The sequence below is a fragment of the Bacillus salacetis genome (genome assembly GCF_049177075.1).
Taxonomy (GTDB): domain Bacteria; phylum Bacillota; class Bacilli; order Bacillales; family Bacillaceae_B; genus Rossellomorea; species Rossellomorea salacetis_A.
Genome location: NZ_CP185377.1, coordinates 4,274,237 through 4,331,907, shown reverse-complemented (window position 1 = coordinate 4,331,907; position 57,671 = coordinate 4,274,237). Strand labels below are relative to the sequence as shown.

Below are 57,671 nucleotides of genomic sequence, written 5' to 3'. Positions count from 1 at the left end.
CGATTCCGGCGGAAAGCGAGGAGTTTACATCCCGGATGCAGGTCGATTATATGGACGGAATTCTGGCACTCGCTTCAGGTGCTGCCGGAGCACTGGCCATCTTGAGGGGGTCGCCGAGCTCACTGGTAGGTGTCATGGTAGCCGTTGCGCTGCTGCCACCGACGATTGTGCTTGGTGTGACGATAGGGGCTGCGTTATGGGAGCATGTTCTGCCATCCCTTCTGCTGCTGTCAGTGAATATCAACAGCATTTTGCTTTCAGCAGTGGTTGTCTTCAATCTATCTGGAATCCGTCCAATCAAATATGAGGAAATTCAGAGAGCCAATAACTCCAGAAAATTCGCGCTGATTTTCGTGAGCATTATATTCTTGATCCTGATTATCACGATTTTCTTTAATAATCATGCCTACTCTACGAATGGCTATCCTGCGTGATCGAAAACATCAGCTGCAGCACAATAACTTTGTCCGCCACACACAAACATGTTAAAATGAAAAGGAATGCAACTTGGCAGTTTGGTTTTAAATAATGACTATACACTGTGCGTATGAGGCGTACAATTGTTTATGAAGCGCTTACAAAATCTCACTATTACATAATGGAGGGTTAAATAATATGACTAGTAAAAAATTAGATCAATTTTTAAACGAAAACCTGAACGACTTAAGAGACCGTGGACTGTATAACGAAATTGACCCTGTTGAGGGCGCGAACGGACCGATCATCAAAATTGGCGGAAGAGACCTGATCAACCTTTCCTCCAACAACTATCTTGGATTGGCAACAGATGAAAGGCTGAAGAAGGAAGCAATCGCAGCAGTTGAGAAATATGGTGTCGGTGCAGGAGCGGTGCGTACAATCAACGGAACGCTTGATATCCACTTGGAGCTTGAAAGAAAAATTGCCGAGTTTAAAGGCACGGAAGCGGCCATCGCTTACCAATCTGGTTTCAACTGTAACATGGCGGCTATCTCTGCTGTTATGAACAAGAACGATGCCATCCTTTCCGATGAGTTGAACCATGCTTCCATCATCGACGGATGCCGCCTTTCCCGCGCAAAAGTCATCCGCTTTAACCACTCTGATATGGAAGACCTGCGTGCCAAGGCGAAGGAAGCGGTTGAATCAGGACAATACGGAAAAGTAATGGTCATCACAGACGGTGTTTTCTCCATGGACGGTGACGTGGCAAAGCTTCCTGAAATCGTGGAAATCGCTGAAGAATTCGACATCATGACTTATGTCGATGATGCCCATGGATCTGGTGTTCTTGGAAAAGGTTCCGGTACAGTAAAGCACTTCGGATTGTCTGATCGCGTAGACTTCCAAATCGGTACGCTTTCAAAAGCAATCGGTGTTATCGGGGGATATGTAGCTGGTAAACAAAATCTGATTGACTGGCTGAAAGTGGCATCAAGACCATTCTTGTTCTCTACTGCGTTGACGCCTGCCGATGTTGCAGCAACAACAAAGGCAATCGAGCTGATCTTGAACAGCACGGAACTTCAGGACAAAATGTGGGAAAACAGCAACTACCTGAAAGAAGGGTTGGAAAAACTCGGCTTTGATATCGGTAAAAGTGAAACACCAATCACTCCATGTATCATTGGGGATGAAAAAACGACACAGCAGTTCAGTAAGCGCTTGAACGAAGAGGGCGTTTATGCAAAATCCATCGTCTTCCCGACAGTGCCGCGTGGAACTGGCCGTGTAAGAAACATGCCGACAGCTGCACATACAAAAGAGATGCTGGATGACGCCCTTGCAATTTATGAAAAAGTCGGAAAAGAAATGAATCTGATTTAAGAGAGCACATTGGGGGACTATTTTCTAAAAAGATAAATTTTATAAAGGGTTGGTTAGAAAGGGAAGGTGAGCAGTTCCTGCAGGTATAGCGGGATAGGTGAGATTCCGGGACCAATCCAGCTCCAGCGGCCAGCGCCTAGCAGATTTCGGTCTCTCTCCTTGCGATAAGTCAACATCGACTCACTTTCGTTTGTCGTGTTTCCTTTATCTCATGCGAGAGCCCTCCAATCTGTACGGCGCTGAACGGCCGCTTGCGCTTTTTATTTGGGAGGTTGTAAAAGATGAAGAAAATCTTAGTAACTGGAGCTCTTGGACAGATCGGTTCGGAGCTTGTCATTAAAATGCGCGGCATCTATGGCAAGGACAATGTCATTGCAACGGATATCCGTACCATTGACAGTGAGGTAGTAACAGGGGGACCTTTTGAAATCCTGGATGTAACAGACGCAGAAAAGATGATGGAAATCGCGAAAAATCACGAAGTGGATACCATCATCCATTTGGCGGCACTTTTGTCAGCAACTGCTGAAGCTAAGCCATTGCTTGCATGGAATTTGAATATGGGCGGGCTTGTCAACGCACTTGAAGTGGCAAGAGAGCTGAACTGCAAATTCTTTACACCAAGTTCAATCGGAGCTTTTGGTCCTTCAACACCAAAAGATAATACTCCGCAGGATACCATCCAGCGCCCTACCACGATGTATGGCGTGAACAAAGTATCCGGTGAACTGCTTTGCGACTACTACTACAATAAATTCGGCGTTGATACACGCGGCCTGCGTTTCCCGGGATTGATTTCATATGCAACACCACCGGGCGGCGGTACAACGGATTACGCGGTTGATATCTATTACAAAGCGATTGAAAACGGCTCTTATACATCTTATATCGATAAAGGCACGTACATGGACATGATGTATATGCCTGATGCTTTGAATGCCATTATCAATTTGATGGAAGCAGATCCGTCCAAATTAAAACATAGAAACTCATTCAATGTGACGGCCATGAGTATCGAACCGGAGATGGTAGCGGCTGAAATCCGTAAGCATATTCCTGACTTCAAGCTGGATTATGATGTAGATCCAGTCCGTCAGGGAATTGCCGAAAGCTGGCCGAATTCCATTGATGCTTCCGCAGCAGCAGAAGAGTGGGGCTTCAAGGCAGAGTATGATCTCGCCCGTATGACCGAAGATATGCTGGAAAAATTGAAAAAGTAATTATGAAAAAGCGGATGCCCTTGGCATCCGCTTTTTTGCATGGAATATTAAAAAACAATATGACCGATGATGGCAATTATCGGCAATGTAATGATCGTTCTTTCCAAGAAAATGAAGACCAAGTCTTTAAAATCAACTGGTATCTTTGATCCAAGCAGCAGCCCGCCGACTTCTGATAAGTAAATCAGCTGAGTGACGGAAAGACTGGCAATGACAAAGCGTGTCAATTCACTTTCAATTCCGGAACCGAAGATTGCCGGCAGGAACATATCCGCAAATCCGACAAGGATACTTTCGGAAGCTGCAGCTGCTTCAGGAAGCTGCAATAGTTCAAGAATCGGGATGAAAGGCATTCCGATCCAGCTGAATACCGGAGTGTTTTCAGCGATGATCAGTGCAGTAGTACCGATGGCCATGACAATCGGTGCTACTCCGAGCCACATATCCAGCACATTTTTGAAACCATCTGCAAAGAATTTCCCAACATTATTATTTTTGCGTGCTTGTATTAAAGCCTGCTCGAAACCGTATCCCAGACGGGAGTAGCCTTTAGGAATCACTTCCATTGTATCTTGGCCTTCCTGCTCGTTAAAGTACGTGTCCGGCTTACGGGAAAGAGGCGGGATGCGCGGCATAATGAGAGCTGCGATAATACCAGAAAGCACAACCGCTCCGTAGAATGGAAGGAAGTAGTCTCCCAGCCCAACCTCAGAGATGACCACAAGGCTGAACGTAATCGACACAACAGAGAATGTCGTTCCAATGATGGCTGCTTCTTTCTTCGTATAGTATCCATCCTCATACTGCTTGCTTGTAAGCAGAACCCCAATGGTACCGTCACCAAGCCAGGATGCAAGAGCATCAATGGACGAGCGTCCCGGAAGCCCGAATAGCGGCCTCATCACTTTGGTCATCAGGGCGCCCAGCAACTCCAGCAAGCCAAAGTTCAACAAGAGCGGCAGGAAAAGGCCTGCGAAAAGGAATACAGAAAAAAGGATGGTCAGAAGTCCGTCAACGCTTAACAGCAAACCGCCGGTCGCATCAGACCAGACCCATTGAGGTCCAATCTGGAATAATGTCATAACGGCAAAGATTCCGCCGAAAAGTCGGATGATAAGCCATACCATATTTACTGAGAATAAATTATTTAAGAAGGCATTATTCATAATGAAATCGGGTTTTACAAATTTTGCGGCAAGGGAACCCAACACTGTCACGATGATCAATCCGGTCATGATTGCCGGTACATACTCACCGATATTATCTTGAACGAACCCGGAAAGAATTGCGATTGGAATCGTTACAGCATCCCCTTCAGGGATGGGGATCATAAATAAAAATATACCTAAAAGAGACGGGAGCAGAAACAGAAGTATATTTCCCGTACTCACATTTCCTTTAACTTTAGATTGTCCATTGTCCATTTTGACTTCACCTCAAAGACGTAATAAAATTCATGATAATTTATATTTATTCAACTGTCCAGACAAACCTTAAACTACCAATTTGCCAAGTTAGCCTTCCTCCCTTCTCTTCCCCTTTCTTCTATTATAGAAACAGAAGCAGATATATTCAAAATTTTACAACAAATCACACAAATCCGACAGAGTCTTCCGTTTTACTTATCTTCCTGAAATTTACTTGGAGATTAAATGAGGAATAAAAAAAGTGAAAAAAGTAGGAAATTAGGTTTAACCCTGGGTGAAAAGGGGTAAATAGGCTAGCATGTCATTTTAAAATAGTGGGTGAGTGAAAGTGAATTCTCTTTTCGAACTTACTGATCAGGAAATACTTGAAATCTATCATAGGTCAGTAGAGGAAAATGTCGTGGCAGATTTTATAGAGATGGTGAAACAGGAAATAAACAGGCGCGGCCTGTTAACGGCATAGGAAGCTGCCTGATGGGGGCTTCTTTTTTTTATTTTCGCTAAATTTTAGATAAGCCCAACCTGATAGGGTTAAAATAACTCAGAGTCTATCTTTACAAAAAATTAGTATTGAGGTGTTAAAATGCCTTTAGGCGGAAACATACCCGCCATACATCAAAGGATAAAAACCCCTTTTAGAAAGAAGGTAAAATGAAATGATTACAATGATAGCCAGTGATATGGACGGAACTTTATTAAATGGTAAACAAGAAATAAGCGAAGGAAACCGCAAAGCCATCCTGGAAGCCCAGAAGCAAGGGGTCGAGGTCGTTGTTGCGACAGGAAGATCATATGAAGAGGCAAGATATGTTCTGGAAGAAGCGGGGATTTCCTGCCCGATCATTTGCGTAAACGGAGCCGAAGTACGTAATGAACAAGGCGAAGTCGTGAAAGTGAATGCCATCGAAGAAGAGAAAGCGCTGGAAGCGATGAAAATTTTGAAAGACCTCGGCATTTATTATGAATTGTACACAAACAAAGGTGTCTATACAGAGGATTACGAGAGAGGCCTTCAGTCCATCATTGATATTTTCAAGACGGCTAACCCTGAAACATCAGAGCAGGCCATACGGGACGCAGCACAGGAACGTTTTGAAAAAGGGCATATCAAGGTAGTCGATGATTACCGCCAGGCTTTCGCAGACGGCAATGTTGTCTATAAGTTTCTGGTCTTCTCGTTTAATGACAGCCTGCTGGAAAAGGCAAAAGGCATGCTTGAGGACGCAGGGGGCCTTGCCATCAGTTCTTCAGGACATGAAAACCTGGAAGTGACCAGTGTGGATGCACAAAAAGGAATCGCTTTAAAAAAACTGATTGAGGAAAAAGGACTTAACCCTGAAGATGCACTGGCAGTCGGCGACAACCTTAACGACCTGTCAATGATGAAAGTTGTCGGAAGACCGGTGGCCATGGGGAATGCTGCAGAGGAAATCCTCGCATTCTGCCGTTTTAAAACTTCCAGCAATGAAGAAGACGGAGTGGCAAATGCCATATACGAAGCACTGGAGAATAAGTCTGCAGCAGTTGATTAAACTCGTGATAACGGGTACATAATGGGTATAACCGACACCTCCTGATACTGAATGGGAGGTGTTTTTTTACAAATTTGAAAGGGGAAACGGTATGAAAAAACAGTTGAAATCCGCAACAGTTCTTTTTCTTTTGCTGCTGGCTGCGTGTTCCAATACACCGTCTGAATCCTCCGAACCACCGGAAAGCCAGGAAACAGCGGGGAGGGAAAACCCTCAAGCCAAAGTAATGGCCGACAAGCTGGAGGTTCCATGGTCGATCAACAAGACAGGAGATACTTTTTATGTAAACGAGCGGACGGGAGGGATCGTGAAGGTGGCGGATGGAAAAGCCACCAGGATGAAGGTGCGTTTGAAAGAGCCTCTGTCACAGGTTCCAGAAGCCGGCTTCCTCGGGTTCGTTCTGCACCCGGATTTTCCTGAAACTCCTTCTGCATATGCTTACTACACGTACCAAAACAGCAGCACCCCGCACAACCGTGTAGTGACACTGAACCTGAAAGGTGATGTATGGGAAGAGGAAAAAACCCTGCTGGATGATATCCCAAGCGGGCAATATCACCATGGCGGCCGCCTTGAAATCGGACCGGACAAAAAGCTCTATATTACGACAGGCGATGCCACTGTGAAGGAAATAGCTCAAGATCTGAATTCACTCGGTGGTAAAATCCTGCGAATGAACCTCGATGGCTCGATCCCTCGGGATAATCCGTTTGAAAACTCATACGTTTATAGTTATGGCCACAGAAATCCTCAAGGTCTTGCCTGGAATGAGACTGGAGACTTTTATAGTACAGAACACGGTCCTTCCGGCTTCGATGAAATTAACCTTATAAAGGCAGGCAGCAACTACGGCTGGCCGCTTATTACAGGCGATGAAACACGTGAAGGAATGCAGAAGCCGGCTGCACATTCCGGGGAAACAGCCTGGGCGCCATCCGGAGCAGCCTTTCATGATAATCACCTGTATTTTGCCGCACTAAGAGGCCAGGGAGTAAAACGATTTTCCATAGACACCGGGAAAGTAGAAGAAGTCCTGTCAGGATATGGCAGAGTAAGGGATGTCTTTATCGAAGACGGAACGCTGTACTTCATAAGCAATAACACAGATGGCCGGGGAAACCCCTCAGAAAATGATGATAAACTTTACAAAATCTCACTCTCTGAATTGAACACTGGCAGAAGTGAGGAATGATACAAGATTTTGCATATATCTGCAGAATGGCAATCCTACTGTGGCTGTCATATTTCATTAACAGCTTCATAATATAGAGAGGTATAAGCCGGGCAGTGCTTAAAACCAAGAAACGATTTACTCTAACGGCTATTCATTAAAATGATTGTTCTATTAAACTCAATGTAATTTTTTTACGTGGGTTGATTGGAGCGTAAGGTGTGTGACCTCCTGCGGGACTAGCGGGACAGGTGAGACCCCGCAGGCGAAGCCGAGGAGGCTCACCGCCCGCCCCGCGGAGTCACACACCTGGAGTGGAAATCAACTATCTCATCCAAATAGAACTGTCTATATGAAAAGAAAATTATCAAAAAAGTTGTAAAAAATGTATTGACACTTTTGAATGACCGTTGTAAAGTGTAAATCAAGTTCAAAAAAACAGAATAATTTTCCATACTTCTTATCAAGAGAGGCAGAGGGACTGGCCCTATGAAGCCTCGGCAGCGGACTGCTTATTAGTACCGTGCCAAATCCAGCAAGCAAAGCTTGAGAGATGAGAAGAGGACGGATTACATAATCATGCCCTCTTCGCTTTCAAGAAGAGGGTTTTTTATTTTGTTTCAAAAAAAATAGGCAAAAAGGAGGAAATACAAGACGTTTTTATCATTAAACCTGAGTATTTTTATAGAAATAATAAGTGATTCTTATCAAGAGAGGCAGAGGGACTGGACCTGTGAAGCCTCGGCAGCGGACTATTTTTAGTACTGTGCCACATCCAGCAAGCATTCAGCTTGGGAGATAAGAAGAGTCCTTTTTGCCTGCGGGCCAAAACCTCTTCCATCTCCTGGGAGAGGTTTTTTTATCCAGGAATACACCAAAAGAAAGGAGCCGCAAAGATGATTGAATTCAAAGGACTGACCAAAATTTATGAGAGCGGAGACCAGCCGGTACGGGCACTTGACGGCATTGATCTAAAGGTAAACGAAGGGGAGATATTCGGGGTCATCGGCTTCAGCGGAGCTGGAAAAAGTTCATTGATCCGCTGCGTTAACTGGCTTGAAAAGCCTACATCCGGAAGTGTGATTGTTGATGGAAAGGATCTTACAAAGCTGTCTCCAAAAGAAATCAGGGAGGTCAAAAGGGACATTGGAATGATTTTTCAGCATTTCAACCTGCTGAACTCCAAGACGGTGTTTGCCAATGTCGCCATGCCGTTGAAGCTGGCGAAGGTTTCGAAAGATGCGATCAAGGAACGTGTCACCGAACTTCTCGATTTCGTCGGCCTGGGTGATAAGGCTGACTACTATCCGGATCAGCTATCGGGAGGGCAGAAACAGAGAGTCGGAATTGCCAGGGCACTCGCCACAAGGCCGTCCATTCTGCTTTGCGATGAAGCAACATCAGCACTGGATCCACAGACCACCAACTCGATTCTGCAGCTGCTGAAAAAAGTAAACAAAGAATACAACATAACGGTATTGATCATCACTCATGAGATGACAGTCATCAGGGAAATCTGCGACAGGGTGGCGGTCATTGAAGCAGGAAAAATCATTGAAGAAGGTTCCGTCTTCAACGTCTTCTCTGCACCAAAAACCAATACGGCCCGAAACTTTGTCAGCACAGTGATGAATGATGCCCTTCCCGAATCGCTCAAAGAAATCGTGCGGAACAATGCCGGCCTGCAGAAAATCTTCAGAATCAATTTCGTCGGAGAGTCTGCGGGACAGCCGCTGCTTTCAAAGATTGCCAAGAAGTTTGATATCGACACGAACGTGCTGTTCGGCAATATAACAGAGCTGCAAGGGATACCGTTTGGAAACTTGATTGTCGAATTCATCGGCAGTGAAAGTGAAATCAACCGCGCCCTGATGTATATCAACCAGGAAAGAGTGGCAATCAAGGAGGTTGAAGCCAATGCTAGTTGATCAGGAACAAATCATTGAAGCACTCATCGAAACGATTCAAATGGTCGCCTTTTCACTATTATTCTCAGCACTTCTCGGCCTGCCACTGGGAATCCTGCTGGTGGTGACCCGCAAAGGACATCTGCTGGAGAATCTGCCGGTGTTCAACGTTTTAAATGGCATCATCAACGTATTCAGATCCGTTCCGTTCATCATTTTGATGGTTGCCATCATTCCGGTAACGAGACTGATTGTCGGAACGTCCATCGGGACGGCAGCAGCAGTTGTTCCGTTGGTCTTTTACGCTGGGCCATACATTGCAAGATTGATAGAAAACTCATTGCTGGAGGTCGAACCGGGAGTCATTGAAGCGGCAGAATCCATGGGTGCGACTCCATGGCAGATCATCATCAAATTTTTGATACCGGAAGCTCTAAGCTCACTTGTTCTGGCATTCACCATTGCAACAGTCGGCCTTGTCGGTGCGTCGGCAATGGCCGGGGCAGTCGGAGGCGGAGGTCTCGGAGACCTTGCCATTACATACGGCTACCAGCGTTTTGATACCACCGTCATGCTGATTACAGTCGGTATATTGGTCATCATGGTCCAGGGACTTCAAACCCTGGGGAATATCACATCGAAAAAAATCAGAAGAAGATAACAGGAGGAATCATCATGAAAAAATTATTATTAGCGGTCTTAATTTTAGCATTGGCGGTCACGGGGGCTGCCTGTTCAAACTCAACAAGCGGTGAAGAGACAGTGAAGGTGAAGATCGGTGTCAGCGGTTCGGATAATCGAATTTGGGATTTCGTTTCAGAAAAAGCTGAAAAAGAAGGAATAGAAGTGGAAATCGTCCGTTTCTCTGACTACGTCCAGCCGAATATCGCCCTGGCAGAAGGCGAACTTGATGCCAACGCGTTCCAAACCATCTCTTACTTCAATGCATTCAAAAAAGAACATGAACTGGATTTAGCACCAATCGCGACAACAGTCATTGCGCCAATGGGAATTTACTCGGAAAAATATAAAACAGTGGAAGAAATCCCGGAAGGCGGAAAAATTGCCGTTCCGAACGAAGCAACAAATATGGGAAGGGCACTGCTATTGCTTCAAGAAGCCGGATTGATCACTCTTCCGGAGGACTTTGACGGAAACGGAGCTGTAGAGAAAATCGTCGACAATCCTAAAAACCTTGAAATTGTTCCGGTCGTAGCCGGCCAGACTCCGAGGGTTCTTCCTGACGTAGCTGCATCCATCATCAATAACGGAATTGCTGTCGATGCAGGATTCAACCCGACAGAGGATTCCATCTTCCATGAAAGTGACACAGCAACACCATATATCAATATCATCGCCGTACGTACAGAAGACAAGGATAACGAAACGCTACAGAAACTTGGAGAGCTATACCAGGAAGATGATGTAAAAGAATTCATTGAAAAAGAATATAAAGGCAGCATGATTCCAACGTTTGTACCACTAAGTGAAATTGGAGAGTAATAGATTAGCCTGGAATAAAGGTGAATCTGGATAATCGCCGATAAAAACTCAGGAATCGCTGATAAATTTCGAAAATCGCCGAAAAATTCATAGAATCGCTGATAAAAGCATCCTAATTGCCGATAAATCCTCAAAATCGCCGATACCACTGGCTTTAGCGGCGTGGTTCTGTCGGATATCGACCGGCTTGTGTCGAATATCAACAAATCTTTGTCGAATACCGACCCAAACGTGTCGAATAACAGCCAACAGCCAAACGGACAGTAGGATGCCAATCAAAAAACCATTAACCAGGAGGAATTGCCATGACTTCAGTTGCAGAGATCAATACGAAATTAAAAAGTGTGATTATCGAGAATGTTGAAAGCCAACGGGAAAAATATATTTCCACTAGCCACAGCATCCACGAAAAACCCGAGATTGGAAACGAAGAATATTTCGCATCGGAGCTTCTCACCGGGATTTTAAAAGAGGAAGGCTTTGAGGTGGAAAGAGCAGTTGCAGGTCATGAAACGTCCTTCCTGGCAAGAAAGAAATCTGAAACACCGGGGCCGGTCATCGCCTTTCTGGCAGAATACGATGCCCTGCCCGGCGTCGGCCATGCCTGCGGCCACAACATCATCGGCACGACAAGCGTTGGAGCGGCAATCGCACTCAGCAAGGTTATCGATACGACAGGAGGCGAAGTCGTTGTACTCGGAACGCCGGCAGAAGAAGGCGGCCCGAACGGCAGTGCCAAGGGAAGTTTCGTCAAACATAGCTTGCTGAAAGGCATTGATGCCGCCATGATGGTTCATCCGGCAAACTCAACAAGGGTCACATCGACTTCCCTTGCAGTCGACCCGCTTGACTTTGAATACCGCGGTGTACCTGCCCACGCAGCGGCTTCTCCTCACGAAGGAATCAACGCATTGGATGCGGTCATCCAGCTTTTCAATGGAATCAATGCACTGAGACAGCAATTGACAGATGACGTCCGCATCCATGGAATCATCACTCATGGAGGAGATGCGCCGAACATCATTCCTGAATATGCGAAAGCACGTTTCTTCATCCGGGCGGCTACAAGAGCCAATCTAGATGAAGTGACGAAGAAGGTCAAAGCGGTGGCAGAGGGCGCTGCACTGGCAACAGGAGCTGAACTCAATGTCATAGCCTTCCAAAATGAAGTCGATAATCTTCTATTGAATAAGACATTTGACGGCGCCTTTAAAAGAGCCATCGAGGAATTCGGTGAAACGGTTGACCTAAACGACCGAGAGGGACTTGGATCAACGGACGCAGGCAACATCAGCCAGGTGGTACCGACAATCCATCCATTCATAAAAATCGGTCCGGATAACCTGGTTGGCCACACGGTGCCATTCAGGGAAGCGGCTGCCTCCACTCAAGGAGATGAAGCCCTGATCAAGGGCGCCAAAGCTCTTGCTTTGACTGGTCTTGAATTGCTGACAGACCACCAGCTGCTATCCGCCATCAAGGAAGAGTTTTTAGAAAGAAAGCTGCAGCAGGACGGCGAGTAGAATAGCAGTGTTAGAGAAGGCAGAATCCTTTTTTGGGTTCTGTTTTTTCTTGTAACAAGAGTGCTGTCACTTGGACAGACAGCTGGATAATAGGCAAGCTGAGAGTGTACCGCTGAAGAGATATTGCCCCGTAAGCAGAGTTTACTTCGTAATAGCTGTATAAATATCCAAAATAAGAATAGAACCATTTTCTAAAAATATTTTACAGAAAATTTCAACCAAAAGTATTGAAATCGTTTTCAAGATGGTATAAGATTCTCCCAAGAGGAATTTTCCGAAACGTTTTGGGAGGAGCGCAAGTGACGACTATCAAAGATATTGCAAAAGCAGCTGGTGTTTCTGTTACGACTGTATCCAGGGCTTTAAACGGATACTCGGATGTTAAAGAACTGACCCGGCAGAAAATTGCTGCAGTTGCCAAAGAATTGAATTACAGTCCCAATACGCTCGCCCGCAGTTTGGTAATGAATAAGTCCCAGACAATCGGGCTCCTGGTTTCAGGCTTCACGAAAGAGAGCGTTAAGGATAATTTTACAGTCGAGGTGCTGGCTGGTGTCAATGAATGCGCCTCAGAAATGAATTACGATCTTGTTTTATTCAACACCAACTCATCCATGCAAAGGGAAAAGACGTATACACAGCTTTGCAAAGAGAGAAGGGTGGACGGAGTCATCATCCAGGGAATCCGGACCGATGATCCGTACCTTAAAGAAGTTGTAGATAGTGATATACCGTGTGTACTGATTGATATTCCGGTAACATCCGAGAATGTCGGATATGTGACCACCGATAATGAACTTGGGGCAGATAAAGCTGTTCAGCATTTGGTTGAGCTTGGGCACCGGAATATTGGAATGGTCAATGGCCATGAATATGCTTTTGTTAGTCAAAAGCGTCTGAATGGCTATAAGAGGGCATTGGAGAATGCCGGTCTTCCTTTTAATCCGAAATATGTAGTCGATGGGAATTTTAAAGAGGGAGAAGCTGCCAAAGTGACAAAGGAACTGTTAACTGAACATCCGGAAATCACCGCGGTCTTCTGTGCCAGCGATTTAATGGCGATTGGTTCACTGAAAGCTGCCCAGGAGATGGGCAAACAGATTCCATCCGATCTATCCATCGTCGGTTACGATGATATCTTACTGGCTTCATATGTAAGTCCTTCCCTGACAACAGTGGCCCAGAACAAATTCCAGCTTGGTTTTGAAGCCGCCCAGATGCTGCTGAACCTTTTAACAAAAGGAGACCAGCTGAAGCAGGTTATTCTGCAAACAGAATTAAAGAAACGGGAAAGTACAGCTTCCGTTCAGAAATAATAGAAAAACCCGCTTGGACAGTAATTTTGTCCTTGCGGATAAACTTTAAATAGTAACTTTCACCGAAAAACCGAAACGTTTCGGAATAAAAAGTAAGCGCTTCCTATGAAGCTTTTATTTTTCCAAAAAAACCGAAACGTTTTGGACAGTCATTCAGGAGGTCTCTAACATGAACTATCGTGTCATTAAAGAAAATAATCTATTCTTTTTAACAGATGAAAAGGGAGATATTGTAGAAAATCATTCCTATGGTTTGGGGTTGTATATGAATGATACTCGTTATCTCAGCAAATTCAATCTGAAAATCAACGGCGAAGAGCCAATCCTGCTTCATTCCGATGGATCAGAAAACTATATGGCAAAAATCCTTATGACCAATCCGCATCAGGAAAAAGACGGGGAGCTGGTGCTTTGGCGGGAATCTATAGAAATAGAAAGAACAAGATTTATCAATGATGACATCCTCTATGAAACTGTCACAGCCAAAAACTACTATCCAAAACCTGTTTCTTTTGAACTGAGTGCCCATTTTGATGTGGACTTCAAGGATATGTTCATCGTCAGGGGTTTTCAGACGGGAGAAGTCGGAAGAAGAACCGGCCAGGAAGTGAAAGAGAATCAACTGGACTTCCTTTATGAGGGCGCGGATGAAATCAAAAGGCGGACATCAGTGAAATGGGATGTACCTCATACCCGGGTAACCGAAGAAGGCGATGTATTCTTCTCCATGACACTGGACCATGCAGAGTCTCAATCGATCACTTTCATGGTAGCGCCTAAAGAAGGAGAAGAGAAAAATCCGGTATATCTATCTCCGGATGAGGCATTGGAAAAACTGAAAGCTTCCTATATCGAGTGGGAAAACAGCATGTCTTCTGTTGAAACGGACTACTTGCCGCTGAAAAGACTTGTTGACAGAGGCACCGATGATTTAAGGGTGCTCCTGACTGACATCGGCCACGGGCGGTTCCCGGTTGCAGGGCTTCCTTGGTTCGGCGTCCCATTTGGCCGTGACAGTTTGATTGCCGCTCTGCAGATGCTCGCTTTCCAGCCTGAGGTGGCAAAAGGGACACTGTTGACAATGGCGAGTCTTCAAGGGACGAAGGTCGATCCTTGGAGGGATGAACAGCCGGGTAAGATCATGCATGAAATCCGCTATGGAGAACTGGCGAATACAGATCAGATTCCTTTTACACCATATTACGGAACAATAGACGCGACTCCGCTGTTCCTGGTGCTTCTGACAGAGTATGTAAAGTGGACGAATGATTTGGATACTTTCCATAGATTAGAAGACAACGTGAGAAGGGCTCTGCAATGGATCGATGAATACGGCGACAGAGACGGTGACTTGTTTGTCGAGTATCATCAGGAATCGGTAAAAGGGATTGCCAACCAGGGATGGAAGGATTCCGGAGATTCCATCGTCCACCGAAATGGGGATTACGCAGAGACTCCGATCGCCCTTTCGGAAGTACAGGGATATGTGTACCAGGCCAAGCGTGGAATTGCCTCCATTTATGAAAAACTCGGCAGCGGTGAACAAGCGGAAGCATTGAACAAACAGGCTGAAGAGTTGAAAGCAAAGTTTGAGAAAGAATTCTGGATGGAAGATCAGCAGTTCTATGCTATCGCTCTAGATCAGGATAAGAAGCAGGTGGGAACCATCACTTCCAACCCTGGCCATGTCCTGTTCTCCGAGATGCTTGGAGAAGAAAGAAGCTTGAAAGTCAGTGAGATGCTGACATCGGAAAAAATGTTCTCCGGTTTTGGAATCCGGACAATGGGCGAGGGTGAAGCCGGGTTTAACCCGATGAGTTACCATGACGGAAGCATCTGGCCTCATGATAACAGTATGATCCTGTTGGGGATGAGCAGACTGGGATATCAAAATCATGCTAAAAAGGTCATCGAAGGTCTTATCAAAGCAGCCGCTCATTTTGAGTATGACCGCCTGCCGGAACTGTTCTGTGGATATGAAGACAGGATCGGGAAAGCAGTGAAATATCCGGTAGCCTGTTCTCCTCAAGCATGGGCAGCAGGGACTCCGCTGGTGTTCGTCCAAGGCCTGCTCGGCATTATCCCGGACAGCACCGAGAAGAAGATTACCATCAATCCTTTCCTGCTGGATGGAATGAATGAACTCACTGTCCGTTCCATGAGGATCGGTGAAGGAGTACTGTCGCTTAAAGTCACAAAAAGCGGCTCTGGATTCAGTACAGAAGTTTTGGAAAATACAACTGGCTGTGAGGTTCAAGGAATTTAATTTTGGTTTATAGGAAAATTTTCCTTTAAATAAATTTTTATTAACAAGACGGAAGGGGTCTTTCAAAATGAAAAAGAAATGGTTAGCTGGTTTGGGAATTACAACAATGTTGGTTGGTTCAGTCCTTGGCGGATGCAGCAACTCAGATAATACAGATAACAGCAGCAGCGGTGGAGAAGGAGACGGGGAAAAAGTTCAAGTCACACTGGCAGGCTGGGGCGGTAACCCTTCTGAACAAAAACTGCTGGAACAGACTTTAGAGGATTTCGAATCATCACATCCAAACATCGATGTTAAGTTAGAAGTTATTTCTGAGCAGTACATGGATGTTATTAAAACCCGCTTAATCGGCGGTGAAGGCCCGGATGTATTCTATCTTGATGCCTTCGAAGCACCGGCACTTATCGAAACAGGCGTTGTCGAGCCTCTTGATGAGTATGTAACAGAAGAATTCGATGTAGAAGATTTTGAAAAACCAATGCTTGAAGCATTCCAGGTAGAAGGAAAGACATACGGATTCCCTAAGGATTACTCAACATTGGCTCTATTCTATAACAAGAAAATGCTTGAAGAAGCAGGTGTAGAAGTTCCGCAAACATGGGAAGAGCTTCAGGCAGCTTCTGAGAAACTGACAAAAGGAGAAGAGGTATATGGGTTTGGTGTAGCACCTGAACTGGCTCGCCTTTACTACATCGCTGAATCTCTTGGCGGAGAAGTTGTGAAAGACGGAAAAGCTAACTTTGCATCTCCTGAAGTAGTGGAAGCTCTTCAACCGATCATCGCTCAGCATAATGATGCGAAAACATCTGCACAGCCATCTGAAGTCGGCGCAACTTGGGGAGCGGAAATGTTCGGCCAGGAAAAAGCTGCAATGGTCATTGAAGGAAACTGGGCAATTCCATTCATGGAAGATACTTTCCCAGGTGTAGACTACGGCACTGCGGAAGTACCAACTATCAATGGAGAAAAAGGTACGATGGCTTACACAGTAGCCTACGTTATGAATGCAGCTTCTGAGAAAAAAGAAGCTTCTTGGGAACTGCTTTCTTACCTGACTGGCAAAGAAGGAATGGAAACTTGGACATCTAAAGGATTTGCGCTTCCAACTCGTAAGTCTGTCGCTGAAAAACTTGGTTATGACCAGGATGAACTGCGCGGAGCACTTGTAGCGGGTGCGCCTTATGCAACGGTTTGGTCTGAAGGAACGAACCTTCCGATCATCGTGAACAACTTCAATAACCAGTTCGTAAGTGCCTTCCTTGGAGACCGTCCACTGGATGAAGCCCTTGAAGAAGCACAGAAACAAGCAAACAGTGAGATTGACAGCAACTAATTTTAAACACGGAGAGAAGGACTTCCACAAGTTCTTCTTTCCCTTCCTTTTTACTGTATTCTTTCTGTCGAAGTCCATAGGCAGCCGACTTCGCTGGAAAGAGTTCATGTAAAAAAGAACCAATCATTATAAGATATCGGGGGTTATAAGATGACCAGAAAAACTTCCAGGAAAGCACTGAGAGAAGCAGGACAAGGATATTTCTTTATGTCCCCAGCCATTTTCGTTCTTTCATTATTCATTATCGGCCCAATCCTTTATGCCGTCTTCCTGGCATTCCATAAGGTTGAACTGCTCGGAGGAACTTCAATGAACTTCGTGGCTTTTGAAAACTTTGCAAGAATCATGGATGACCAAAGGGCGATCATCGCCTTAAAAAACACAGCTAAATATGTACTCATCGTTGTTCCTGTACAAACATTTTTAGCGCTTGTACTGGCAGCAACCCTGAACGCAGGGTTAAAAGGCGAGAAGTTCTTCCGGATCGTTTATTTCCTCCCGACCTTGACATCATCAGCTGTGCTGACCCTGATTTTCATGTGGATGTACAACAAAAACGGACTGATCAACCATGCCTTGGATTTCCTCGGCTTGCCGACGTACAACTTCCTTGGCGACCCGGACATTGCTTTGAACGCCATCATGATCATGAATATCTGGGCCACTGCACCGTTTTTCATGGTCATTTATCTGGCTGCTCTTCAAGATATCCCGGATTCATTATATGAAGCGGCGGAGCTGGATGGAGCCAATGCGATCCAGAAATTCTTCTATGTAACGGTTCCGTTCCTGCGGCCTGTAACTTCTTTCGTTATTATCATGGGACTTATCGGGACGTTCCAATTATTCGATCAATCGTATATCTTCTCCGGGGGATCGGGTGGACCTGATAACTCGACGCTGACCGTTGTCCTCTTAATCTATCAATATGCATTTAAAACATTGGGAACAATGGGATATGCAGCTGCGCTGGCATTCGCACTGGCCATCATCATCTTAGTGGCGACCCTGCTTCAGCGTAAATTCTCAAAAGAAGAATCGCTATATTAAGGAGGATCATATGAAACCGAAAAAAATGTCATTCAGCAAGCGCTTATTATATATCATCCTTGTTGCGTATGCGATCACGACCCTGATTCCATTCTTCTGGGCCCTGTCTTCTTCATTCAAAACGCTTGAAGAGATTGTGAGCGGGACCCTGAATTTCCTGCCGAAAAATTTTACACTCGATAACTATAAGCAGATTTTTGTGGAGCAGGACTTATTCCCGCGCTGGATGCTGAATAGCCTGATCATCGCGGGTGTGGGGACTTTCTTGAATATCATCTTTAACTCAATGGCAGGTTATGCTCTTGCACGATTAACCTTTCCAGGGAAAAAGGCATTGTTCATCATCATCCTGGCAGTCCTTATGATTCCTGCCCAGGTTACAATGATCCCGAACTATCTGATTCTGAAAGAACTTGGCTGGCTGAACTCTTACCAGGGGATGATTGTCCCGGCCATGATCAATGCCACATTCATCTTCATGATGCGCCAGTTCTTTGTCAACTTCCCGCAGGAACTTGAAGAGGCAGCACAGATCGATGGTTTGAGCAGGCTCGGAATCTTCTTTAAAATTGTCCTGCCATTGGCAAAACCGGCATTGGCAGCACAGGCGATCTTCGTTTTCATGGGATTCTGGAATGACTTCATGAGGCCGCTGATCATCATGACCGATGCAGAGATGTATACGCTGCCGCTTGGACTGAATACCTTCAAGGGCCAATATGTCAGCTATTGGAACTACATCATGGCCGCCTCAATGGCATTCACGCTGCCAGTCCTGTTGATTTATGCATTCTTTAATAAATACTTCATTAAAGGTGTATCGTTCACAGGCGGCAAATAAGATTTGCATCTGCCTCCTATTCATCTCCTTGCCGGGACTGATAGGAGGCATTCTTGTTTATTGAGATAGGCTTATTTATTATAGAGATATTATAAGGTTTTAGAAGATTTACCGGTTTAAAGGACTTTAAGTTGTAGTTTCGAAAATTAAAGGGCGTTAGAAGGGTTTTAAAGGACTTAAGATTTGAGTTTTTAAAATTAAAGGGCGTTAGAAAGGTTTTAAAGGACTTTAAGTTAGAGTTTCAAAAATTAAAGGGCGCTAAAAGCATTTTAAAGGACTCTAGTTTGTTGATTTTAAATATAAAGGGCTTAAGAGAGGGTTTAAAGGACTTGAAAATATTAATTGAAATAGTAAAGTCCGCTAGACTGCCAAAGTGAAATTTAAGTTTTCTACATAAAAAACCAAAGGAGGATCTATAGCATGAACCACCAACAACAAAAGATCGAAGAGGCAGCGGCCTCAGTCAACGAAAAGCGTGATCAGGTAAGCAGGAGCCCATGGAAGCCGGCATACCACCTGTCACCTCCAGCATACTGGATGAACGATCCAAACGGATTCAGTTACTACAAGGGAGAGTATCATCTCTTTTACCAGCATCATCCTTTTTCGCCTGAGTGGGGTCCGATGTATTGGGGACATTTCAAGAGTAAGGACCTGGCCCATTGGGAAGAAGCCCCGATTGCTCTGGCTCCAAGTGAGGAATATGACAAGGATGGCTGTTTTTCCGGCAGTGCGATTGAAAAGGATGGAAAGCTCTATTTGATGTATACGGGTAATCAGTGGACCGGCCCTGATCATGACAAGGATCTTTATCAGGTCCAGGCCCTGGCTGTCAGTGAAGATGGAATCACGTTTGAAAAGGCTGCTGAAAATCCGGTCATCGATTCGGCACCTGAAGGGGATATACATCCTTATCATTTCAGGGATCCGAAAGTTTGGAAAAAAGGAGACTACTATTATTGTGTTCTCGGTTCCCGTACAAAGGACCATGTCGGACAGGTTCTTTTATACCGTTCCAAAGACCTAATTGAATGGGAATTCGTCAATGTGGCAGCAAAAGGTGAGGGGAACTTCGGCTTCATGTGGGAGTGTCCCGATATTTTTGAGATGGACGGGCATACCATCCTTGTGATGTCTCCGCAGGGAATGGAGCCGGAGGGGAATCTGTATTATAACCTGCACCAGGCAGGATATGTCGTCGGAAATCTTGATTATGAAACAGGCATACTGAAACATGGCGAGTTTGATCTGCTTGATCACGGGTTTGACTTTTATGCACCTCAGACAATGGTCGACCCTGCCGGCAGAAGGATCATGATTGCCTGGATGAATATGTGGGAAAGCCATATGCCTGAACAGGAAGAAGGATTTGCAGGAGCCATGACCATCCCCCGGGAGCTCATTCTGGAAGACGGAAAGCTGAAATCCAAACCTGTTCCGGAGTTGGAGAAAAGGCGGAAGAATCATAAAAAATATGAGAATGTGAGGGTCGAAGGAGAAACTGCACTGACTGGTATAGAAGGAAATGCAGTGGAATTGATGGTGACCATTGACGCAGAAGAGGCTTCACAATTCGGCTTGAAGCTGAGAGCCGGCCATAAGCAAGAAACGGAACTTCTTTATATTAAAGAGGAGAGAAGCATCGTGCTGGACCGGAGCATGGCAGGCGAGGGTCCGGGAGGTGTGCGAAAAGCCGAGGTTGAGTTAGCAGACAACCTTCTGAACCTTCATATATTCATCGATAATTCTTCTGTAGAAGTGTTTATAAACGGCGGGGAAAAAGTGATGACAGCCAGAATCTATCCTGATCAAGAATCATCCCAGGTCAGATTCTTCAGTGACAAACCGGTCGAGCTCCTGCAAGTGGATAAATGGGATTTGTAAAGTTGCTGATAAAGTGGCAAGCAGCTGGCTAAAGCAAAAAGGGATGCCTTCCGAACAGGCATCCCTTTTCTTATTAATCCTCCGTACTGATTCCGTCCATGATCATCCGGACCGTCAATTCAATTTCTTTTTCATCATCCCATTGAGCTTCAGGCAGGAACAAATGCCGGATAAGCAGGAATCCAAATACACTTGAAGCGGTGAAACGGATTACAGCTTCTGTAGGCAAATCAATGATCTGGCCCTTTTCTTTATAAAATTCAACCACCTTTTGAAAGCGCTGGAATACCTTGCTGGCTACATGCTCCTTGAATTGATCCTTCAGCTCAGGATGAAACGGGATTTCTTGTATGAGAATCCTGAAGGCAGTCATATTTTCTTTTAAAAACGCCTGCCGGTTCAGAATCATCGCTTTCAGGAAATCTTCGTATCTTTCGTATTTCGTATTCAGGACCTTATTGATATCGCGGATGATAAAAGGAGCGATAAGCTTAGCCATCGTAGGTGCAACGATGGAAAGCAAAAGATCTTTCTTCGTTTTATAGTGACGGAAGATGGTTCCTTCAGCGACACCAGCCTTTTTGGCAATTTCGTTGGTCGAGGTTGCTGAAAATCCCTTCTCAGCAAAGATCTCCAATGCTGCTTCAAGGATTTTTTGCTGTTTCTCCGTCAATTTTTCTTCACTGTTCAATAAGATATCGAGCATGTCGTTTTGTTCAGTCATGATAAACCCCTTATTAGATGAGTTACCTTATATTTTACGATATTTTCTCAATGCTGCAACATTCAGGAGGATGAACAGCAGGGAGAATCCGAACAAGTATAACAAGTCTCCAGTTAAATCACCGAAGGAAGCACCTCTGATCATGACGTCTCTTAATCCATCCGCTGCATAATAAAGCGGTGTGAAAGGGCCAATCCAGCTCAGCCAGTCCGTGAGGGTTTCCAGGTTGAAAAGACCTGAGAAAAATATTTGCGGGATCACGACGACTGGGATGAATTGCATCATCTGCAGTTCGTTCTGGGCAAATGCAGATAATAGGATTCCCAGGGTTAACGCTGACAGAGATAATAAAGCAATAATGATCAGGACATTGATAAAGCTGCCCATCATAAGCATATCAAGCACATAGATGGCATACCAGGAAATGAAGGCAGCCTGCAGAACGGCAAATATACCGAATCCTAGTACATAGCTCAAAACCATTTCCCAGGTTTTTAAAGGACTGGCAAGCAAGCGCTCCAGTGTGCCGCTCGTCCTCTCGCGCAGAAAGGATACACCGCTGATGAGAAACACAAAGAAAAAGATAAAGAACCCAAGCAGTACAGGCCCAAAGGAATCGAACATGCCCATATCCTGCTCTCCGTGTATAAATTGAACATCCAGCTTGGGTTGAGCCGTCTGCTGGGAAAAAGCGGATTGAACTTCTTTCATCACGCTTTGATTAATAGATGGATTACTGCCTTCCAACACTAGCACGGGTGCAGTACCCTGCTTAATAGAGAGATAACCGTCCAGGCTGCCATCTTGAACAGCATCTTCTGCTCTTTCGCTGGAATCAAACAGCTTAAAGTCCCCCGTATCAATTGCTTGCAGCATCATTTCATTATCTGAAACAAGACCAACCTGAGGTTCATAAGGGTCTGAATCGAAGATAAGCCACATCATCGTTAAAATTAATACCGGGGCAAGAAACATCAATGCTAAAGTCCGCTTATCCCGGAAAAGCTGCTTAATGATCCTGATGACAAAACCAGTGATGCGAGACATGTTAATGCACCTCCGCTGAAAGGAATACTTCTTCTATCGAAGAGACCCCGTATTTTTCTTTAATAGCAGCGGGTTCTTCGCTGCCGATCAGTGTTCCGTTGCGAAGCAGCCCCAGCCGGTCACAGCGTTCGGCTTCATCCATGACGTGCGTGGTGATCAGCAGAGTCCGGCCTTTTGCTTTCAGTTCATGAAATTGTTCCCAGATTTGCTTTCGCAAGACAGGATCGATGCCGACAGTCGGTTCATCCAATATCAGCACTTCCGGGTCGTGAAGAAGAGCGATTGCAAGGGAAAGCCTTCTTTTCATTCCGCCTGAATATAAGGCGACAGGTTTATCCAGATGTTCAAGAAGATCGACCGTTTTCATGACACTTTTGATTCGTTCTTCTCTCGTTTTCTTTTTTAGACTATAAAGAGAAGCAAAAAAGTTCAGATTCTCTTTTGCGGTCAGTTCGGTATAAAGAGCATCTGACTGCGCCATATAGCCTACAGAAGTATAGACTGAATTGGCTTTGAGCGGATTCCCTTTAAAATGGATAGTGCCGGAATCGGGTGATTCGAGGCCAATCAGCATTTTGACAAGTGTGGTTTTTCCCGAACCCGATGGCCCGATCAATCCATAAATTTCTCCGGGGGGCACTTCCAAAGAGATACCCTTCAGTACTTCCTGTTTACCGAATGATTTTTGAATATTTTTCATATCAATGATAGGCTGCAAAAATCAACACCTCCGTTAATGAGTGATTACTCACTTTTATAATAAGATGGATTAAGGAGTTTGTGAAGTGAGTAATCACTCATTTTGTTAAAAAATAAAAAGGAAGGCTTCTGCCTTCCTAAAATGCATCTCGTAAAGAGCGAATGATTTGAACATTGTATTGATCTAAAGAGATTCCTGAAGTCACCATGCCTTGAGCAGCAGCTGGCTTCATTCCGGTAATGCTTACGTTAACGCCAAGCAGCCTCAGGGCGCTCAGAAGTCCGCTGATGGAATGGAAAAAATGCTGATTGGCTTCAATGATAGAGGATAAGTCAACAATAAGGGATGAGAGCTTTTGTTCAGAAACGCTGAGCAGTACTCTTTGAATGATCATGTCAATTTCCAAGTCATCGATGATTGTCTGGTTAAGCGGCAGGATTCCTTTTCCTTCAGGGAGAAGAATGATGTTGGATGCCATTTGTTCTAAATTGAACTTGAATTTTTCTTCTTTTTTAACGTACTCTGTCACATCAGTGAATTCAGCCATCGCTCCTATAATAATGCCGTTTTCCTCCAATAGATGGGTCTCCAGGTCGAAGTAGCTGTTGAAATCACCAAACTGATAGGGCATTCTTTCTACCTTGACTGGTTCTTCGTATTTTATTGTGTTTTCAATATGTCGGACATCTTCGGGAGCATCAGGGAAAAGGTCGTAAGCATTTTTTTGGAGGACGTCTTCTTTTTTAACTTTTAACAGTTTTTCGCACGCTGGATTAAGGTACACGATCGAGTAGTCTGTATCAATGATTAAAATAGCATTCTTTAAAAAATCCATGGCGTTAGCGTTGTGTTCATTCATTTGGAACTTACTATTGTTCACAACTTGTCCCCCTGAGTTGAGTCTTTCCTAAATTATAGCACTATTATGGTTAACGTATCCAATCAGCTGGGAGGAATACACAGGTTAGTGCAGTAATAAATATATAGTTGGATTGAATAATGGATAGAGGAGGGATGAAGTATGGAACAATTGACAGGATTCCTGCTGGGGACATTGGACTTGTTTTATCCTTTACTGATTGCGTCGATTCTTACACTAGTTTATGCAATCAGGAAGCGTTCTTGGTTTTGGATGATTGTAAGTGCCGTCTTACTTTATCCGGATGCCTGGTTTTTCAGCGGTTATCCGTCTTTTGCATGGGTGAAGTTTCTCCCGGTCATTGAAGTCATTTTTGCCATCGTTTTTTGGGTGAAAAAACAGCAGAATAAATAAAAAACGCTTGGACCAAGTTGAATCCAAGCGTTTTTGTTATGTTATTCGACCTTATCATTAGCCCAATCGTATGTCCAAAAATGTTCAATCGTGACCCATTTCAGGGCTTCAGGGTCTTGTGCAGCGATGCCTTCTTCAATCTGTGGAAGCATCCAGGCCGTCTGGGAGCTATGTGCCTTCATTGTTGCGATCTTTTGATCCTTCACGTCCGAAATATCATTTTTGACATCCGGCTGCCCCAAATGTTCTTTGCAATCATTTGAAAATGCAAGGCAATGAAGCTTAGGACGGGAAGACTTAGGAAGACGGCGTACGGCTCTTACTACTGCACGGGCAGTTGCTTCATGGTCGGGATGGACTGAATATCCCGGATAGAACGTGATGATCAGGGATGGGTCCAGCTCTTCAATGAGCCCTGTCACCATATTGGCGAGTTTTTCATCATTTTCGAATTCGAGCGTCTTATCACGGTAACCCATCATCCGTAAATCAGTGATCCCCATCACTTCAGCCGCTTTCTGAAGCTCTTTTTTGCGGATGAGCGGAAGGGATTCCCTTGTTGCAAACGGGGGATTGCCCAGATTGCGGCCCATTTCACCCAAAGTGAGGCAGGCATAGGTAACAGGTGTGCCTTCTTTTATATATTGTGAGATTGTCCCCGAAACACCGAACGCTTCATCATCGGGATGAGGGAATATAACGAGAACTTGTTTTTCTTTTTGCATACTGTAACCTCCTAAAAGTCAAAGGGAGCTTTATTAAAAAGGTGTCGGACTGATTTGCAAAGCAACAGCCAGCTTGCCTTCATTGTCATGCCCCGCAAGCAGCAGCTGATTCTTTTCTGTTTTCTCAAAGTGGGTGAGGCCTTCAGCATAGATCCAGCCGATATCAAGCTTCAGCCCAGCCCTGAAAGGACCATCACCGACAATCTTGCCGTGTTCATAATTGACACGGGCGTTGCGTATGTAGGCTCCTGCAGAGAAAAAATCTTCTTTAAAGTGGGAGGCATAAGCTCCGTTTGTGGTTTCTAAATGTATATAAACATCTTTCCGGGCAAATTCATTGATCAAACCCTGCACCTTTGCCAGCGTAATAGGTTCCATACCTCTGCCTCCTTATACGGTAAATAAATCTGATTACTTCCCATTTTACTAAAATCACCTTTAGAATGCGAAAACAATGTTTCTGCTATTCCTGTCAGGCACAAAAAAACCGGCAGCTATAGCCGGTGCAGACTACTTCAATATATCCAATGACAGCCCGAAGATGTTCCAGAGGAAAAGGAGGTTCATGAAAGACAAAATCCAGGCGAGGAGCGGATTCTTATAATGGACGTAAAGAACGACAAAGATGACAATATCAAAATATAGGGACCAAAAGATATTCCAGCCATTATGGTGGGTCATGAGGCCGGTTTTCAACGCCAGGCATTCAATGGAGATGTAAATGAATACCCAAAGTGATATCCAGAGTGCTTTTTTCACTTTCCCGTCAGGAAAGCGCCCTAGGAAGATGAGCACTGTTGCCCAATAACGGATCACCATTTTCACAAGCGCAATGATGGTGTGATTGGGGAGGTACCTGTGGTCAAAGGAAGGCTGGAAAAGCCACATTGATTTATTATATAGTAAAAATTGATAAAGCAAGTCTCCGACCAGGAAGAAGAGGAAGGTGGGATAATAATTCCGCCAGTTTTTCCAATCACCCCATTTGACGGCCGCCAGCAAAAAAGCTGTAAATAGTAAAGTATGCATTCGGTTTACGTCCTTCGATTCATTATATTACAATTTTTTCCTAATTTGCACTTTCTATTCCTTTTTATGGAAAACAAGTTCAACATAAAAATGGCCCCCATTTGGGAGCCATCTTAGGTTAAGATAAAAAGCTTTTTAAAGGTTAAGACAAAAAGCAGTTAGCAAAGGATAGGCAAAAACTATTCGTCTCTGCTTCCGACAACGACTACTTTTCCTTTATCAAGTTCTTCTTCATAATGTGCTGCTTCAGAATCTGTCATTCCTAAAGAACTCATTTTGGAACGAAGCTCATCTCCGCGTGACTTGAACGTATTCCCAAGGGTATCAAACATACCTTGTTCGCTCATTCCGACACTTTCCGTATCCGTTCCTTCGGTAAGGTCTTTTGAGCGCTCTTTGTCATGAGCGAGAATATAAATGTCGTCTTTCTCATAGCCCAATCGGTTCAAGTCTTCAATTACTTTTGTTGCTTGTACTCCGTTTTCAACAGTGTGTACTTCATACATAGTTACTGCCTCCTCCTTAATATTGATGAAGCGGTATATATAATATCTACCCGGATTTCAGGGCGCTAAACAAGCTCAATAAGTGGTAAAATTAAGCAATTTCTGTATGCGGTATCCGATGTATTTAAGCCAGGGAATACTGTAATCCTTTTCTTTGAATGTCTCTGTATACAATCCCCCGTCGTTATTCCAGATCCGGTTGAAATAAGCTTCAACCTCTTTGTTCACTTCCTTGTTAAGGGGTGTCTCCAGCCAGAGATTGGTTTCCAGGTTCAAATCTTCAAAGTTCCTTGTTGTGTAGTTGGTCGACCCGCCGAGGATGACGGCTTTATCCTCCTTATTAATATAAAGGAGCTTGGTATGATATTGTTCCATTTTTGTATTGTACCAGCGGATATGGATATTTTTCTCTCCTCTGCGCTGAAGCTCCGATGCGACAGGGATATTGGGAAGGCCCATCTTCTGATTGCCAAATGCGTTTTTGTTTGGGTCCAGAATGATTCTCACATCTGCCCCCCGCCGCGCTGCACCGACAAGTCCGTTGATGACCTTCCGTTCGGCAAGGTAGAACATGCCAAGCCACACGGTGTCACCACTGCCGGCCTTATCCAATTCTTCCAAAGCCCGTTTATGAATCTCACCCTCTGTCAGTACTTGTGCCTTGATGCTGCCGCCTGTTTCGCTGCTGAATTTATAATCCGGCAGGCGCGGGCCGTCGGAATATCTTGCTGCTGCTTTTTCCGTTTTCAGGATATCCCCAATAATCGGACCTTTGATTTCAAAAGCGATATTGGAGTGCAAGCCGCTCGCATTGTGAGGGTTGGCGGATGTGATCAGCGCAGACTGGTCTGTCACCACCACTTTCCGGTGGTTTGCCTTTACATTTAACAGTTCCAGGTAGGATCGGACTGTCACTTTCGGTGCAGTGGAAGCTAGAGGGTTAGGCAGCCACCCTTCATCTTCAGGTTCTGATTGAAACCATTGGAAAAAAGTCCGCCAGATGGAACTATAGACAAAGTTAGAGTCTCTTAATGGCACTAGGTCAGTATACATAACCTGTATTCCATTTTCTTCGAGCCTTTCTACTTCTGGTGCGGGGTGGGAACCGTATGTGGTATTGATATGGTCAGTAATGAATACCATCTCGATATCAGGATCTTTCCGCTTTTTTTCTATTAAGGCATTCGTCAGGTTCCCGGCTAGATCCGGCATATCATATTTTCCATCATAATAGCTGTTAAAAAGAAACATATCGATGACGACAAAGTCCTTTGCTTCACCGATTATCTTGTTAATTCTTTCAAATATCCTCGATTCATGAAGAAAATGTCCGGCGTGGTCTTTATAGGATAGGTCGTAGATGAAATCGACATCGTTTGTGTGAAAAACTTCCCCTTCATAGGAGATCCCCTCAGGGAGTGGTTTATGAGTTTGATAGAACATGACTGAACCAAAATATACCAGTATAAGTATCGTGAGGATTACTTTCCTCTTTTTACCCCAGTGGATTAAGCTTTTCATGGGTTTTTCCTCCATTAAAGAATAGAGTACTTTACCCTCTTTCGGATTTTGTATTCCAACTTCCGACAATATTTTTTATAATATGATGGAGGATGGTGAATGATTTGAAAAATAATGAGGCTAGAATACGAGAAATAGAGTCTCTTTTAGCAGAATTAAAAGACAGCAGCCAGCAGACAAGTGCCACGGCCGTTTTAGATAGAGGAAAAGTCAGCCTGCCATTCTTCAAGGCGGGAAAAGCAATCTTCAGTGTTTGGAAAAGCAAGTTCCTTCTTTTGATGCTTCTCGTGATTCTCGTGATAGCAGGTGTTTCCATCGGAATGTACTCCTGGCTTTCGGGCAGTACGTTCCAGCAAGAGCAGGGATCGTTTGTAGAACAAATCAAAGATATGAATTCATTAGCAACAGCCCAGGCTTTTACCAAAGCAGTTATCGAGCAGGAGGACAACAAGATTTTCGGAAAAGAAATTTCGGCAGACCTCCCAGGAACAAAGCGCAAGTTGTTATTGGTCGTACCGGGGACAGTTCTGGCGGGGGTCGATCTGAAAAAAGTATCAGAAAATGATATTTTGGTAGATGAAGAGGGAAAAGAAATGACGATCGAGCTGCCAAGAGCGGAAATCCTCCAATCTCCTTCTATTGATACTGATAACATTAAAACATTTTCGGTGGAAGGGATCTTCAGGAATGAAGTTGATTGGGAAGAGGGATTTGCCCTTGCCGAAGTCGCCAAAGATTTAATCCAACAAGAAGCGGTTGAGCAAGGATTACTGCAGACAGCCGAAAAAAATGCTGAAAAATCCCTGAAGGAGTTCTTCGGGCAGCTTGGCTACAGTGTAACAATCGAATATAAGAATTAGCATGAAAGGGTGTTAACCGTGACTAATATTCTTAAAAACGATTGGAACGATGTGCTTGGGGAGGAAATGGAAAAACCCTATTACGTGGAATTACAAGAATTCCTTGAACAAGAGTACAGCTCAGAAAAGATTTTTCCAGAGAAACAGAATATCTTCAATGCCTTGAATTCCACTGCCTTTAACGATGTAAAGGTTGTGCTGCTCGGCCAGGACCCCTATCACGGGGAGGGGCAGGCCCACGGATTGAGCTTCTCGGTTGGCAGGGACGTAAAGGTCCCGCCGTCTTTGAGGAATATCTATAAAGAACTTCATGATGACATCGGCTGTGACATTCCTGATCATGGAAACTTAAGTAAGTGGACAGAGCAGGGTGTCCTTCTCTTGAACACCGTTTTGACGGTCAGGGAGGGCAAGGCTCATTCCCATAAAGGCAAGGGCTGGGAAACCTTCACAGACAAGGTGATTGAAAAACTTAGCAATAGAGAGAAGCCGCTAGTGTTTATGCTCTGGGGGCGTCCTGCCCAGGAAAAACTGAAGCTGATCGACAACGAGAAGCATTTCGTCATCCAATCTCCTCATCCAAGTCCATTCTCCGCCAGAAAAGGCTTCTTTGGAAGCAAGCCATTTTCCAGGACCAATCAGTGGCTGAGAAAAAATGGTGAGGAAGAAATCGACTGGTGCATAGAGTAAGCAGAACATTAAATAGACAAAATATTCATGTTTCACGTGAAACATAGCAGATTATGGCGAAGCAAGGCGGAAAGCGGCTTTGCTTCTTTTTTTGAATAAATGAGAGGGGCAGGCGGAAACACCTGCTTCTTTTGTCATTAACCCTTTGTAATTGCAAGGTTAATTAAAGATATGGAAAAATATTATCGGATATCATAGTTTTTGAGGAATTATTGTTCATGAAACATCAGCCAAGATGATTGGAGCGGAAGGTGCTCGATCTCCTGCGGGATTAGCGGGACAGGTGAGACCCCGCAGGCGCAGCCGAGGAGGCTCACCGCCCGCCCCGCGGAGTCGGGCACCTGCAGCGGAAATCAAACTGCATTCTCCTTTTTAGATTTTTCCAGCTTCAAGACTGTTTTCTAACAGGCAGAATGAATATAAGTTTGATAGAATAGGGAAGAATGACAGGATAGGGAGAAGAGAGAATTGCCAGAGAAAAAGAAGATCAACTGTTTTCAATGCCAATACTTCTATACAACATGGGAACCAGCCCACCCTCGAGGCTGTAAAGCATACGGATTCAAAACCAAAGCCATGCCTTCCCTGGTCGTATTCCGTTCGTCCGGAGAAAGCTGCCTGAGGTTTACACCGAAAGGCAAAAGTAAATAATGTTGCAGCTGTGCCGAAATCAAAAGAGAATGATTTTTACATAAAAGTTAAAGGAAGAGGAGGGACACGATGAACATATCCCACGTCTCATTAATCAATAAAATGGAACAAGAGCTTATGAAAGCAAAACAAGCAGAAAGACCACAAAATATTCGCGAACACATCAACTCAATCAAAGCCTTATGCGAAGTAATGCTGGAAACCGAAAGTGTCAGCTCCAGCCAGCCTGTTCTCTCCAGCCAGATGCCGGCACAGCAAATGACAATGCCGGTCAGCAGCCAGCAGTCACAAACCGTAAGAATCAGTGAAGAAAGCAAACTCGAAACAGATGATGGAGCCAACGGTGACTCACTGTTTGAATTCTAAACCACAAAATTAACCGGGAGTGTTAGAGGGTATGAAAACATTTATCATTATTGGAGCAATCAATGCGTTTCTTTCAGTAGCGCTGGGAGCCTTCGGAGCCCACGCATTGGAAGGGAAAATCTCACAAAAATATATTGATACATGGAACACAGGAGTCCTTTATCAAATGTTCCATTCAATCGGCATCTTGATCATCGGCGTGCTTGCAGGAAACATCGCCGCCAGTTCACTGCTTAACTGGTCAGGGTGGCTGATGCTTATCGGTATCATATTATTCTCTGGAAGCTTGTATGTGTTGAGCCTAACAGGAATTAAAGTGCTGGGTGCCATTACACCTTTAGGCGGGGTTTCATTCCTGATTGCATGGGTGCTCCTCATTATCACAGCAGCAAAATCTATGTAAATAAAAGACTGCGGGCCATATATAAGGCTCGCAGTCTTTTGATTTCAGCCCCATTATCTTGGCGGATAAGAGACGGTTGGAGACGCCCCTGCACCAAACGGGTATTCATATTCAATCTCTTCATCGAACGTAATGTAATCAAGATAAATCATCGGCAGAAGAAAGCGCACGCCAGTTTGTGGATCACTAAGGATCAGATGATCGCGTCCTGCTGCTTCAATGATTCCTTTGAAAACCTTGGCATTCCATTCTCTGTTGTTTTCAAATGTCATGTACACTGTGGCCACTTTGCCTTTGTTTAGACGAAGGATGTTCTCGATATACGATTCCTCTAAAGGCAGCTGGCCGGGAACACCTTGTGCTGGGCTTTGGGCACTGATAGGCTGACCCTGTAATTGGCCGCTGTAGAACTGCCCGCCGGCGTAGGTCGGGGGCTGGCCGTAATATGGCTGGCTGTAACCATATCCATATGGATTTCCACCACTTGATTGTTTCACAATGCAGACCTCCTTGATTAATCAAAATCCTTCAAAATGAAGGTGTTTCACTGTTGACTCACAAAGCATGGTAAACATGAAAGCTCTCTTCCTGAAAGAAAACGTAAGGAATAATGGTGAAAGAGAGGATGCTCTGATTTCACTATTTCATTTTTATGTAAGCAAGGGACGGAATATTCCATAAAAAGCGAAAGCGGCCCTCAACGATGAACAGATTTAAGGGCTGATCAATCAAACTAGAAGATTTATAAGACTAAAAAAGTTTCGAAAAACAAATTAGGGTGTCATATGAGGGCTTCATAAGACGAGAAACCGCGTTCAAATAGAATTAGGGTGACTCATAAAGGCTTCATAAGACCAAAAACCTCGAAAAAACTAGAATTAGAGTGACTCATGGGCGCTTCATAAGACTAAAAAACTCATTCAAATATAATTAGGGTGCTTCATAAGAGTTTCAAAACAAATATTCAGCTTTTATGAGCCAGGTGACTTACATAATATCCTAGATAAGCCTGTTGTTTTTGAAGCCCAAATTAATTGAATATACGTGGGTTGATTGTAGCGGAAGGTGTGTGGCCTCCTGCGGGATTAGCGGGACAGGTGAGACCCCGCAGGCGAAGCCGAGGAGGCTCACCGCCCGCCCCGCGGAGTCGCACACCTGGAGCGGAAATCAACAAACTCATACAAATAACCTGTATGAAAAAAAAAAGACCAAACAGCTGCCTGTTTGGTCTCTTTAAGGTATTATACATGCAAGAAATGGCTGATCTTCTCTTCTTCAAGAAGGTTTCCAACGAAGAAAGAGCCGAAGTCGCCGTAGCGGGCGCTGACTTCATCGAATCGCATTTCGTATACAAGCTTTTTAAATTGCAGGACATCATCTGCGAACAATGTAACGCCCCACTCATAATCATCAAAACCGACAGAACCGGTGATGATCTGTTTTACTTTTCCAGCATACTGGCGGCCGATCATTCCATGGCTGCGCATCATGCTGCGGCGCTCTTCCATCGGAAGCATATACCAGTTGTCATTGCCTTGGCGGCGCTTGTCCATTGGATAGAAGCAGACATGCTTCGCCTTAGGAAGAATCGGGTATAGACGCGCACGTACATGCGGATTTTCATAAGGATTTTCACCATCAGCAAGGTAGTTGCTCAATTCTACTACTGACACATAAGAGAATGTCGGTACTGTGTACTCAGCGATTGTCAGTTTATTGAATTCAGTCTCAAGCTCATTCAGTTCCTCCATTGTTGGACGGACGATCATCATCATGAAGTCTGCCTTCTGCCCGACAATGGTGTAAAGAGCATGGCTTCCTTGTTCTTCGGTTTGTGTTTTATTCAACTTTTCAAGGAATCCCTGGAATTCATTGATTGCGGTTTGTCTCTCATCACTTGAAAGCATCTTCCAAGAAGTCCAGTCCATTGAACGGAAATCATGCAAAGAATACCAGCCATCTAACGTTTGAGCCGGTTCACTCATGTTTATCACTCCTTATAACTTATATGCCCCCTTACTATATCATAGTTTAGCCCAATTACCCGAATTGGAATCTTGACTGAAAACCGACAATTTCGATAGCGGAGGATGAGGTTTCAGTGCATATTGGAGGAGTACAAAGGGAACAATAAAGCAGGTTGAAAAGGAAGAAATTTTCGAAAAACAAAAACATTTACAATGGAAACGCTGCCACTGTCCGTTATTCTTGAAATCTCCGGGGAGAAGAGTATGCTAAAAGTGGATAATTGAAGGAGGGCTTAATTCATGAGCAATCTATTTGAAACACTAAAAGCGAAAGTTACAGGGAAGGACCTGAAAATTGTTTTTCCAGAAGGGCAAGATGAGAGAATTTTAACAGCAGCTTCACGTCTGGCTTCTGATGGAATCCTGACACCGGTCATCATCGGAAATGCAGGCAGTGTCCAGTCAAAAGCAAAAGAAGTGAACGCTTCACTTGAAGGCTGTGAAATTCTTGATCCATCAGATAATGAATATATGGATGAGCTTGTTCAATCTTTTGTTGAAAGAAGAAAAGGAAAAGCAACTGAAGAGGACGCAAAGAAAATCCTGCTGGACGAGAATTACTTCGGGACAATGCTTGTCTATACCGGGAAAGCACACGGATTAGTGAGCGGCGCTGCCCACTCTACTGCCGACACTGTACGTCCTGCGCTCCAGATCATCAAAACAAAAGAGGGTGTGCGCAAGACATCCGGTGTTTTCATCATGGTTCGTGAAGATGAAAAATATGTATTTGCAGACTGTGCCATCAACATTTCCCCTGACAGCCAGGATTTAGCGGAGATTGCGGTGGAAAGTGCGAAAACCGCAGAAATGTTCGACATCGATCCCCGAGTGGCAATGTTGAGCTTCTCTACAAAAGGATCTGCCAAATCTCCTGAAACGGAAAAAGTGACAGAGGCAGTTAATCTTGCAAAGGAAAAAGCACCTGATTTGACGTTAGACGGTGAATTCCAATTCGATGCTGCTTTCGTACCATCCGTAGCAAGCAAGAAAGCTCCGGATTCTGAAATCAAGGGCGATGCCAATGTATTCATTTTCCCAAGCCTTGAAGCAGGAAACATCGGATACAAAATTGCTCAGCGTCTTGGAAACTTTGAAGCGGTGGGACCAATCCTACAAGGGTTGAATGCACCGGTCAATGACCTTTCCCGCGGCTGCAACGAAGAAGATGTCTATAAGCTTGCATTGATCACAGCTGCACAGGCACTATAAGAATATTTGAACGGTCTCCCTCGGAGGCCGTTTTTTAGAACTAATAAATTTACAAATTTTAGATAAATAAGGTCGGTTTGATAGGACTTAAGTCTACACAGTTTGTCCTATTTTGAATAATCTAGTAAAAAGGAGGTGTATAAAATTGACTACTATTGTGATTGATCCAGGTCATGGTGGGAATGATCCAGGTGCAACCTATCGTAATGCTCAGGAGAAGAATTACAATCTCTCCATCGCTTTAAAAGTAAGAGACTATTTGCAGAAGAATCATAATGTAAATATCTTGATGACCAGAACAAGCGACATAACCAAGTCACTCAATGAGCGTTCCAGTTTTGCAAACGTCAAAAATGCTGATTTTTACCTCTCGATTCATAATAATGCTGCTGGGGGAAGAGGTTTCGAAAGTTATATTTATAACGGAACGGTTTCCCAGCAAACAAAAAACTACCAAACTATCATCCACAACGAAATCATGTCGGCGGTAAGGCAGAAATATGGAATCACTGACCGGGGCCAAAAGCGGGCAAATTTCCATGTTCTGCGGGAAACAGAAATGAATGCTCTCCTATTGGAGGTTCTGTTTGTTGATAACGAAGCCGACTTAAAAATCCTCAATAATCCCAATTTTATCTCAGACGTCTCGACAGCCATTGCAAAAGGGGTTGCCAAAGCATTGTCCCTCCCTGCAAAAAGTCCGGAAGGCGTCCTTTATAAAGTAATTGCCGGTTCTTTCAAAGACCGTAAGAATGCTAAGGACAGAGTAAGCTTTCTTTTATCAAAGGGCATAGGATCATTTATTGCCCCAACGATGATAACAGGAACGCAGTATTACAGAGTGCAGGCAGGTGCATTTGCAAAGAAAGAAAATGCAGAAGAACAGGTCAATAAAATCAAGGAGATCGGCATCCCGGGTGCATTCATTATTACAGAAGGAGAGGAAGCGCCTCCCGAACCCGAACCAACTCCCCCGCCAACACCGGAAGAACTTTTTACTATCAACGGGAATACTCTTCTACATGCTCATCAGCTTGATGACTTCGTCCGAACAGTGAATCCGGAAGCACCTTCCCTCGGCCAATACTATGTTTCCTATGGGAAGGCTTATGGAATCAGAGGCGATGCTGCCTATGCCCAGGCAATCCATGAAACAGACTATTTCCGGTTCACCGGGCTTGTGAACAAGGAACAAAACAACTATGCAGGAATCGGTGCAACAGGACCGGGGAACCCGGGGGTAAGCTTTGCTACGCCTGAAATAGGTGTCCACGCCCACATCCAGCATCTGTATGCCTATTCTTCAACTAACACCATTCCGGCAGGCTTTCAACTAGTCGACCCAAGGTTCAACCTGGTTACAAGAGGCATTGCCCAAACATGGACGGAACTAAATGGAAGATGGGCTGTCCCGGGAACAACCTACGGACAAAGCATCATCAGCATCTACAGGCGAATGCTTAACCACACAATCCAAGAACTTGACCAGCAAAAACAGACACTGAACGATAGGCTTGATGAACTGTAATAAAAGATAAAAAGCAGCAAAACAGGAGGGTGTAAGATTGTTTATTATCATGCTCCTGTTTTTTTATTATGAGGTATAGCAATAATACTTATTTCTGCGTTGAGTTCAATAATAGGCAGCGTATGGACTTAATCTATTCTTCAAATAAGACATTTGCGCACTAAGACTGATTGGAGCGGAAGGTGTACGACCTCCTGCGGGACTAGCGGGACAGGTGAGACCCCGCAGGCGCAGCCGAGGAGGCTCAACGCCCGCCCCGCGGAGTCGTGCACCTGGAGCGGAAATCACAGCACCAACTTCGTGAAAGCTCATGTTTTTTTGCGTTTGAGGGGGCTTAGTCCAGATAACAGGGGTGTGATATAATAAGGCTCATGATAACCGAAGGAGAAAGAACGATGGAATTGCAAAAAAATCAATCACTGCTTATACAACCAGAATGGAGGATCATCGACCAGTCCAGCTTAGGGCCGATGTTTGATGCTCTTCAATCATTTGCCATCGATGATACCCTTTGCACCTCAGTTGGCGCAGGCAATTCACCTGCCACGGCCAGGTCATGGGTCCATCACAACACGATTGTTCTAGGCATCCAGGATACCAAACTGCCGGCTCTCGAAGACGGACTAAAGGTACTCGAAGAACTTGGCTACCGGTATATCGTCAGGAACTCAGGCGGATTGGCGGTTGTGTTGGATGAGGGGGTACTCAACCTGTCCCTTGTTTTCCCGGATTCCGAAAAAGGAATTGATATCAACCGCGGATACGACGCGATGCTTCAGCTGACAGAGGATATGTTCAAGGACTTCCCGGTCACCATCGAAGCAAAGGAAATCGTCAATTCCTACTGCCCGGGCAGCTATGATCTCAGCATCGGCGGTAAAAAATTCGCGGGCATCTCCCAACGAAGGATCCGGAACGGTGTAGCCGTCCAAATCTACCTTTGCGTAAACGGCAGCGGTTCAGAGCGGGCGAAAGTCATCAGGGACTTCTATCAAGCGGGAAGAAGGGAAGAAAGCAAGAAATTCATCTTCCCTGAAATCTACCCGGAAGTGATGGCCTCCCTTTCAGAACTGCTGGGTGTCGAGCTGACCATACAAGACACAATGCTCAGATTTTTACAATCTCTCAGAGGATTCAGCGGCAGGATATACGCCAGCCAGCTGGAGGGAGACGAACTTCCTTTATATGAGGGCTATCTGGACAGGGTCCACCAGAGAAATGGGAAAGTGCTGGAGAGATAGTCAAAAGTAATATCTGAACAGCAAAAAGCTTGGAGACCATAACTCCAAGCTTTTTTTATCCCAGGATAAGCACTGGTTGGCAAAAAGAATTCTCAAAAAACAAACTGTGAAAATAAGGGGAGAAATTCCTCTTATTGAGGAAATAGCACGAAAAATAAAGTAAATAGAGGGAAGAATTCCCCCTATTAACTCCAAAAACATGAAAATGAACCCTATCACTTTGCCTTAAGGGGAAAAATTCCCCTTATTTCCCCGAATCTAGCTCTATTCTAAAGGATAAAGGAAAAAAATCCCCTTATTTAAAAAACCGGTGGTAACTAACAATTAAAAGAATAAGAAGCAGCCAAATTCAGTTTTGTACGTCGCTGAACGGCCGCTTCTGCTTTTCTCTGTCCAGCTCCAGCGGCCAGCGCCTAGCAAACTTCAAGGCCATTCCCTCCGATAAGTCAACATCGAATCGCTGCGCTCTTCGTGTTTCCTTTATCTCAGGAATGGCCTCTCCAGTTTGTACGGCGCTGAACGGCCGCTTCCGCTTTTCTATCTATTCAGCTACTTTTTCAAGGTTTCCATTTCGGTCCATTTTAAACCTTGGCGCCTTACCTTCATCATCTTCGAACAAGACGAGCTTTCTTGCGCGGTTCATGATCTGCATAAGTGTTTCGTAATCTTCCTGCATGGTTACTGTATTTTTCTCGAGCTCGGCAATTTTCTTTTCAAGCTCGGCGTTTTGACGTCTGATTTCCGCATTTTCGTGTTTTAATCTCTGATTCTCACTTTTTAAAATATCAGAACTGAAATTGGAGTGGGCCAGGCTCTGCAGGTAAGCAATGACTTTTTCAAGTGACATTTCCATCCTGCCTCCAACCGGTACACGCTGTGCTGCCGGAGCTTGTACTGGCGGCGCAGAAACTGCAGGCTTGCTTACCTCTTTGCTTTCAATCGCTTCTTCAGCAAACTCCGTATCTGCCGCTTCTGATGCTTCCATCATTTCCAGTGATTCCATTACCGGACTAGTATACTCTTCTTTTTCATCGCTCATTTCAGTAGACATCGATAGAGACATAGCATCTATTTCATCATAGGAAGGTGCCGGCGGCTGGTATAACAGCTTTTTCTTGCCGCCCTGGTCTTTGCCGAGCAGGCGCTGGCGCTGTTTACGCTGTTTCTTGGCCAGGCCCAATGCTTTTTCATATTGGTGGCGGACGACGGCATTCCATCGGAAACCGCAAGCTGCAGAGGTCCGGTTCAATTTATCTCCTACTTCTTCAAATGCGTTCAGCTGAGTGCTTCCCTCTCTCACATGGCGCAATACCGTTTCGGCTAACAACAGATCATCTTCTTCTGTCCAGGCATCCTGTCTAGATTTCATTTTTCCAACTCCCTTTGTTTTAGTAACTTTTCTTACTAGAAGTCTGTACAAAAAAATGGGAATCTATACGAATATGATAAAATTATTTTTTTCTAATAGTTTCGTTGTTGTAATGCTGGGGAAGGGTACCTTCAGACTGTCAAGACCAATAGAATGGATAAAATTTTTTCAAGCTTTTTCAACCCTTGAAGTATAAACAATTTTCTTCATTTCTATTTATTTTTCGACAAGCTTCGCGATGTTTTTATGAGAAAAACCGTCTATAATAGAACTAAGTTAGACAGGAAGAGGGTAAAGAATGGAATATTCCAAAATGAAGCTGCATGAGGAAAAAGTATTTAAAGACCCTGTTCATCGTTACGTACACGTGAAGGATCAGGTCATTTGGGATTTAATAGGGACAAAGGAGTTTCAGAGGCTGAGACGGATCAGGCAGCTTGGAACCACCTATTTAACGTTCCATGGAGCGGAACACAGCCGGTTGAATCATTCTCTCGGTGTCTATGAAATTGTACGCCGCATCGTAGACGATGTTTTCCAGGGCCGTCCTGAATGGAGCCAGGATGAAAGGCTGTTATCTTTATGTGCTGCACTGCTGCATGATTTAGGTCATGGGCCGTTTTCCCATTCATTTGAAAAGGTCTTCCACCTTGATCATGAGCACTTCACACAGGAAATCATTCTTGGAGATACAGAAGTTAACCAGGTCCTTTCAAAAGTAGGAAAGGATTTTCCTAAGCATGTTGCCGAAGTCATTGCCAAAACCTATGTGAACAAACAGGTTGTCAGCCTGATTTCGAGCCAGATCGATGCCGACCGCATGGACTACCTGCAGCGCGATGCCTACTTTACCGGTGTCAGCTACGGCCACTTCGATATGGAGCGGATATTGCGGGTCATGAGGCCGCGTGAAGATCAGGTCGTCATAAAATCCAGCGGAATGCACGCGGTTGAGGATTACATAATGAGCCGGTACCAGATGTATTGGCAAGTGTATTTCCATCCGGTGACGCGAAGTGCTGAGGTCATCCTGACAAAAATCCTCCATCGTGCAAAAGAACTTCATCAACAATCGTATTCTTTTAAATATGATCCTCTCCATTTCTACTCCCTCTTTGAAGGAGACGTATCGCTTGAGGATTATTTAAAGCTGGATGAAGCGGTCATCATGTTCTATTTCCAGACCTGGGAAGAGGAAGACGATCCCATCCTGAGTGATCTCTGCCGCCGCTTTATGAATAGGAATCTATTCAAATACGCAGAATTTGATCCGGCGAAAGAATATAAGAAACACAGTGAGCTTGAGGGCTTATTCAAGAAAGCCGGAATCGATCCGGAGTATTACCTGGTCGTCGATTCATCATCTGATCTCCCTTACGATTTTTACCGGCCGGGGGAAGAGGAGGAGCGCCTCCCGATTCACTTGCAGATGCCGAACAACGAACTGAAGGAGTTGTCCAGGCAGTCGGACATCGTCGATGCGATTTCAGGAAAAAGAAGGACGGACCACAAACTCTATTATCCTGCCGACTTTTTATATGATGAATCCTCCAAGAAAAATATCAAACGACAAATTCGTTCTATCTTAGAACTCGATTAAATAACTTGAGGCTGTCTCAAAAGCCGATGGTCAGCAATTTGACGGCCAGACCCTTATGGGACAGCCTTCCTGCACCCATGACGGAACCCTTAGTAATATTTGAAGTAGGAGATGAAGGAACAGTGTTAAAGGATCACGCTAAATTAATGAGTGCCTTTTTGGCTTCCGGTGAGATTACCGGCAGAAAGAAACTGCAGAAAATGATTTATATCGCGAAGAAATTATCTTTCCCTTTTCAAGAAAAATTTCAGTTTCATTTCTACGGCCCTTACTCCGAGGAGCTGACCCTGAGGGTGGAAGAGCTCTGCAATATGGGGTTCATCAGCGAACTGAAGGAGAAAAAAGGCGGATACTTTCAATATAGATATTCAGTGACAGAAGAAGGCCAGGGATTTCTGAACATGTATGAAACGGAGATGCCGTTCCTGAAAGACTGCCTGGAGGATATGAACGGCCATCCTTCACGTTTTCTGGAGCTGGTCTCAACGGTTTTATATTTCGATAATCTTTCCCGTGAAGAAGTCGAAGAGAAAGTGTTCACCCTGAAAAGCAAACAGAAGTATACAGTCGAAGAGATCGATGCGGCATATGAATATATCGAATGCTTGCAAAAGAAGCTCTTGAATTAATAGAGAAGCCTGTCACTGGTTGTGGCGGGCTTTTTTTATTGGCGGGGAGTGGGGTTTAGGTGGTTTGGCTGAAAAACGACAACAAACAGCCGCCGACACTGAATGGCCGGCGGCTCAAAAGGCAGGTATTCGGAGATACTACTCCTGGTCGCTTAAACGCTTCCCGCCAACAGCATAATGGTTCTTGCTCATTTCCTCTATGAATACGACGATTTTGTCTTCGGAAGCACCTGTCGTCTCACTGACTGCGGCAGTGACTTTTTCAACGAGTGCTTTCTTCTGGTCTTCGCTGCGTCCTTCAATCATTTTAACGGTTACATAAGGCATGGATTTCGCTCCTGTTCTATAATTTTGTTACAATCATAAGGAAGGATCAGCGGACGATACCCTCCACTTCAAATTTTATCGTATTTTTTTGAAGGAGCAAGTCCTGCTGATAGAGAATACTGATGAAGAAGACAAATATTTTTAAAAAAATCAGATATACATAAGGAGAACAAACCGTGAACTTTTTAGCGTTTAATTTACAAGAGCTCCCATTCGTGGTGATCGCCCTGATACTGGCGTTTACATTCCATGAATATGCTCATGCCTACGTGGCGCACAAATTCGGCGATGATACTGCAAAAAAACAGGGACGGTTGACCTTGAATCCGATTCAGCACTTAGATCCGATCGGGACCCTTTTCATCCTGATTGCCGGATTCGGCTGGGCGAGACCCGTCCCCGTGAACCGCTTCAATTTTAAAAATCCGAAGCTTGCAGGGGTGCTTGTTTCGGTTGCCGGGCCGTTGAGTAATTTTCTGATTGCATTCATTGCATATGGGTTTCTATACTTTATCATCACATTCGGATTCGGGATGGTGGTGCCGCAATTTTTCATTGACATGTTTAATATGATTGTCTATTTGAATATTATCTTGTTCGTTTTCAACCTATTGCCGTTCCCGCCGCTGGATGGATACCGCATCATCGAGGATCTGTCACCGCCGCGGCTGCGGTCGAAAATGTCCCAATATGAACAGTATGGGGTACTGCTGTTTTTGATCTTGGTTATCACACCGCTTGACCGCTATACGATCTGGCCGTTCATCAACGGCGGAAGAGACGCTGTAGGGCAGGCGTTCAATACCATTTACTATGGAATCTTTTCGTTATTCTCATAAAACAGAAGGAGCTGTTACGGATGGAAGAGAAAAAGAAGAACAATGTTGGCTTTAATATCATCAAGAGTGATCCGACAGACGGCCACGGCGGCTTCGGGATCGGTTCGTTGAGTCTTGATAATGTGTCACCTGTATTCGTCGACATCGAAGAAGGGGAAGCGTTTGTGGATATCGGCGCGATGCATGCCCGGAGTGCAGTGGAAAAAAGAATCAAGTTCACTATGAATCGCGAGGATTCAGAAGGCGGCAAACCGTACTGGCTTGTCTGGGTGACCATCGACCGTAAAGAAGACGGGCCTTACTATGCGGGGGTTACAGCATGTGAGATGGTCGTCAATAAGGAAAAACGCCGGGGCTATAAATCGCTTCCTGAACATGTGAACAGGATGGATAAATCCATTAAGCGGCATATCATCGTGGATGTGATGGATGATCGCTCAAAAGAAATTCTGAGAAACTTCCTGATCACCCATGATGAAGGCATGTGGGAACGTTCCGGAGAAAAGCTGAAAGAAGATTTATCTGTATAGACATTTATTTACAAAATATGACAATACTTTGAACGAATTGTGACATTTATTAGAAACATTCGTTCACACCTTGCTCATTGGCCTGAAAAAAAGTAAACTTAAATCACAGTTTGCACAAAACAAACTAGGACATGAAAGACCCCGGGTTCGCACAAACCCGGGGTTTTTCGTATACATAAAAAGTGGAAGCGGCCGTTCAGCGCCGTACAGATTGGAGGGCTCTCGCATGAGATAAAGGAAACACAACGAACGAAGTGAGTTGATGTTGACTTATCGTAAGGAGAGAGACCGAAATCTGCTAGGCGCTGGCCGCTGGAGCTGGATTGCATAAAAAGCGGAAGCGGCCGTTCAGCGCCGCTTCCGAATTTATTAAAACCACTCCGTCCACTTCTTATACCAAGGGGTCTTCTCCTCTTTTGGTTGGGCTGCAGGCGGTTCTGCCGGCATATCTTCATGGAGGTGCTCGTCGCAATACTCGGTTGGTTCGGTGCCTTTTATGAAGTAAGTAAAGCGCTGGACCGGACAGCCTTTTGTCGCCAGCTTGCCGTTATGCGGGTTGACTAGATAGCCTTTTACATTGCTCGTCGGTTTGAACGCTTTCACCGGCTCATCCTTCAATGCTTCTTCCATAAAATGAACCCAGATATTCTTCGCGTAGTATTTATCTTCCACCAAGGAAATTTCTTTCCCTTTATCATACCCCGTCCAGACTCCGGCTGTGAGCTGCGGCGCGAAGCCGATCATCCAGTTATCCGAATTGGTCGTCCCGGATTTTCCTGCATAAGGCCTTGTTGCATGCTTTCGGATGGTGATGCCTGTAACCGTGGAGTAATCGTTCAGCTTCGGATCGAATATTCCGCTGAGCATATGGGTCATGACGTAGGCTGCATCAGGGTCGAGTACCTGCTCTTTTTTTAACTTATTTTCATAGATGGTCTCCCCGCTGAATCCCTCAACCTTGGTGATGAACACCGGACTGATTTTATATCCACCATTGGCAAACATTCCGTAGGCATTGACCATATCGACGACCCGGGCACCTGATGTGCCAAGGGCAGAAGACGGTACCTTTTTAATTGGTGTAGAGAGCCCGAATTTCTTTGCGGTATTCACAAGCGTTTCTTCTCCAAGGAAGAGGTGGGTTTTGACAGCATAGACGTTATCGGAGATGGCAATCGCTTGAGCCAAAGTGATATCATCGTCAGCATACTTATTATTGAAATTATGAGGGCTGTACTCACTTTGTCCGTCATCAAACTTGAAAGTCGTCAGTTCGCTGCGCATGGTGGTGGAAGGGGTGAATCCTTTTTCCACGGCTGCGTAATAAAGCAGCGGCTTGATGGTTGATCCGGGCTGCCTGACAGCCTGGACGGCGCGGTTGAAAGGGCTCTCCTCATAGTCCCGGCCCCCGACCATGGCGGTGACGTGTCCGTTCTTGGGATTGATGGCTGTGAATCCGACCTGGATATCGGACTCAGGCTTGATTTCCTTTTCAATTACTTCTTCAGCCGCTTTCTGGTGTTTCGGATTTAAGGTTGTGTATACCTTCAACCCGCCGAGTTCAATCGTGCGTTCATCGATGCCAAGCTGGTTGCGGAGGATATTCTTCACCACGTCCTGAAAGTAAGGAGCCGTTTCGACTGACTGGTGCGGGTATTCCCCGACGATTTTTAGGTTCTCTTTTTTAGCTTGGGAAGCATCCTTATCGGAAATCATCTTATCTTCCTTCATGGCGTTCAGGATGACTTCCTGGCGGTCCTTGGCTTTTTGAAAGGATTCTATTGGAGAATACAGGCTCGGACCTTTGGGAATTCCGGCAAGCATGGCAGATTCAGCAACCGTCAGTTCAGCCGCATTTTTACCAAAGTAAAACTGACTTGCCGCCTGGACACCGTATGCGCCGTGGCCGTAATAGATCGTGTTCAGGTATCCCTCGAGAATTTGTTCCTTCGAATAATTAAGCTCCAGCCTTAACGTATAAAGCGCCTCGGAAATTTTTCTTTTCCACGTTTTATCATGGCTCAGAAACAGGTTCCGGGCGTATTGCTGGGAGATCGTCGACGCGCCCTGTACTTTTGCCATTGCCCTCAAATCGGCCAGTCCGGCTGCAGTGATTCTTTTAAAATCAAAACCATGATGTGAAAAAAAGCCTTTGTCCTCAATCGCCAAAGTCGCATCGATCAAATCCGGGGAAATGTCTTCGAGATGGACCCAGTATCGCTTTTCACCGCTGTTGCTCTCGCCGATGATGGAACCGTCGGCACCATAGAAGAGTGTGGACTGAGGGACAGCCAGAGGGGGCGGCCCCTGGATTTTTGCATATGTCAATAAGCCTGCCAGTCCAGCCAGGATCAACAGGGTGGAGAGCAGGCCGAGAATAATCGCCGCGCGCAGGTATTTCTTTGTTTTTTGCAACCGGGAACTTGTGATGACTTCCAAGTTAATCCCTCATTTCCTATAATTCTTTCAGTTTTTAATAGTAATCATTATGGAAAGAGGAGGAATTTTTTAAACATATAGGAAGAAATTTAAATTTATTCTTGTAATTTCGCTGAATTAGACTATACTTTTTCTCATGTTTGTATTTATGTTGTTGGGGAAGGATATTTATGATGATATTTGTCCCTGGCCTCGAGAATTAATTAGAAAAGGAATGAAGCAAAAATGGGTGGATTCTGGTTCACAGAGAAACAAACGGAAAACTTCGGTATTACAATGAAAATCAACAAAACTTTACATACAGAGCAAACTGAATTTCAAAAGCTTGATATGGTCGAGACGGAAGAGTGGGGCAACATGCTTCTTCTGGATGAGATGGTCATGACTTCCCAGAAGGATGAGTTCGTTTATCATGAGATGGTGGCACACGTGCCATTGTTCACTCATCCAAATCCTGAAACGGTTCTTGTTGTCGGCGGCGGGGACGGAGGCGTCATCCGTGAAGTGTTGAAGCACCCGTCTGTCAAAAAAGCGGTGCTTGCTGAGATCGATGGCAAAGTAATCGAGTACTCCAAGAAGTATCTGCCTGAAATCGCAGGCGAACTTGAGAACGAAAGAGTGGAAGTGCAGGTCGGGGACGGCTTCATGCATATTGCGAAAAGCGAAAATGAATATGATGTCATCATGGTTGATTCCACAGAGCCTGTAGGCCCGGCGGTTAACCTGTTCACAAAAGGCTTCTATGCCGGTATCTCAAAAGCGTTGAAAGAAGACGGTATCTTTGTTGCGCAGAGTGATAACCCTTGGTTCAAAGCCGACCTTATCAGACAGGTGCAAAGCGATGTAAAGGAAATCTTCCCGATCACACGCCTATACCTGGCTAACATCCCAACGTACCCAAGCGGCCTTTGGGCATTCACGGTAGGATCTAAAAAGCATGATCCGCTGGAAGTAAGCGATGACCGCTTCCATGACATCGAAACGAAATACTATACAAAAGAACTTCATAAAGCCAGCTTCGTACTGCCTAAGTTTGTTAAGGATCTTACTGAATAATTTTTAATAAAAAGGAGTAATGAAAAATGCGCTTTGATGAAGCTTATTCTGGAAATGTTTTTATCGGCAGCCATCCATCGTATGACGAAAGCCAGATTGTGCTTTACGGCATGCCGATGGACTGGACGGTGAGCTACCGTCCTGGTTCCCGTTTCGGTCCGACCCGCATCCGCGAAGTATCGATCGGGTTGGAAGAGTACAGCCCTTACCTTGACCGCGAATTGGAAGAGATCAAGTATTTTGATGCCGGGGATATCCCGCTTCCGTTCGGTAATCCGCAAAAAAGCCTCGATATCATTGAAGACTACATCGACGGCTTGATGAAAGACAACAAGATCCCGTTCGGAATGGGAGGGGAGCATCTTGTTGCATGGCCTGTCATGAAAGCTGTTTATAAAAAACACAAAGATCTGGCAATCATCCATTTTGATGCTCATACAGATCTTCGCGAGCACTATGAAGGAGAGCCATTGTCGCACTCCACACCAATCAGGAAGATTGCCGATCATATCGGCCCTGAAAATGTGTATTCATTCGGAATCCGTTCCGGCATGAAAGAAGAGTTTCAGTGGGCAAAGGAAAACGGCATGCACATTTCCAAGTTTGAAGTGCTTGAGCCGCTGAAAGAAATCCTGCCTAAGCTTGCAGGACGACCGGTGTATGTGACCATCGACATTGACGTGCTAGATCCGGCCCACGCACCTGGAACAGGTACAGTGGATGCAGGCGGGATCACTTCCCGTGAACTGCTGGCTTCCATCCATGAAATCGCCCGTTCGGAAGTGAACGTAGTTGGAGCCGACCTTGTCGAAGTGGCGCCGATCTACGACGCATCCGAGCAAACGGCCAACACAGCCAGCAAACTCATCCGCGAAATGATGCTGGGCTGGGTGAAATAATAGTTTTGACTGAAAGCAACTGCCCCGGAGAAACTCAGATTCAATGGGGCGGTTTTTTTGTTTTGGTGGCAGTCACTTCCCAGGTTTTGTCGGAATGTGTCGGTTGTTGATAGAACGAGCATTTTGGTTGATAGAAAGTGGAAACTGGTTGATAGGAGATCTAAAGTGGTTGAAAGAACCTTAAAAGCGGTCGATAGAATGCTGAAACTGGTTGATAGAAGATGAATGTCCACTCCAGCTCGCCAATTCTTGCATGTCCGTCCCCTAAATACTCAGAAATAACCGAATTCCTGCCGTTTCATTGCAATTTCTAGAGTTTATTTTTATACTTAGTTAGTTAAGGATGCACGTTAAGGAAACTCAAGAATTTTACAAAGGATGTGAGAGGTTTGAATAGTGGAGCAGCTGAACAGACTGAAGTTAAAATTCACTTGAAAACCCGCATACAGCACGGCGACGAAAAAGACTCTTTTGAATTGTTCTCCAATGGCAGATACTATGAAAAAGGAGATTCTTTTTTTCTGAAATATGATGAAGTACAAGAAGAAGGAACGATACATACGATCGTCAAGATCAAGCGGGACGAGGAAGCCTTGATCTTGCGCAGCGGTGCTGTAAAGATGAGGATGGTTTTTAAAGAAGATGAGGAACATGCCGGCTCTTATGAAAGCCAGCTGGGGACTTTGATGATCACGACCAAGACTTCAAAACTGACACACACCGCCAACCGAACAAGGAATGACGGCGAAATCAACTTATCCTACCAGTTATTCATGCAGGGCAGCCCGGTCGGAAAGTATGAGATGGACATTTCGTACAAGGAGGAAGGAATAGAGCAATGAATATCGCAGAACAAGTACAAGATAAATTAAGAGCTGAGATTAAGTCAGCGGTCCTGAAAGCGGGATTGGCGGCGGAAAATCAGCTGCCGGATGTAATTCTTGAAACACCTAAGGAAAAATCACACGGGGACTACTCAACCAATATGGCGATGCAGCTTGCCCGTGTGGCGAAAAAAGCACCGCGGATGATTGCGGATGATATCGCAGCAAACATCGACCAGGAAGCAGCATCCATTGAAAAGATTGATATTGCGGGCCCTGGGTTCATTAACTTTTTCATGAAAAATGAGTATCTGACAGAGCTCGTGCCGAACATCCTGGACGCAGGAGATGAGTACGGCCGTTCCGATGCCGGCAAAGGTGAAAGAATTAACGTCGAGTTTGTTTCCGCCAACCCTACCGGAGATCTTCACTTGGGACATGCCCGCGGTGCGTCCGTCGGTGATTCACTGTGCAACGTGCTTGATAAGGCAGGGTACAAGGTGACACGCGAATATTACATCAATGATGCAGGGAACCAGATCCATAATTTGGCTCTTTCTGTTGAAGCCCGCTACTTCCAGGCGCTTGGACATGATAAGGCTGTTCCGGAAGACGGCTATCAGGGAGCGGATATCATTGGGATCGGCCAGCAACTAGCTGATGAATTTGGCGATAAATATATTGAAGCTTCTGAAGAAGAACGCTACAAGTTTTTCCGTGAGTACGGTTTGAAATATGAAATGGAAAAACTTAAGAAGGACCTTGAGGACTTCCGCGTTCCGTTCAATGTTTGGTACTCAGAGACGTCTCTTTATGAAAATGGAAAAATCGATGACGCGCTGAAAGCTCTTCGCGACAACAACCATGTTTACGAAGAAGGCGGGGCAACGTGGTTCCGTTCTACGGAACTGGGCGATGATAAAGACCGCGTGCTGATCAAAAACGACGGGACATACACTTATTTGACACCGGATATTTCCTATCACCGCGACAAGTTTGAGCGCGGCCATGATATTCTCATCAATATCTGGGGTGCAGATCATCACGGGTACATTCCGCGTATGAAAGCAGCAATTGAGGCTCTTGGCTATGACCGCGAGAAGCTGGAAGTGGAAGTCATCCAGCTTGTCCACCTGTTCAAGAACGGTGAAAAAATGAAGATGAGTAAACGTACGGGTAAAGCCGTGACAATGCGTGACCTTGTCGACGAGGTTGGCCTGGATGCGGTGCGTTACTTCTTTGCGATGAGAAGTGCCGACACGCATATGGACTTTGACCTTGACCTGGCTGTTTCCCAGTCAAATGAGAACCCGGTTTACTATGCACAATATGCGCATGCCCGTATCTGCAGCATCCTGCGCCAAGCGGAAGAACAGGGTGTCAGCTTTGAGGAAGGTGCCGATTATTCGCTACTGAAAGCAGAGAAGACAATCGACCTGCTGAAAAAGTTGGGAGACTTCCCTGGAATCGTTGCAGATGCTGCTGCAAAGAGAACGCCTCACCGTGTAGCAAACTATATCAATGAACTGGCTGCTGCATTCCACAGCTTCTACAACGCTGAAAAAGTGTTGGACAAGGAGAACATGGAATTGACAAAAGCACGCTTGTCCTTGATCAAAGCAGTGCGCATCACGATGAAAAATGCGTTGAAACTGATCGGGGTTTCTGCTCCGGAGAAGATGTAAGCTTGAATCACAAAAGACGGCTGAAGTACAATGCTTCGCCGTCTTTTTCTACCGCCGAAAACCTCACAACATGACATCGCAGCCAGATGAAGAGGCTATTATGTGAAAAATAGTTTGTTTCGTAATGGGCAATCTATAAATAACAGACGACGACATGGAGGTTCTGACATGAAAGTAGTATTATTGGCCATTCTGACTGGCTTTATTGTCGGTTTTATCTTTGCTCTTTTCAAACTGCCGATTCCGGCCCCGCCTGCCTTTGCAGGAGTGGCGGGAATCATTGGCATCTACCTTGGCTTCAAGGTGTATGCCTGGGTGCAGCCGATGATCGAGTCGATGATGAAGTAACTTGGAATATAGCCCAAAAATAAATCCCCGGCAGACACTCGTCCGCCGGGGATTTTTTATTCAATATGCCAATAAAGAAACCGGTCATACCTTTCAACGGTGTCTTTCAACTGATAATCCACCGCTTTTTCAAACAAGGGGCCATCATAGACAAATGTATGGAATTCGCCGTTTTCACCGCAGGGGTCGATTCCATCAGGAAGGTCCCGGAGAAGATCTTCATCATATTCCCTTCCGAGAAATGAGGAGTCAAGCTGCGAACAGTCGACACAGATCAACACGGCTTTATATCCTTTGTTGATGAATTCCCGGCTCAGGTTCTCCGTTGCATCTCCCCACAAGGGAAAAACAGGTTCCAGGGTGGTTTTCTTCATTTGATCTTCACGGTAGGCCTTAATGTCTTTCAGAAAAATGTCCCCGAAAGCCATTGTATCGATTCCCTGTTTACTGAGTGAACCTAAAGCGGCACGCATGCTTTCTTCGTATTCTTCATTGCTTGCCCCCTGCTTCATCATGACGGTATGCAGCGGGAGCTTTAAGGAATCTGCCTGTTTTGTCAGCAGTGAAAGCGGGATGTCATGCATCATGACCCTTTGTTCTTCTTCCGCTAGTGTAGTCAAGAGGGCAGCCGGTTTCCAATCACTAGAGGAGTGGAGGCGGTCAAGCATCACCATGCTGTCGCGGCCGCCGCTCCATGAAATACAGATCTTCTTTTTCATCGCAAATCCTTTCCCTACCAGTTCAGTATACCGCCGCTCACCCGTTTCACCCCGCGGACTTTTGCAATATCCTCCGTCAACTTCAGCATTGCCAAATCTTTGTTTTTCGCTTCAATCATGACATCGATATCCTGGTCCAATTCTTTCAGCATCTTGAGATAAGGAAGCACAAAGTCGATATCCACATTGTCTGCATGAGATCGGAAGGCTTTTTCCGATTTAGGAGAAGAGACGTGGATCTTCGGGCGCAGATCCCGGTGTTTCCATGTATCCAGGATTCTCGGCAAGAACTCCTCCAGAGGCTTGGTGCTTTGATTCGCTTCATGATGGTGCACATCAAGGATCATCGGGATCCCTTCTTTTTCACAGACCTCAAGTGTCTCCTCGACTGTATAGGTTTTATCATCGTTCTCAAGCGTCATGATTTTTTTCACATGAGAAGGCAGCTTTTGCAGATTCTTATGGAACCGGGCCAAAGCTTCTTCCTTATTTCCGTAGGTGCCGCCGATATGGATGTTGATCAGTGACTGTTCATGGACATTCATGGCCTCAAGCATCTTATAATGAAAAATCATATCTTCAACTGCATTGTCCGTCACGGAATCCTTAGGGCTTGTAAACAGGGTGAACTGGTTCGGATGGTAGCTTGTCCTGATATTGAATTTCTTGATAAGAAGGCCGAGTTCCTCCCATTCCCGTTGAAATGGTGTGACAAAATCCCATTTCACTTCCGGGTGGGTTGCCAGGGGAACCATGGAGCTGGACATCCGGTAAAGGTAAATTTCATGAGCCGCCAGATAATAGAGGATCCGCTTGGTATGTTCTAAATTGGCTGCTGTCACGTCCAGCAGCTTCTGGTTCCGTTCATCTTCAGGAAGCTCACTGTAACGTTTAAATGTCATCGTCTTTGAAGGGCTTGCATCCCATAAAGACAGGGCATTGGCGACAAATCCGAGTCGAAGTTGCATCGTTTCACTCCCGTACAAAAAAATAATCTCCCCTCATAAGGAAGGGAGGGCATTATAATAATATCGAAATCATGGCTGCGATTCCTTCTTTAAATCTGGTGGATATGCTGACCGAGTTCAGCTTCTCCATTGTTACTAATGTAGAACCCTCTATATCCTTCTGGACTTCTTTCCGGACTTCATCCACGAAAGACTGGGTATAAGTGAAATTGTTAAGCTCCAGGTTCACGTAAAAACTTCTAAGATCGAAGTTGGCTGTGCCGAGGTCGCAAAATTCATCATCGAGGATGATCAGTTTGGAATGGTAGAACCCTGACTGGTAATGATGGACTTCAGCTCCCAGTGGAATCAATTTGCGGAAGTATTTAAAGGAAGCTTCCTTTACAAGAGGGTGGTCAGGTTTTTCCGGACTGACGATTGTCACTTTTATCCCCCGGTTCAAGGCTTTGATCAAGGCATTCAGCACTTCATCAGAAGGGATGAAATAAGGGGTGCCGATAAAGATCGACTTTTTAGCATTGGTTATGAAGCTTACGAATTGGCTTTCAATCTTGAATCCTTCAGAAGGGAAGAAACGATGTTCAACCGCACCTTTTTCAAGATCAGGGAAGTAGCCGTGCTTATTTAATATATCCTCGCCTGAAGCCCGTTTCCAATCAATGCAAAACTCCCGTTGAAGATCGGATGTGCCTTCCCCGACAATTCTCATATGATAATCTCTCCAAGGGGACAGCTTCGGGTCTTCATCAATATAGGCCTTCCCGACATTGTAGCCGCCCAGGTAACCGATTTTTCCATCGACTACGGTTATTTTCCGGTGGTTACGCTGCTGAGTCGAGAAAAAAAGGTAAGGAAGCTTGGGCTTTTCCGCAAAAAAAACATGGATGCCGCATGCTTGTAACTCTTTTACCTGCTTCTTCTTGACTTTAAAACTTCCCAATCTGTCCATCAACAGCCGCACTTCCACACCTTCTTGCGCTTTCTGCTTCAGAATGTCGAAGAACTGCCGCCCTAAATGATCGTTTTCCACGATATAGAAAAGACAGTGGATCGTGGAAGAGGCTTCTTTCAGATCGGTAAACATCCTTTCAAAAAAAGCAGGACCGGTTGAAATCAGCTCCATATCACTGTGCCTTTTAGGGTAATCCCTTCTATAGGCAGTGCGGACAAAGTGCTTGCGGCCGAAATGGAAGTCAATGATGCACCATAGAATAATGGCGGCCAATATGATGAAAATGGTCAAAATCCACATAATATCACTCTTTCATTACTGGTACATAGTAGTATGTCCAATTATCTCTTATTCATCTTTTCCCTTTAAGAAGCTTATGAAAACGCTTGGTGGCAATTGGCAACGGAAAAAGGGATTCTTTTTACAATTCCATTGAAAAAAATCGCAGGAAAATCGTTGACTGAATGCTCATTCAGTATATAATGGAGGTAGGGAACATTCTGAATATTATTTCCTTTTTAAAATTTGCAACAAAGGGGAAGAAATCATGGAATTAAGAGGGGAGAGTTTTTGACATGGACGTTTTGTTGTGGATAAACTGGATTGCTTTCATTCTTGTAACCGCTTACGCAGTCAGTTTGTTCGTTTATGTTGTCAAAACGAGAATTGAGTATATCAAACTGGGGAAGAAAGCTGAGTTTGATAATGATGTAAAAGAACGGATGAAGAAGATCGCCGTGAATGTATTCGGGCAGAAAAAGCTCTTGAAGGATAAAAAGAGCGGCGCGATTCACGTCATGTTCTTCTATGGATTCCTATTAGTACAATTCGGGGCAATAGATTTTATCTGGAAGGGGCTTGCGCCGGGGTCGCACCTGCCGCTTGGACCGCTGTATCCGGCGTTTACGTTCTTCCAGGAAATTGTAACTTTAACGATTCTGGTAGCGGTTGTGTGGGCTTTCTACCGCCGCTATGTTGAAAAACTTGTACGTTTGAAGAGGGGCTTCAAAAACGGACTTGTTCTCCTGTTCATCGGAGGACTTATGCTCTCAGTCCTGCTTGGAAACGGGATGAGCCTGATCTGGCATGCTGAAGGGCTTGGCTGGACAGAACCGATCGCTTCCTTGTTCGCCGGGGGATTGGGCTGGGTCGGCACGACAGCCTCCATTGTCATTTTCTATGTGGCATGGTGGATCCACTTGCTGTTCCTGCTTGCTTTCCTTGTATACGTACCGCAGTCCAAGCATGCTCACTTGATTGCAGGACCTGCCAATGTGTACTTTAACCGCCTGGACAATCCAGGAAAGTTGAAACCGATTGATTTTGAAGATGAGTCAGCTGAAAGCTTCGGAGTAGGGAAAATCGAAGAGTTCAATCAGCTGCAAATGATCGATTTCTACGCATGCGTCGAGTGCGGACGCTGTACGAATATGTGTCCTGCTACAGGCACAGGTAAGATGCTGTCGCCAATGGACTTGATTGTGAAACTGCGTAACCATTTAACCAACCATGGTGCGGCGGTCACATCCAAGAAACCTTGGGTGCCGACAATGGCCTTCAACAATACACAAGGCAATCAGCTGGCAATGGCTGCTGCCGGACAGGGTGCCGGGGAAGCTGCAGCTGCAGTGGAATACAGCCCGAGCCTGATCGGGGATGTCATCACAGAAGAAGAAATCTGGGCTTGTACAACATGCCGTAACTGTGAGGACCAATGTCCGGTTATGAACGAGCACGTTGACAAAATCATCGACCTGCGCCGTTACCTTGTGTTGACGGAAGGGAAGATGGATGCAGACGCACAGCGTGCAATGCAAAACATCGAGCGCCAAGGCAATCCTTGGGGACTGAACCGCAAAGAGCGCGAAAACTGGCGTGAAGGACGCGAAGACGTTCACATCCCGACAGTGAAAGAAATGAAAAAAGCAGGAGAAGAGTTCGAATACTTATTCTGGGTAGGCTCCATGGGTTCATTTGATAACCGAAGCCAGAAAATCGCCCTTTCATTCGCTAAGCTTCTAAATGAAGCAGGCGTGAAATTCGCGATACTCGGAAACAAAGAGAAAAACTCCGGCGATACACCGCGCCGTCTTGGTAACGAATTCCTGTTCCAGGAACTTGCAACAGCAAACATTGCGGAATTCGAGAAAAATGAAGTCAAGAAGATCATCACGATCGACCCGCATGCTTATAATATCTTTAAAAATGAGTATCCAGACTTCGGCTTGGAAGCAGAAGTGTACCACCACACTGAAGTGCTGGCAGAGCTTGTGAAGGAAGGCCGCTTGAAGCCGAAATATGAAGTCAATGAAACAATCACGTTCCATGACTCCTGTTACCTCGGCCGATACAACGAAGTCTATGATCCGCCGCGTGAAATCTTAAAAGCCATTTCAGGTGTCAACCTGGTCGAGATGGAACGAAACAAACAAAACGGTATGTGCTGTGGTGCCGGCGGAGGCTTGATGTGGATGGAAGAAGACAAAGGCCACCGCGTCAATGTCGCCAGAACCGAACAGGCACTCGAAACAAATCCTTCCGTCATCAGTTCCGGATGTCCTTACTGCCTGACAATGCTTTCAGATGGAACAAAGGCGAAGGAAGTAGAAGACAACGTATCAACACTCGATGTCGCCGAACTTCTCGAAAAAGCAGTCTGCGGTGACCCAAAAGACACAACGATCGCTTCCTGATCAGCAAATAGTAATAATTTTCAGGTTAGTTATTCCATTCATACAATTTTTACATTAGAATAGAATGGTAAAGGCTTACAAAATGATTTTGTAATTAGTTTATTAGTAAGAACATTTTTGAAGACATTAGCAAATGCTCATTTGATTGAAGCGGAAGGTGACCGACCTCCTGCGGGACTAGCGGGACAGGTGAGACCCCGCAAGGCGAAGCCGAGGAGGCTCACCGCCCGCCCCGCGGAGTCGGGCACCTGGAGCGGAAATCAACCAATAGCTTTTTAATGAAAAAAGGGTCTGGTCCCAAATAGTATCGATTCGATGTTATGGCTGCCAGGCCCTTTCTTTACATCATGGTTTCGAGCGAGCGTTCAGTCGTATTTTTGAAAGCGGTATCAATTTTAAAAGAAAAGATAGAATCATAGAAAAGGAGAGATTGTAATGGGAAAAACAGTCATTCTTGATGGTGCACGTACACCCTTTGGTAAATTTGGAGGAAGCTTAAGCTCCTTTACGGCCTCCGAACTTGGCGGATTTGCTGTAAAAGAAGCATTGAAAAGAGCCGGTGTAGACGGAAGCGAAGTAGAAGAACTCATCCTTGGATCCGTACTTCAGGGCGGACAGGGACAGATCCCTTCCCGCCAGGCATCACGCCATGCAGGACTTCCTTGGAACGTGAGAACGGAAACAATCAACAAAGTCTGTGCATCAGGGATGAGAAGTGTCACAATGGCTGACCAAATCATCCGTGCAGGTGACGGCGAAGTCATCGTAGCAGGCGGAATGGAATCGATGTCAAACGCGCCATATATTTTACCGAAAGCACGCTGGGGAATGCGCATGGGCGACTCCCAGGTAAAAGACTTGATGGTACACGACGGACTGACTTGCAGCTTTAATAACGTCCACATGGGAACATACGGCAACAGCACAGCAACTGAATTCGAGATTTCCCGTGAAGAGCAGGACCGCTGGTCGGAGCGCAGCCACAGGTTGGCAGTAAAAGCCACAGAAGAAGGCATTCTTTCTGATGAAATCACTGCAGTTCAAGTACCGCAGCGCAAGGGCGATCCAATTACAGTCGACCGTGATGAAGCACCAAGGAAAGACACATCCATAGAAAAACTATCAAAACTGTCCCCTGTTTTTGGCTCAGATGGAACCATCACAGCCGGCAACGCCCCAGGAGTAAATGATGGAGCGGCCGCAATGGTCCTGATGAGTGAAGAACGCGCCTCTAAAGAAGGGAAGGAACCATTAGCTTATATCCTTGGCCATACTGCCATTGCCTTGGAAGCTGAAAACTTTCCGCAAACTCCAGGATTAGTCATCAATGAACTTTTGAAAAAGACAGGAAAAACATTAGAAGAAATCGATTTGTTCGAAATAAATGAAGCATTTGCTGCAGTGGCATTGACGAGCGGGAAGATCGCAAATCTTGATGAAAGCAAAGTGAACGTCAATGGCGGCGCGGTTGCTATCGGCCACCCGATCGGCGCAAGCGGTGCGAGAATCATCCTTACATTGGCTTACGAACTGAAACGCCGCGGCGGCGGAATCGGTATCGCCTCCATCTGTTCAGGCGGCGGCCAGGGAGATGCCATCATGATCGAGGTTCCGAAGAAGTAAACAAAATCATCAAATCAGATTCAAACAAAGGGGAGAAAACATACATGAGTATTAAAAAGGTAATGGTCGTAGGCGCAGGACAAATGGGCTCAGGAATCGCCCAGGTATGTGCCCAAGCCGGATTCAGCGTGAAATTGAATGACTTGAAAGAAGACTTCGTCCAAAGGGGAATGGGCGTCATCACTAAAAACCTATCCCGTTCAGTCGAAAAAGGCAGAATGACGGAAGAGGACAAAGAGAAAGTTTTATCAAATCTTACTCAGTCCACGGACCTGCAGGATGCAAGCGATGTCGATCTTGTCATCGAAGCGGCCGTTGAAAACATGGACATCAAGACAAACATTTTTAAACAACTGGATGAAATTGCTCCTGAGCATGCCATCCTTGCAACGAATACATCATCACTTCCGATTACAGAAGTGGCAGCAGCGACAAAAAGACCACAGCAAGTCATCGGGATGCATTTCATGAATCCTGTACCGGTCATGAAATTGGTAGAAATCATCCGCGGTCTTGCAACTTCTGATGAAGTGTATCAAGCGATTGAGGATATGACAAAAACATTGAACAAAGTCGGAGTCGAAGTGGAAGATTTCCCTGGTTTCGTATCCAACCGTGTATTGATGCCGATGATCAACGAAGCAATCTACACGCTTTACGAAGGGGTTGCCACAAAAGAAGCCATCGATGAAGTGATGAAGCTTGGCATGAATCACCCAATGGGACCGATTACGCTGGCAGACTTCATCGGCCTTGATACGTGCCTGTACATCATGGAAACCCTTCACGAAGGATTTGGTGATGACAAGTACCGTCCATGTCCGCTGCTTCGCAAATATGTAAAAGCAGGCTGGCTCGGAAAGAAAACCGGCAGAGGTTTCTATACTTA

The 57,671-nt window shown here is 45.2% G+C and carries 54 protein-coding genes and 2 riboswitches (2 of these 56 running past the window's edge); of the genes, 36 read left to right on the top strand and 18 right to left on the bottom strand.

What is annotated here, in order from left to right; genetic code table 11:
• From ACOJQI_RS22250 to ACOJQI_RS22240, 3 genes are all read left to right on the top strand, one after another.
• Positions 1-434: the end of a TIGR00341 family protein gene (locus ACOJQI_RS22250; RefSeq protein WP_421382254.1), read on the top strand. The gene continues 598 nt to the left of window position 1, outside the view; only the last 434 of its 1,032 coding nucleotides appear in the window; its start codon lies off the left edge, out of view; it ends in the stop codon at positions 432-434.
• 181 nt (positions 435-615) lie between these two features.
• Positions 616-1,806 carry a glycine C-acetyltransferase gene (locus ACOJQI_RS22245; protein WP_421382252.1) on the top strand — a complete coding sequence of 397 codons (1,191 nt, stop codon included), beginning with the start codon at positions 616-618 and terminating at the stop codon, positions 1,804-1,806.
• 281 nt (positions 1,807-2,087) lie between these two features.
• Positions 2,088-3,026 (top strand): L-threonine 3-dehydrogenase, encoded by a 939-nt coding sequence (locus tag ACOJQI_RS22240; RefSeq protein WP_421382250.1) that lies wholly within the window; start codon positions 2,088-2,090, stop codon positions 3,024-3,026.
• Positions 3,027-3,073: 47 nt separating this feature from the next.
• On the opposite strand, the gene ACOJQI_RS22235 is transcribed toward ACOJQI_RS22240, so the two are convergent.
• Complete coding sequence (locus ACOJQI_RS22235; RefSeq protein WP_421382248.1) at positions 3,074-4,450, bottom strand: YjiH family protein; 1,377 nt, start codon at positions 4,448-4,450, stop codon at positions 3,074-3,076.
• A 331-nt stretch (positions 4,451-4,781) separates the two neighbouring features.
• Between ACOJQI_RS22235 and sda the strand changes: the two genes are divergently transcribed.
• The 13 genes from sda (at position 4,782) to ACOJQI_RS22170 (ending at position 20,779) form a co-directional block, all read left to right on the top strand.
• On the top strand, positions 4,782-4,916 hold the full coding sequence (gene sda, locus ACOJQI_RS22230) for a sporulation histidine kinase inhibitor Sda (protein ID WP_421382246.1): 135 nt from the start codon (positions 4,782-4,784) through the stop codon (positions 4,914-4,916).
• A 193-nt stretch (positions 4,917-5,109) separates the two neighbouring features.
• The gene (locus tag ACOJQI_RS22225) at positions 5,110-5,985 is read left to right on the top strand and encodes an HAD family hydrolase (RefSeq protein ID WP_421382244.1); all 876 of its coding nucleotides are present in this window, start codon (positions 5,110-5,112) and stop codon (positions 5,983-5,985) included.
• Between the two features lie 91 nt (positions 5,986-6,076).
• The gene (locus ACOJQI_RS22220) at positions 6,077-7,177 is read left to right on the top strand and encodes a PQQ-dependent sugar dehydrogenase (RefSeq protein WP_421382242.1); all 1,101 of its coding nucleotides are present in this window, start codon (positions 6,077-6,079) and stop codon (positions 7,175-7,177) included.
• A 436-nt stretch (positions 7,178-7,613) separates the two neighbouring features.
• Positions 7,614-7,716, top strand: a riboswitch (SAM riboswitch).
• 141 nt (positions 7,717-7,857) lie between these two features.
• A riboswitch (SAM riboswitch) is annotated at positions 7,858-7,961 on the top strand.
• A gap of 91 nt (positions 7,962-8,052) precedes the next feature.
• Entirely contained in the window at positions 8,053-9,084 is a 1,032-nt protein-coding gene (locus ACOJQI_RS22215; RefSeq protein WP_421382240.1) for a methionine ABC transporter ATP-binding protein, read from the top strand.
• Entirely contained in the window at positions 9,074-9,724 is a 651-nt protein-coding gene (locus ACOJQI_RS22210; protein ID WP_421382238.1) for a methionine ABC transporter permease, read from the top strand. Before ACOJQI_RS22215 ends, ACOJQI_RS22210 begins: the two co-directional genes overlap by 11 nt.
• Positions 9,725-9,738: 14 nt before the next feature.
• The gene (locus ACOJQI_RS22205) at positions 9,739-10,566 is read left to right on the top strand and encodes a MetQ/NlpA family ABC transporter substrate-binding protein (protein WP_421382236.1); all 828 of its coding nucleotides are present in this window, start codon (positions 9,739-9,741) and stop codon (positions 10,564-10,566) included.
• A gap of 305 nt (positions 10,567-10,871) precedes the next feature.
• Positions 10,872-12,089: a M20 family metallopeptidase gene (locus ACOJQI_RS22200; protein ID WP_421382234.1), complete on the top strand. Its 1,218-nt coding sequence runs from the start codon at positions 10,872-10,874 to the stop codon at positions 12,087-12,089.
• A 299-nt stretch (positions 12,090-12,388) separates the two neighbouring features.
• A complete protein-coding gene (locus ACOJQI_RS22195) occupies positions 12,389-13,405 on the top strand; it encodes a LacI family DNA-binding transcriptional regulator (RefSeq protein WP_421382232.1) in 1,017 nt (338 codons plus the stop codon).
• A gap of 169 nt (positions 13,406-13,574) precedes the next feature.
• The gene (locus ACOJQI_RS22190) at positions 13,575-15,671 is read left to right on the top strand and encodes a glycogen debranching N-terminal domain-containing protein (protein ID WP_421382230.1); all 2,097 of its coding nucleotides are present in this window, start codon (positions 13,575-13,577) and stop codon (positions 15,669-15,671) included.
• 67 nt (positions 15,672-15,738) lie between these two features.
• Positions 15,739-17,004, top strand: coding sequence for an ABC transporter substrate-binding protein (locus tag ACOJQI_RS22185; RefSeq protein ID WP_421382228.1), 1,266 nt, complete (start codon positions 15,739-15,741; stop codon positions 17,002-17,004).
• Positions 17,005-17,154: 150 nt separating this feature from the next.
• On the top strand, positions 17,155-18,054 hold the full coding sequence (locus ACOJQI_RS22180) for a carbohydrate ABC transporter permease (RefSeq protein ID WP_421382226.1): 900 nt from the start codon (positions 17,155-17,157) through the stop codon (positions 18,052-18,054).
• Between the two features lie 25 nt (positions 18,055-18,079).
• On the top strand, positions 18,080-18,895 hold the full coding sequence (locus tag ACOJQI_RS22175; RefSeq protein WP_421385537.1) for a carbohydrate ABC transporter permease: 816 nt from the start codon (positions 18,080-18,082) through the stop codon (positions 18,893-18,895).
• Between the two features lie 420 nt (positions 18,896-19,315).
• On the top strand, positions 19,316-20,779 hold the full coding sequence (locus ACOJQI_RS22170; protein ID WP_421382224.1) for a glycoside hydrolase family 32 protein: 1,464 nt from the start codon (positions 19,316-19,318) through the stop codon (positions 20,777-20,779).
• 73 nt (positions 20,780-20,852) lie between these two features.
• Here the strand turns inward: ACOJQI_RS22170 and ACOJQI_RS22165 are convergent, their stop codons facing one another.
• From ACOJQI_RS22165 to ACOJQI_RS22150, 4 genes are all read right to left on the bottom strand, one after another.
• Complete coding sequence (locus tag ACOJQI_RS22165) at positions 20,853-21,503, bottom strand: TetR/AcrR family transcriptional regulator (RefSeq protein WP_421382222.1); 651 nt, start codon at positions 21,501-21,503, stop codon at positions 20,853-20,855.
• A gap of 27 nt (positions 21,504-21,530) precedes the next feature.
• Positions 21,531-22,550: an ABC transporter permease gene (locus ACOJQI_RS22160; RefSeq protein WP_421382220.1), complete on the bottom strand. Its 1,020-nt coding sequence runs from the start codon at positions 22,548-22,550 to the stop codon at positions 21,531-21,533.
• 1 nt (position 22,551) lies between these two features.
• On the bottom strand, positions 22,552-23,268 hold the full coding sequence (locus ACOJQI_RS22155; protein WP_421382218.1) for an ABC transporter ATP-binding protein: 717 nt from the start codon (positions 23,266-23,268) through the stop codon (positions 22,552-22,554).
• 118 nt (positions 23,269-23,386) lie between these two features.
• Entirely contained in the window at positions 23,387-24,130 is a 744-nt protein-coding gene (locus ACOJQI_RS22150; protein ID WP_421382216.1) for a PAS domain-containing protein, read from the bottom strand.
• A gap of 141 nt (positions 24,131-24,271) precedes the next feature.
• On the opposite strand from ACOJQI_RS22150, the gene ACOJQI_RS22145 reads away from it, so the two are divergent.
• The gene (locus ACOJQI_RS22145; RefSeq protein WP_421382214.1) at positions 24,272-24,523 is read left to right on the top strand and encodes a hypothetical protein; all 252 of its coding nucleotides are present in this window, start codon (positions 24,272-24,274) and stop codon (positions 24,521-24,523) included.
• Positions 24,524-24,564: 41 nt separating this feature from the next.
• Here ACOJQI_RS22145 and bshB2 read toward each other — a convergent pair whose 3' ends face one another.
• The 5 genes from bshB2 to ACOJQI_RS22120 form a co-directional block, all read right to left on the bottom strand.
• Complete coding sequence (bshB2, locus tag ACOJQI_RS22140; protein ID WP_421382212.1) at positions 24,565-25,248, bottom strand: bacillithiol biosynthesis deacetylase BshB2; 684 nt, start codon at positions 25,246-25,248, stop codon at positions 24,565-24,567.
• Between the two features lie 33 nt (positions 25,249-25,281).
• Positions 25,282-25,626, bottom strand: a complete 345-nt coding sequence (locus tag ACOJQI_RS22135) for a YojF family protein (protein ID WP_421382210.1) — start codon at positions 25,624-25,626, stop codon at positions 25,282-25,284.
• Between the two features lie 132 nt (positions 25,627-25,758).
• A complete protein-coding gene (locus tag ACOJQI_RS22130) occupies positions 25,759-26,277 on the bottom strand; it encodes a CBO0543 family protein (RefSeq protein ID WP_421382208.1) in 519 nt (172 codons plus the stop codon).
• Positions 26,278-26,456: 179 nt separating this feature from the next.
• Positions 26,457-26,783, bottom strand: coding sequence for a general stress protein (locus tag ACOJQI_RS22125; RefSeq protein ID WP_421382206.1), 327 nt, complete (start codon positions 26,781-26,783; stop codon positions 26,457-26,459).
• A gap of 75 nt (positions 26,784-26,858) precedes the next feature.
• A complete protein-coding gene (locus ACOJQI_RS22120) occupies positions 26,859-28,304 on the bottom strand; it encodes a phospholipase D family protein (RefSeq protein ID WP_421382204.1) in 1,446 nt (481 codons plus the stop codon).
• A 95-nt stretch (positions 28,305-28,399) separates the two neighbouring features.
• Between ACOJQI_RS22120 and ACOJQI_RS22115 the strand changes: the two genes are divergently transcribed.
• The 4 genes from ACOJQI_RS22115 to ACOJQI_RS22100 all read left to right on the top strand — a co-directional run bounded on the left by ACOJQI_RS22115 (position 28,400) and on the right by ACOJQI_RS22100 (position 31,274).
• Positions 28,400-29,164 (top strand): DUF4230 domain-containing protein, encoded by a 765-nt coding sequence (locus tag ACOJQI_RS22115; RefSeq protein ID WP_421385536.1) that lies wholly within the window; start codon positions 28,400-28,402, stop codon positions 29,162-29,164.
• Positions 29,165-29,182: 18 nt separating this feature from the next.
• Entirely contained in the window at positions 29,183-29,854 is a 672-nt protein-coding gene (locus tag ACOJQI_RS22110; RefSeq protein ID WP_421382202.1) for a uracil-DNA glycosylase, read from the top strand.
• A 720-nt stretch (positions 29,855-30,574) separates the two neighbouring features.
• Positions 30,575-30,871: a YwdI family protein gene (locus ACOJQI_RS22105; protein ID WP_421382200.1), complete on the top strand. Its 297-nt coding sequence runs from the start codon at positions 30,575-30,577 to the stop codon at positions 30,869-30,871.
• Positions 30,872-30,902: 31 nt separating this feature from the next.
• Positions 30,903-31,274, top strand: coding sequence for a DUF423 domain-containing protein (locus tag ACOJQI_RS22100; RefSeq protein ID WP_421382198.1), 372 nt, complete (start codon positions 30,903-30,905; stop codon positions 31,272-31,274).
• A gap of 53 nt (positions 31,275-31,327) precedes the next feature.
• On the opposite strand, the gene gerQ is transcribed toward ACOJQI_RS22100, so the two are convergent.
• Both gerQ and hemQ read right to left on the bottom strand, forming a co-directional pair.
• Positions 31,328-31,771: a spore coat protein GerQ gene (gene gerQ, locus ACOJQI_RS22095; RefSeq protein ID WP_421382196.1), complete on the bottom strand. Its 444-nt coding sequence runs from the start codon at positions 31,769-31,771 to the stop codon at positions 31,328-31,330.
• Positions 31,772-32,515: 744 nt separating this feature from the next.
• The gene (gene hemQ, locus ACOJQI_RS22090; protein WP_421382193.1) at positions 32,516-33,259 is read right to left on the bottom strand and encodes a hydrogen peroxide-dependent heme synthase; all 744 of its coding nucleotides are present in this window, start codon (positions 33,257-33,259) and stop codon (positions 32,516-32,518) included.
• Between the two features lie 282 nt (positions 33,260-33,541).
• Between hemQ and pta the strand changes: the two genes are divergently transcribed.
• The 3 genes from pta to ACOJQI_RS22075 all read left to right on the top strand — a co-directional run bounded on the left by pta (position 33,542) and on the right by ACOJQI_RS22075 (position 37,282).
• A complete protein-coding gene (pta, locus tag ACOJQI_RS22085; protein WP_421382191.1) occupies positions 33,542-34,513 on the top strand; it encodes a phosphate acetyltransferase in 972 nt (323 codons plus the stop codon).
• Between the two features lie 145 nt (positions 34,514-34,658).
• Positions 34,659-36,041: an N-acetylmuramoyl-L-alanine amidase gene (locus ACOJQI_RS22080; RefSeq protein ID WP_421382188.1), complete on the top strand. Its 1,383-nt coding sequence runs from the start codon at positions 34,659-34,661 to the stop codon at positions 36,039-36,041.
• 395 nt (positions 36,042-36,436) lie between these two features.
• On the top strand, positions 36,437-37,282 hold the full coding sequence (locus ACOJQI_RS22075) for a lipoate--protein ligase family protein (RefSeq protein ID WP_421382186.1): 846 nt from the start codon (positions 36,437-36,439) through the stop codon (positions 37,280-37,282).
• A 541-nt stretch (positions 37,283-37,823) separates the two neighbouring features.
• Here the strand turns inward: ACOJQI_RS22075 and ACOJQI_RS22070 are convergent.
• Positions 37,824-38,651, bottom strand: a complete 828-nt coding sequence (locus tag ACOJQI_RS22070; protein WP_421382183.1) for an RsfA family transcriptional regulator — start codon at positions 38,649-38,651, stop codon at positions 37,824-37,826.
• Between the two features lie 298 nt (positions 38,652-38,949).
• Here ACOJQI_RS22070 and ACOJQI_RS22065 point away from each other — a divergent pair, with 298 nt between their 5' ends.
• Together ACOJQI_RS22065 and ACOJQI_RS22060 are read left to right on the top strand one after the other, a co-directional pair.
• Positions 38,950-40,251 (top strand): HD domain-containing protein, encoded by a 1,302-nt coding sequence (locus tag ACOJQI_RS22065; RefSeq protein WP_421382180.1) that lies wholly within the window; start codon positions 38,950-38,952, stop codon positions 40,249-40,251.
• Positions 40,252-40,373: 122 nt separating this feature from the next.
• Positions 40,374-40,880 (top strand): YwgA family protein, encoded by a 507-nt coding sequence (locus tag ACOJQI_RS22060; RefSeq protein ID WP_421382178.1) that lies wholly within the window; start codon positions 40,374-40,376, stop codon positions 40,878-40,880.
• 138 nt (positions 40,881-41,018) lie between these two features.
• Here the strand turns inward: ACOJQI_RS22060 and ACOJQI_RS22055 are convergent, their stop codons facing one another.
• A complete protein-coding gene (locus ACOJQI_RS22055) occupies positions 41,019-41,207 on the bottom strand; it encodes a 2-hydroxymuconate tautomerase (RefSeq protein ID WP_421382176.1) in 189 nt (62 codons plus the stop codon).
• Between the two features lie 176 nt (positions 41,208-41,383).
• Here ACOJQI_RS22055 and ACOJQI_RS22050 point away from each other — a divergent pair, with 176 nt between their 5' ends.
• Both ACOJQI_RS22050 and ACOJQI_RS22045 read left to right on the top strand, forming a co-directional pair.
• Positions 41,384-42,046 (top strand): site-2 protease family protein, encoded by a 663-nt coding sequence (locus ACOJQI_RS22050; RefSeq protein WP_421382174.1) that lies wholly within the window; start codon positions 41,384-41,386, stop codon positions 42,044-42,046.
• Positions 42,047-42,066: 20 nt separating this feature from the next.
• Positions 42,067-42,576: a YwhD family protein gene (locus ACOJQI_RS22045; protein WP_421382171.1), complete on the top strand. Its 510-nt coding sequence runs from the start codon at positions 42,067-42,069 to the stop codon at positions 42,574-42,576.
• 369 nt (positions 42,577-42,945) lie between these two features.
• Here ACOJQI_RS22045 and ACOJQI_RS22040 read toward each other — a convergent pair whose 3' ends face one another.
• Positions 42,946-45,015 (bottom strand): transglycosylase domain-containing protein, encoded by a 2,070-nt coding sequence (locus ACOJQI_RS22040; protein ID WP_421382169.1) that lies wholly within the window; start codon positions 45,013-45,015, stop codon positions 42,946-42,948.
• A 225-nt stretch (positions 45,016-45,240) separates the two neighbouring features.
• Here ACOJQI_RS22040 and speE point away from each other — a divergent pair, with 225 nt between their 5' ends.
• The 5 genes from speE to ACOJQI_RS22015 all read left to right on the top strand — a co-directional run bounded on the left by speE (position 45,241) and on the right by ACOJQI_RS22015 (position 49,827).
• Entirely contained in the window at positions 45,241-46,071 is an 831-nt protein-coding gene (speE, locus tag ACOJQI_RS22035; RefSeq protein ID WP_421382167.1) for a spermidine synthase, read from the top strand.
• 26 nt (positions 46,072-46,097) lie between these two features.
• Entirely contained in the window at positions 46,098-46,970 is an 873-nt protein-coding gene (speB, locus tag ACOJQI_RS22030) for an agmatinase (RefSeq protein WP_421382165.1), read from the top strand.
• Positions 46,971-47,350: 380 nt separating this feature from the next.
• Complete coding sequence (locus ACOJQI_RS22025) at positions 47,351-47,812, top strand: DUF1934 domain-containing protein (protein WP_421382163.1); 462 nt, start codon at positions 47,351-47,353, stop codon at positions 47,810-47,812.
• Complete coding sequence (gene argS / locus ACOJQI_RS22020) at positions 47,809-49,479, top strand: arginine--tRNA ligase (RefSeq protein ID WP_421382160.1); 1,671 nt, start codon at positions 47,809-47,811, stop codon at positions 49,477-49,479. The genes ACOJQI_RS22025 and argS overlap by 4 nt, the downstream gene beginning before the upstream one ends.
• A gap of 168 nt (positions 49,480-49,647) precedes the next feature.
• Positions 49,648-49,827: a XapX domain-containing protein gene (locus ACOJQI_RS22015; protein ID WP_421382158.1), complete on the top strand. Its 180-nt coding sequence runs from the start codon at positions 49,648-49,650 to the stop codon at positions 49,825-49,827.
• A 56-nt stretch (positions 49,828-49,883) separates the two neighbouring features.
• On the opposite strand, the gene ACOJQI_RS22010 is transcribed toward ACOJQI_RS22015, so the two are convergent.
• The 3 genes from ACOJQI_RS22010 to cls are packed head-to-tail and all read right to left on the bottom strand — an operon-like array spanning position 49,884 to position 52,766.
• Entirely contained in the window at positions 49,884-50,546 is a 663-nt protein-coding gene (locus ACOJQI_RS22010) for an ATP-binding protein (protein WP_421382155.1), read from the bottom strand.
• A 14-nt stretch (positions 50,547-50,560) separates the two neighbouring features.
• Entirely contained in the window at positions 50,561-51,514 is a 954-nt protein-coding gene (uvsE, locus tag ACOJQI_RS22005; RefSeq protein WP_421382152.1) for a UV DNA damage repair endonuclease UvsE, read from the bottom strand.
• Positions 51,515-51,566: 52 nt separating this feature from the next.
• Positions 51,567-52,766: a cardiolipin synthase gene (gene cls, locus ACOJQI_RS22000; protein WP_421382150.1), complete on the bottom strand. Its 1,200-nt coding sequence runs from the start codon at positions 52,764-52,766 to the stop codon at positions 51,567-51,569.
• A gap of 275 nt (positions 52,767-53,041) precedes the next feature.
• Here cls and ACOJQI_RS21995 point away from each other — a divergent pair, with 275 nt between their 5' ends.
• The 3 genes from ACOJQI_RS21995 to ACOJQI_RS21985 all read left to right on the top strand — a co-directional run.
• Positions 53,042-55,159 carry a (Fe-S)-binding protein gene (locus ACOJQI_RS21995; RefSeq protein ID WP_421382148.1) on the top strand — a complete coding sequence of 706 codons (2,118 nt, stop codon included), beginning with the start codon at positions 53,042-53,044 and terminating at the stop codon, positions 55,157-55,159.
• Positions 55,160-55,594: 435 nt separating this feature from the next.
• Positions 55,595-56,782, top strand: a complete 1,188-nt coding sequence (locus ACOJQI_RS21990; protein ID WP_421382146.1) for an acetyl-CoA C-acetyltransferase — start codon at positions 55,595-55,597, stop codon at positions 56,780-56,782.
• A gap of 44 nt (positions 56,783-56,826) precedes the next feature.
• Positions 56,827-57,671: the 5' portion of a 3-hydroxybutyryl-CoA dehydrogenase gene (locus tag ACOJQI_RS21985; RefSeq protein WP_421382144.1), read on the top strand. It continues 7 nt past the right edge of the window; only the first 845 of its 852 coding nucleotides appear in the window; the start codon lies at positions 56,827-56,829; the stop codon falls past the right edge of the window.

Coding starts and splice junctions, on each gene's coding strand:
- ACOJQI_RS22245 (WP_421382252.1), top strand. CDS start 616: ATGACTAGTAAAAAATTAGATCAATTTTTAAACGAAAACCTGAACGAC.
- ACOJQI_RS22240 (WP_421382250.1), top strand. CDS start 2,088: ATGAAGAAAATCTTAGTAACTGGAGCTCTTGGACAGATCGGTTCGGAG.
- ACOJQI_RS22235 (WP_421382248.1), bottom strand. CDS start 4,450: ATGGACAATGGACAATCTAAAGTTAAAGGAAATGTGAGTACGGGAAAT.
- ACOJQI_RS22225 (WP_421382244.1), top strand. CDS start 5,110: ATGATTACAATGATAGCCAGTGATATGGACGGAACTTTATTAAATGGT.
- ACOJQI_RS22220 (WP_421382242.1), top strand. CDS start 6,077: ATGAAAAAACAGTTGAAATCCGCAACAGTTCTTTTTCTTTTGCTGCTG.
- ACOJQI_RS22215 (WP_421382240.1), top strand. CDS start 8,053: ATGATTGAATTCAAAGGACTGACCAAAATTTATGAGAGCGGAGACCAG.
- ACOJQI_RS22210 (WP_421382238.1), top strand. CDS start 9,074: ATGCTAGTTGATCAGGAACAAATCATTGAAGCACTCATCGAAACGATT.
- ACOJQI_RS22205 (WP_421382236.1), top strand. CDS start 9,739: ATGAAAAAATTATTATTAGCGGTCTTAATTTTAGCATTGGCGGTCACG.
- ACOJQI_RS22200 (WP_421382234.1), top strand. CDS start 10,872: ATGACTTCAGTTGCAGAGATCAATACGAAATTAAAAAGTGTGATTATC.
- ACOJQI_RS22190 (WP_421382230.1), top strand. CDS start 13,575: ATGAACTATCGTGTCATTAAAGAAAATAATCTATTCTTTTTAACAGAT.
- ACOJQI_RS22185 (WP_421382228.1), top strand. CDS start 15,739: ATGAAAAAGAAATGGTTAGCTGGTTTGGGAATTACAACAATGTTGGTT.
- ACOJQI_RS22180 (WP_421382226.1), top strand. CDS start 17,155: ATGACCAGAAAAACTTCCAGGAAAGCACTGAGAGAAGCAGGACAAGGA.
- ACOJQI_RS22175 (WP_421385537.1), top strand. CDS start 18,080: ATGTCATTCAGCAAGCGCTTATTATATATCATCCTTGTTGCGTATGCG.
- ACOJQI_RS22170 (WP_421382224.1), top strand. CDS start 19,316: ATGAACCACCAACAACAAAAGATCGAAGAGGCAGCGGCCTCAGTCAAC.
- ACOJQI_RS22165 (WP_421382222.1), bottom strand. CDS start 21,503: ATGACTGAACAAAACGACATGCTCGATATCTTATTGAACAGTGAAGAA.
- ACOJQI_RS22160 (WP_421382220.1), bottom strand. CDS start 22,550: ATGTCTCGCATCACTGGTTTTGTCATCAGGATCATTAAGCAGCTTTTC.
- ACOJQI_RS22145 (WP_421382214.1), top strand. CDS start 24,272: ATGGAACAATTGACAGGATTCCTGCTGGGGACATTGGACTTGTTTTAT.
- bshB2 (WP_421382212.1), bottom strand. CDS start 25,248: ATGCAAAAAGAAAAACAAGTTCTCGTTATATTCCCTCATCCCGATGAT.
- ACOJQI_RS22135 (WP_421382210.1), bottom strand. CDS start 25,626: ATGGAACCTATTACGCTGGCAAAGGTGCAGGGTTTGATCAATGAATTT.
- ACOJQI_RS22130 (WP_421382208.1), bottom strand. CDS start 26,277: ATGCATACTTTACTATTTACAGCTTTTTTGCTGGCGGCCGTCAAATGG.
- ACOJQI_RS22125 (WP_421382206.1), bottom strand. CDS start 26,783: ATGTATGAAGTACACACTGTTGAAAACGGAGTACAAGCAACAAAAGTA.
- ACOJQI_RS22120 (WP_421382204.1), bottom strand. CDS start 28,304: ATGAAAAGCTTAATCCACTGGGGTAAAAAGAGGAAAGTAATCCTCACG.
- ACOJQI_RS22105 (WP_421382200.1), top strand. CDS start 30,575: ATGAACATATCCCACGTCTCATTAATCAATAAAATGGAACAAGAGCTT.
- ACOJQI_RS22100 (WP_421382198.1), top strand. CDS start 30,903: ATGAAAACATTTATCATTATTGGAGCAATCAATGCGTTTCTTTCAGTA.
- hemQ (WP_421382193.1), bottom strand. CDS start 33,259: ATGAGTGAACCGGCTCAAACGTTAGATGGCTGGTATTCTTTGCATGAT.
- pta (WP_421382191.1), top strand. CDS start 33,542: ATGAGCAATCTATTTGAAACACTAAAAGCGAAAGTTACAGGGAAGGAC.
- ACOJQI_RS22075 (WP_421382186.1), top strand. CDS start 36,437: ATGGAATTGCAAAAAAATCAATCACTGCTTATACAACCAGAATGGAGG.
- ACOJQI_RS22070 (WP_421382183.1), bottom strand. CDS start 38,651: ATGAAATCTAGACAGGATGCCTGGACAGAAGAAGATGATCTGTTGTTA.
- ACOJQI_RS22065 (WP_421382180.1), top strand. CDS start 38,950: ATGGAATATTCCAAAATGAAGCTGCATGAGGAAAAAGTATTTAAAGAC.
- ACOJQI_RS22055 (WP_421382176.1), bottom strand. CDS start 41,207: ATGCCTTATGTAACCGTTAAAATGATTGAAGGACGCAGCGAAGACCAG.
- ACOJQI_RS22045 (WP_421382171.1), top strand. CDS start 42,067: ATGGAAGAGAAAAAGAAGAACAATGTTGGCTTTAATATCATCAAGAGT.
- speE (WP_421382167.1), top strand. CDS start 45,241: ATGGGTGGATTCTGGTTCACAGAGAAACAAACGGAAAACTTCGGTATT.
- speB (WP_421382165.1), top strand. CDS start 46,098: ATGCGCTTTGATGAAGCTTATTCTGGAAATGTTTTTATCGGCAGCCAT.
- argS (WP_421382160.1), top strand. CDS start 47,809: ATGAATATCGCAGAACAAGTACAAGATAAATTAAGAGCTGAGATTAAG.
- ACOJQI_RS22015 (WP_421382158.1), top strand. CDS start 49,648: ATGAAAGTAGTATTATTGGCCATTCTGACTGGCTTTATTGTCGGTTTT.
- ACOJQI_RS22010 (WP_421382155.1), bottom strand. CDS start 50,546: ATGAAAAAGAAGATCTGTATTTCATGGAGCGGCGGCCGCGACAGCATG.
- uvsE (WP_421382152.1), bottom strand. CDS start 51,514: ATGCAACTTCGACTCGGATTTGTCGCCAATGCCCTGTCTTTATGGGAT.
- cls (WP_421382150.1), bottom strand. CDS start 52,766: ATGTGGATTTTGACCATTTTCATCATATTGGCCGCCATTATTCTATGG.
- ACOJQI_RS21995 (WP_421382148.1), top strand. CDS start 53,042: ATGGACGTTTTGTTGTGGATAAACTGGATTGCTTTCATTCTTGTAACC.
- ACOJQI_RS21990 (WP_421382146.1), top strand. CDS start 55,595: ATGGGAAAAACAGTCATTCTTGATGGTGCACGTACACCCTTTGGTAAA.